The organism is Bradyrhizobium sp. 18BD (assembly GCF_054185225.1).
This window is the reverse complement of sequence record NZ_JAVAYL010000006.1, coordinates 113385-171055: the sequence shown is the minus strand read 5'-3', so window position 1 is coordinate 171055 and position 57671 is coordinate 113385. Positions and strand designations below refer to the sequence as shown.

At 62.7% G+C, this 57671-nt stretch carries 46 protein-coding genes (2 of these 46 cut by a window edge); 19 read left to right on the top strand and 27 right to left on the bottom strand.

Annotated elements, in window-relative coordinates; translation table 11 throughout:
• From RAD16_RS13330 to RAD16_RS13315, 4 genes are all read left to right on the top strand, one after another.
• Positions 1-2182, top strand: partial view of an efflux RND transporter permease subunit gene (locus RAD16_RS13330; RefSeq protein ID WP_458158336.1) — the 3' portion only. Its footprint begins 974 nt before the window's first position; the window shows 2182 of its 3156 coding nt (coding positions 975-3156); its start codon lies off the left edge, out of view; it ends in the stop codon at positions 2180-2182.
• Positions 2183-2362: 180 nt separating this feature from the next.
• Complete coding sequence (locus tag RAD16_RS13325) at positions 2363-2920, top strand: HdeD family acid-resistance protein (RefSeq protein ID WP_458158335.1); 558 nt, start codon at positions 2363-2365, stop codon at positions 2918-2920.
• Positions 2921-2938: 18 nt separating this feature from the next.
• Positions 2939-3250: a twin-arginine translocation signal domain-containing protein gene (locus tag RAD16_RS13320; protein WP_458158334.1), complete on the top strand. Its 312-nt coding sequence runs from the start codon at positions 2939-2941 to the stop codon at positions 3248-3250.
• Positions 3251-3304: 54 nt separating this feature from the next.
• Complete coding sequence (locus RAD16_RS13315; RefSeq protein ID WP_458158333.1) at positions 3305-3553, top strand: hypothetical protein; 249 nt, start codon at positions 3305-3307, stop codon at positions 3551-3553.
• 756 nt (positions 3554-4309) lie between these two features.
• On the opposite strand, the gene RAD16_RS13310 is transcribed toward RAD16_RS13315, so the two are convergent.
• From RAD16_RS13310 to RAD16_RS13265, 10 genes are all read right to left on the bottom strand, one after another.
• A complete protein-coding gene (locus tag RAD16_RS13310; protein ID WP_458158331.1) occupies positions 4310-5422 on the bottom strand; it encodes an ABC transporter permease in 1113 nt (370 codons plus the stop codon).
• A 2-nt stretch (positions 5423-5424) separates the two neighbouring features.
• Positions 5425-8235 carry a ribosome-associated ATPase/putative transporter RbbA gene (gene rbbA / locus RAD16_RS13305; RefSeq protein ID WP_458158330.1) on the bottom strand — a complete coding sequence of 937 codons (2811 nt, stop codon included), beginning with the start codon at positions 8233-8235 and terminating at the stop codon, positions 5425-5427.
• Positions 8232-9302: an HlyD family secretion protein gene (locus RAD16_RS13300; RefSeq protein ID WP_458158329.1), complete on the bottom strand. Its 1071-nt coding sequence runs from the start codon at positions 9300-9302 to the stop codon at positions 8232-8234. The genes rbbA and RAD16_RS13300 overlap by 4 nt, the downstream gene beginning before the upstream one ends.
• Positions 9303-9512: 210 nt before the next feature.
• Positions 9513-10634, bottom strand: coding sequence for a M24 family metallopeptidase (locus tag RAD16_RS13295; RefSeq protein ID WP_458158328.1), 1122 nt, complete (start codon positions 10632-10634; stop codon positions 9513-9515).
• A 43-nt stretch (positions 10635-10677) separates the two neighbouring features.
• Positions 10678-11892 (bottom strand): M20 family metallopeptidase, encoded by a 1215-nt coding sequence (locus RAD16_RS13290; protein ID WP_458158327.1) that lies wholly within the window; start codon positions 11890-11892, stop codon positions 10678-10680.
• Positions 11893-11910: 18 nt separating this feature from the next.
• Positions 11911-13485 carry a nickel ABC transporter ATP-binding protein NikE gene (gene nikE, locus RAD16_RS13285; RefSeq protein ID WP_458158326.1) on the bottom strand — a complete coding sequence of 525 codons (1575 nt, stop codon included), beginning with the start codon at positions 13483-13485 and terminating at the stop codon, positions 11911-11913.
• Complete coding sequence (locus RAD16_RS13280) at positions 13482-14312, bottom strand: ABC transporter permease (RefSeq protein ID WP_458158325.1); 831 nt, start codon at positions 14310-14312, stop codon at positions 13482-13484. The genes nikE and RAD16_RS13280 overlap by 4 nt, the downstream gene beginning before the upstream one ends.
• Positions 14305-15252: an ABC transporter permease gene (locus RAD16_RS13275; RefSeq protein ID WP_458158324.1), complete on the bottom strand. Its 948-nt coding sequence runs from the start codon at positions 15250-15252 to the stop codon at positions 14305-14307. Before RAD16_RS13275 ends, RAD16_RS13280 begins: the two co-directional genes overlap by 8 nt.
• A gap of 15 nt (positions 15253-15267) precedes the next feature.
• Positions 15268-16815 (bottom strand): ABC transporter substrate-binding protein, encoded by a 1548-nt coding sequence (locus tag RAD16_RS13270; protein ID WP_458158323.1) that lies wholly within the window; start codon positions 16813-16815, stop codon positions 15268-15270.
• 13 nt (positions 16816-16828) lie between these two features.
• Complete coding sequence (locus RAD16_RS13265) at positions 16829-18151, bottom strand: M20 family metallopeptidase (protein ID WP_458158322.1); 1323 nt, start codon at positions 18149-18151, stop codon at positions 16829-16831.
• Positions 18152-18255: 104 nt separating this feature from the next.
• Between RAD16_RS13265 and RAD16_RS13260 the strand changes: the two genes are divergently transcribed.
• The 11 genes from RAD16_RS13260 (at position 18256) to RAD16_RS13210 (ending at position 29448) form a co-directional block, all read left to right on the top strand.
• Positions 18256-18990 (top strand): GntR family transcriptional regulator, encoded by a 735-nt coding sequence (locus tag RAD16_RS13260; RefSeq protein WP_458158543.1) that lies wholly within the window; start codon positions 18256-18258, stop codon positions 18988-18990.
• A gap of 309 nt (positions 18991-19299) precedes the next feature.
• The gene (locus RAD16_RS13255; RefSeq protein ID WP_458158321.1) at positions 19300-20460 is read left to right on the top strand and encodes a transporter substrate-binding domain-containing protein; all 1161 of its coding nucleotides are present in this window, start codon (positions 19300-19302) and stop codon (positions 20458-20460) included.
• Positions 20457-21122, top strand: a complete 666-nt coding sequence (locus tag RAD16_RS13250) for an ANTAR domain-containing response regulator (RefSeq protein ID WP_458158320.1) — start codon at positions 20457-20459, stop codon at positions 21120-21122. The genes RAD16_RS13255 and RAD16_RS13250 overlap by 4 nt, the downstream gene beginning before the upstream one ends.
• Before the next feature lie 10 nt (positions 21123-21132).
• On the top strand, positions 21133-22386 hold the full coding sequence (locus RAD16_RS13245) for an urea ABC transporter substrate-binding protein (RefSeq protein WP_326904776.1): 1254 nt from the start codon (positions 21133-21135) through the stop codon (positions 22384-22386).
• 115 nt (positions 22387-22501) lie between these two features.
• Positions 22502-23374 (top strand): ABC transporter permease subunit, encoded by an 873-nt coding sequence (locus RAD16_RS13240; RefSeq protein WP_458158319.1) that lies wholly within the window; start codon positions 22502-22504, stop codon positions 23372-23374.
• 15 nt (positions 23375-23389) lie between these two features.
• Positions 23390-24454 (top strand): branched-chain amino acid ABC transporter permease, encoded by a 1065-nt coding sequence (locus tag RAD16_RS13235; protein WP_458158318.1) that lies wholly within the window; start codon positions 23390-23392, stop codon positions 24452-24454.
• On the top strand, positions 24454-25170 hold the full coding sequence (locus RAD16_RS13230) for an ATP-binding cassette domain-containing protein (RefSeq protein ID WP_458158317.1): 717 nt from the start codon (positions 24454-24456) through the stop codon (positions 25168-25170). Before RAD16_RS13235 ends, RAD16_RS13230 begins: the two co-directional genes overlap by 1 nt.
• Position 25171: 1 nt before the next feature.
• Positions 25172-25891 carry an ABC transporter ATP-binding protein gene (locus tag RAD16_RS13225; RefSeq protein WP_458158542.1) on the top strand — a complete coding sequence of 240 codons (720 nt, stop codon included), beginning with the start codon at positions 25172-25174 and terminating at the stop codon, positions 25889-25891.
• Positions 25892-25922: 31 nt separating this feature from the next.
• On the top strand, positions 25923-26912 hold the full coding sequence (locus RAD16_RS13220) for an acetamidase/formamidase family protein (protein ID WP_458158316.1): 990 nt from the start codon (positions 25923-25925) through the stop codon (positions 26910-26912).
• A gap of 13 nt (positions 26913-26925) precedes the next feature.
• Positions 26926-28665 carry a nitrilase-related carbon-nitrogen hydrolase gene (locus RAD16_RS13215; protein ID WP_458158315.1) on the top strand — a complete coding sequence of 580 codons (1740 nt, stop codon included), beginning with the start codon at positions 26926-26928 and terminating at the stop codon, positions 28663-28665.
• Between the two features lie 21 nt (positions 28666-28686).
• Entirely contained in the window at positions 28687-29448 is a 762-nt protein-coding gene (locus RAD16_RS13210; RefSeq protein ID WP_458158314.1) for an SDR family NAD(P)-dependent oxidoreductase, read from the top strand.
• A 223-nt stretch (positions 29449-29671) separates the two neighbouring features.
• On the opposite strand, the gene RAD16_RS13205 is transcribed toward RAD16_RS13210, so the two are convergent.
• Positions 29672-30217: a hypothetical protein gene (locus RAD16_RS13205; RefSeq protein ID WP_458158313.1), complete on the bottom strand. Its 546-nt coding sequence runs from the start codon at positions 30215-30217 to the stop codon at positions 29672-29674.
• 1046 nt (positions 30218-31263) lie between these two features.
• On the opposite strand from RAD16_RS13205, the gene RAD16_RS13200 reads away from it, so the two are divergent.
• The 3 genes from RAD16_RS13200 to RAD16_RS13190 all read left to right on the top strand — a co-directional run bounded on the left by RAD16_RS13200 (position 31264) and on the right by RAD16_RS13190 (position 36176).
• Positions 31264-32622 carry a calcium-binding protein gene (locus RAD16_RS13200; RefSeq protein ID WP_458158312.1) on the top strand — a complete coding sequence of 453 codons (1359 nt, stop codon included), beginning with the start codon at positions 31264-31266 and terminating at the stop codon, positions 32620-32622.
• A 204-nt stretch (positions 32623-32826) separates the two neighbouring features.
• Positions 32827-34650, top strand: coding sequence for a type I secretion system permease/ATPase (locus RAD16_RS13195; protein ID WP_458158311.1), 1824 nt, complete (start codon positions 32827-32829; stop codon positions 34648-34650).
• Positions 34651-34784: 134 nt separating this feature from the next.
• A complete protein-coding gene (locus RAD16_RS13190; protein ID WP_458158310.1) occupies positions 34785-36176 on the top strand; it encodes an HlyD family type I secretion periplasmic adaptor subunit in 1392 nt (463 codons plus the stop codon).
• Between the two features lie 118 nt (positions 36177-36294).
• Here the strand turns inward: RAD16_RS13190 and RAD16_RS13185 are convergent, their stop codons facing one another.
• From RAD16_RS13185 to RAD16_RS13170, 4 genes are read right to left on the bottom strand one after another with little or no spacing between them, the layout of a single operon-like run.
• Positions 36295-36972, bottom strand: coding sequence for a N5-glutamine methyltransferase family protein (locus RAD16_RS13185; RefSeq protein WP_458158309.1), 678 nt, complete (start codon positions 36970-36972; stop codon positions 36295-36297).
• Positions 36973-37031: 59 nt separating this feature from the next.
• Positions 37032-37652, bottom strand: a complete 621-nt coding sequence (locus tag RAD16_RS13180; protein WP_458158308.1) for a hypothetical protein — start codon at positions 37650-37652, stop codon at positions 37032-37034.
• Positions 37649-38671 carry a TAXI family TRAP transporter solute-binding subunit gene (locus tag RAD16_RS13175; protein WP_458158307.1) on the bottom strand — a complete coding sequence of 341 codons (1023 nt, stop codon included), beginning with the start codon at positions 38669-38671 and terminating at the stop codon, positions 37649-37651. The genes RAD16_RS13180 and RAD16_RS13175 overlap by 4 nt, the downstream gene beginning before the upstream one ends.
• A 44-nt stretch (positions 38672-38715) precedes the next feature.
• Positions 38716-40863, bottom strand: a complete 2148-nt coding sequence (locus tag RAD16_RS13170; RefSeq protein ID WP_458158306.1) for a hypothetical protein — start codon at positions 40861-40863, stop codon at positions 38716-38718.
• 193 nt (positions 40864-41056) lie between these two features.
• On the opposite strand from RAD16_RS13170, the gene RAD16_RS13165 reads away from it, so the two are divergent.
• On the top strand, positions 41057-41593 hold the full coding sequence (locus RAD16_RS13165; RefSeq protein WP_458158305.1) for a DsrE family protein: 537 nt from the start codon (positions 41057-41059) through the stop codon (positions 41591-41593).
• Positions 41594-41712: 119 nt separating this feature from the next.
• On the opposite strand, the gene RAD16_RS13160 is transcribed toward RAD16_RS13165, so the two are convergent.
• From RAD16_RS13160 to RAD16_RS13105, 12 genes are all read right to left on the bottom strand, one after another.
• Complete coding sequence (locus RAD16_RS13160) at positions 41713-44445, bottom strand: AMP-binding protein (RefSeq protein ID WP_458158304.1); 2733 nt, start codon at positions 44443-44445, stop codon at positions 41713-41715.
• Positions 44446-44636: 191 nt separating this feature from the next.
• Positions 44637-46505: a hypothetical protein gene (locus RAD16_RS13155; protein ID WP_458158303.1), complete on the bottom strand. Its 1869-nt coding sequence runs from the start codon at positions 46503-46505 to the stop codon at positions 44637-44639.
• A gap of 11 nt (positions 46506-46516) precedes the next feature.
• Positions 46517-48505, bottom strand: a complete 1989-nt coding sequence (asnB, locus tag RAD16_RS13150; RefSeq protein WP_458158302.1) for an asparagine synthase (glutamine-hydrolyzing) — start codon at positions 48503-48505, stop codon at positions 46517-46519.
• A gap of 3 nt (positions 48506-48508) precedes the next feature.
• Positions 48509-49765 (bottom strand): O-antigen ligase family protein, encoded by a 1257-nt coding sequence (locus RAD16_RS13145; protein ID WP_458158301.1) that lies wholly within the window; start codon positions 49763-49765, stop codon positions 48509-48511.
• Positions 49762-50955, bottom strand: a complete 1194-nt coding sequence (locus RAD16_RS13140; RefSeq protein WP_458158300.1) for a glycosyltransferase — start codon at positions 50953-50955, stop codon at positions 49762-49764. The genes RAD16_RS13145 and RAD16_RS13140 overlap by 4 nt, the downstream gene beginning before the upstream one ends.
• 269 nt (positions 50956-51224) lie before the next feature.
• The gene (locus RAD16_RS13135; protein WP_458158299.1) at positions 51225-51881 is read right to left on the bottom strand and encodes a helix-turn-helix transcriptional regulator; all 657 of its coding nucleotides are present in this window, start codon (positions 51879-51881) and stop codon (positions 51225-51227) included.
• Between the two features lie 260 nt (positions 51882-52141).
• Complete coding sequence (locus tag RAD16_RS13130; RefSeq protein ID WP_458158298.1) at positions 52142-53413, bottom strand: polysaccharide biosynthesis/export family protein; 1272 nt, start codon at positions 53411-53413, stop codon at positions 52142-52144.
• 59 nt (positions 53414-53472) lie between these two features.
• Positions 53473-54513: an NAD-dependent epimerase/dehydratase family protein gene (locus RAD16_RS13125; protein WP_458158297.1), complete on the bottom strand. Its 1041-nt coding sequence runs from the start codon at positions 54511-54513 to the stop codon at positions 53473-53475.
• Positions 54500-55258, bottom strand: coding sequence for a sugar transferase (locus RAD16_RS13120; protein WP_458158296.1), 759 nt, complete (start codon positions 55256-55258; stop codon positions 54500-54502). Before RAD16_RS13120 ends, RAD16_RS13125 begins: the two co-directional genes overlap by 14 nt.
• Positions 55255-56394 carry a DegT/DnrJ/EryC1/StrS family aminotransferase gene (locus tag RAD16_RS13115; RefSeq protein WP_458158295.1) on the bottom strand — a complete coding sequence of 380 codons (1140 nt, stop codon included), beginning with the start codon at positions 56392-56394 and terminating at the stop codon, positions 55255-55257. The genes RAD16_RS13120 and RAD16_RS13115 overlap by 4 nt, the downstream gene beginning before the upstream one ends.
• A gap of 45 nt (positions 56395-56439) precedes the next feature.
• Positions 56440-57156, bottom strand: coding sequence for a nucleotidyltransferase family protein (locus RAD16_RS13110; RefSeq protein WP_458158294.1), 717 nt, complete (start codon positions 57154-57156; stop codon positions 56440-56442).
• 332 nt (positions 57157-57488) lie between these two features.
• On the bottom strand, positions 57489-57671 hold the 3' portion of the coding sequence (locus tag RAD16_RS13105; protein WP_458158293.1) for an acyl carrier protein. 96 nt of this gene lie beyond the right edge of the window; 183 of the gene's 279 nt are visible here — the last part of the coding sequence; the start codon falls outside the window, past its right edge; its stop codon occupies positions 57489-57491.

Here is a 57671-nt window from a genome sequence, read left to right as displayed (position 1 = left end):
TCTCGTGCAATACGATTCCACGAGCTTTGTGCGCGATACGATCGCGGAGGTTCTGCGGACTCTGGGCGAGGCCTTCGTCCTCGTCGTGGTCGTGGTTTATCTGTTCCTCGGCAATCTTCGCGCCACGGTGATACCGGCGGTTGCCGTACCGGTCAGCCTGATCGGCACCTTCGCCGTACTGCTGATGCTTGGTTACTCCGCGAATACCGTGTCGCTGCTCGCCATGGTGCTCGCCATCGGCATCGTGGTCGATGATGCCATCGTCGTCGTGGAGAACGTTGAGCGCGTCATGGAAGAGGAGCCGGATCTTTCGCCGGCCGAGGCGAGCAAAAAGGCCATGACGCAGATCACGGCGCCGATCATCGCGATTACGCTCGTGCTGCTCTCCGTCTTCGTTCCTGTCGCTTTCATTCCCGGGATTTCCGGGACGCTGTTTCGACAGTTTGCGGTGACGATCAGCGCCGCCATGATGATCTCGGCGCTGAACGCGCTGACCCTGTCGCCCGCCCTGTGCGCGCTGTTCCTGCGGCATACCGGCCCCCGGCGCGGCGTGATCGGGCGCGTTCTCGGCGGCATCGACTGGCTCCGCAACCGCTATAGCGACGGCGTGCGCCGGCTGGTTCGCGTGGCCAGCTTCTCGCTCATACTGGTCGCCGTGTCCGCGGTCGGCATTTTCGGGATGTCGCACCTGACGCCGACCGGATTCCTTCCCGAGGAAGACCAGGGTGCCTTCTTCACCTCAGTGCAATTGCCGGACGGCGCGTCCGTCGCGCGCACGAGCGAAGTCACCCGACAGATCGAGAGCATGCTGAAACAGATACCCGCCGTCGATCACGTTCTGGCCATCATCGGCTTCTCCCTGCTCGATGGCGCGTCGGAGCCCAACAGCGCCCTGGTGGTCACGCGCCTCAAGCCGTTTGCCGACCGCAAGGCGGTCGCGGATTCAGCGCAGGCGCTGATCCGGCAGACTTACGCCGCCGGCGCGCAAATCCGGCAGGCCAACGTGCTGCCGTTCAACATGCCGCCGATCATCGGACTCTCGACCTCGGGCGGGTTCGAGTACCAGCTCCAGGCACTCGAAGGACAGAGTCCCAGTGCGATCTCCAGCGTTACGGCCGCGCTGATCGGGGCGGCCAATGCAGACCCGCGACTGACGCGCGTGTTCTCGACCTTCACCGCGACCAATCCTTCGATCTTTCTCGACATCGATCGGCGCAAGGCGCAGGCGCTCGGCGTGAACGTCAGCGACATATTCACCGCCCTGCAGGCGACGCTGGGCGGCATCTATGTCAACAACTTCAACCTCTATGGACGCACCTGGCAGGTCAACGTGCAGGGCGAGGCGCTCGATCGCTCGGACCTGTCCGATATCTGGAGCATCTATGTGCGCAACAGTACCGATCAGATGGTTCCAATGCGGTCGCTCGCCGGCATCAAGATCGTCACCGGCCCCCAGGTCATTACCCGCTACAACAATTATCGCTCAGTGACGGTGAACGGCAGCCCCGCGCCGGGCGTGTCGTCCGGCAACGCGATCGCGGCGATGACGGAGATCTCGAACGCCGTGCTGCCTTCGGGATACAGTTTCGAGTGGACCGGCACCGCTTATCAGGAGCAACAGGCAGCAGGACGGACCGGAGTGGTGCTCGCGCTTGCCGTGCTGTTCGCCTATCTGTTCCTGGTCGCGCTCTATGAGAGCACGGTCATCCCCATCCCGGTGCTGCTGTCCGTCGTTGTCGGCGTGCTGGGCTCCTATATCGGCATCAAGATCGCCGGTCTCGACCTCAATCTGTATGGTCAGATCGGTCTCGTGGTGCTGATCGCGCTGGCTGCCAAGAACGGCATCCTGATCGTGGAATTCGCGAAGGAACGGCGGGAAGAGGGGACAGAGCTCACGGAGGCCGCGATCCAGGGCTCGCACATGCGGTTCCGCGCGGTAATGATGACGTCGGTTGCTTTCATTCTCGGCCTGCTGCCGCTGGTGCTCGCAACTGGCGCCGCAGAACTGAGCCGCAGGGCGGTCGGGACCGCCGTCTTTGCCGGAATGCTCGGCGCAAGCTCGATTGGAATCTTCCTGGTTCCGATGCTCTATGTGACGTTTCAGCGCCTGCGCGAGCGCGCAAAGAGGCGCCTGTCACGGCGCAAAGCACCTGACCCGCTTGTCCAGGAGGAGAAAGGATAATGCCGGGAATGCTACGCGGGGTTTCGTTGGACGTCGGCGTCGCCGTGCACCGTCTCGCCATCGTCACCGCGAATATTCCGCCGAAGCATTCAGGGTTTTGTCTGATGTCGGTGTTGGGCGGCGGCGATTAGTGTTGCAGGGGCGCTGACTGAACTCGTCGCCGGAATGCGGGAGAGTAGCGTGGCCACCTACGATGGAAGCTCCCACCTAGAGACCTTGATCCCTCCGTCCCGGTGGGCATGTGCGCTCCTTGGCGTCGCGTTGATTGCGGCCGGCATCCTGGCGCTGGGTGACATCGCGTTCGCAACGATCATCAGCGTCAAGCTGATCGGGCTCACCGCGATCGCCGCAGGTGCATTCGAGATCATCCACGCGTTCTGGACCAAGGGATGGGGCGGCTTCCTGTGGCAGATTCTGCTCGGGGCCCTCTATCTCGTCTTCGGGTTGCTGCTGCTGAGTCAGCCGGAGCCCGGTGCTCTCATCCTGACCTACCTCCTCGGCGCGGTTCTGGTTGCGTCCGGCATCATCCGATGCCTGCTGAGCTTTGCGCATTGGCAGCAGGGTGGCTGGATGATGCTGATATCAGGCCTCGTTGGACTGGTCGCGGGCGCGCTGATCCTGGTCAACTTTTCGACCGTCAGCGCATGGGCGCTTGGATTCCTGCTTGGAGTCGATCTGATCTCGCACGGGATCGCCTGGCTGATCTACGCCCTCCAATCCGCGCGGAGAGTCGCATAATGAGAAGAGGAGTCAAAAATGAACGCTCCCACCCGGCGTGACTTTCTTGGGCTTGCCCAGAACGCCGTTGTCGCGACGGCGGTCGGCGCGATCGCTGTTCGCTTCCTTGACGTCGCGGAGGCGATGCCGGTCCCCCCTGCTCCCGGACCTGTCGAAAAGCGCTCCGATCTTGTGACGGAGGTGCAGTGGGGCCCGGGTTGGGGGCCAGGCCCAGGACCAGGTTGGGGGCCGGGACCGGGGTGGGGACGACCGCCGCCGCCGCGCCGGAGGCGCCGGCGGGTTTGTTGGTGGCGTCGTGGTCGCCGCGTGTGCGAGTGGCGATGGGTTTAGCCTTTCCGCGTGAGATCTGCGGATCGCCAATGAATCCCTTGCCTGGAGCAGACGGTGCGCAACAAGAATCAGTGGTTCCTGATCGCAGTCCTCGCCGTGCTGCTTATCCTCGTATTTTGGTACGGCATAGCAGTCTGGCAAGCGACACCCTCGATGCCACTCTACGGCAATATCATTGTCGGCGTGGCTACGATCATGGCAGTGATTGCAGGTTGCGGCCTAACGGCGTTGATGTACTACAGTCGGCGCAAGGGATATGACGAGCCTGCGCGGCGGAAGGCCGAAGACGACCCACCCCGATGAGCCAACGTCGACGCCGTCGAAGATGAACGTGGCGCGTGGTGCATTGCCTGGTCGAGCACGACGTCGATGTTGTTTCGCAAATCCCAGAGGGCCATCCCTTGGGCAGGGTCGGGAATAACCCTGAATGCCGAAGCGGATGATGCTCCAGTCCAGAAACCAACGGGGTCCAGGAGGGTTTTGCCGACGTGTCTTCAGCCAAGGAAGGTCGTCGTCATGTTGAGGAAAACAGTGATTGCATTGGTCGTCGCAACTCTAAGCACGGCGCTCGTTTCCACCGACGCCTCTGCGCGGGCCGGGTTCCGCGGCGGCGGTTTTCATCGCGTCGGCGTCGTTGGAGGCGGGTGGGGCGGCGCCGGCTGGCGCGGTGCTGGCTGGCACGGCGGTGGCGCGAGAGTAGCCTGGCGACGAGGTGGTTGGGGCTGGCGCGGTCCGGCTGTCGCGGCTGCGGGCGTCGGTTTGGGTCTTGCCAGCGCAGCTGCGTGGAATGCCAACGCAGCTTGGGGCTCAAATACTTGGGGCCCAAATTGGGGCTGGAACAGTGGTTGGGGCGATAGTTGGGACGATGGTTGGGGCAATAGCGGCTGGGGCGGTGGGTGCACGCGCTGGCGCCAGGTTTGGACCGGTTGGGGTTGGCGGACTGTTGCTGTCAACGTTTGCCGGTGAGGCACGTCCGACGCTCGCTTCTCTTCGGCGTTCTCGCCGATTGTGTCCATGGCGCGAGCGGATCTGCGGCTCGCACATGGCAGCCGTTGCTTGCTATCGCAAGAAGGTTCTGAAGCGCCGAAGAGACAGGAAAAACAGGATGGCGCCGATCACCAGCAGCGCGGCGAGCTGCGGCCAGACGATGGCGGGTCCGGCGCCACGGAACAGCACGGCCTGCGCAAGAATGACAAAGTGGGTGTTCGGCGCCGCGAGCATGATGTTCTGGATGATCTCCGGCATGCTTTCCCGCGGTGTCGTGGCTCCCGACAACATCTGAAGGGGCATCAGGATGAGCATCAACAGGAGGCCGAACTGCGGCATGCTCCCGCCAACCGTCGCCAGGAAGATGCCCATGCTGGTCATGGCGAAAAGATAGAGCGTCGTGCCGAACAGGAACAGCGGAACCGAGCCTCCGATCGGCACCGACAGAAGCCCCTGCACGATGAATACCAGCGATATGCTGGCGGCCAGGAGAACCACGACACCCATCGACCAGATCTTGCTGGCCATGATCTCAAACGGCGTCACCGGCATGACCAGGAGATGTTCGATGGTTCCATGCTCGCGCTCGCGAATGAGCGCCGCTCCGGTCAGAATGATCGACAGCATCGTGACCGAAGAGATGACGTTGTTGATGGCGCCAAACCAGCCCTTGTTGAGCTCGGGGTTGAAGCGTGCCCGCAGCGCCAGATCGATCGGAAGTGCTGCGGCCGAACGGTAACGGGCCAGGAACTCGCCGACCTCGTCGGTCACGATGGTCTGGATATAGCCGGCGCCGGTGAAGGCCTGCGACATGCGGGTGGCATCGACGTTGAGCTGGATGGTCGGCGATCGCTGGGCCAACATGTCGCGCTGGAAGTTCGGCGGGATGTTGATCGCGAAAGTATCGAGACCGGCGTCCATGCGGCTGTCCATTTCCGCCCGCGAGATCAGCCGCGGTATGGTGAAGTAGGGCGGATTGAACGCGGTGATGATGCGCGTCGCCACCGGCGACTTGTCCTCGTCGACGATCGCAAGCGCAGCCTGGTTCAGGGTCTCCGGCTGCGCCTTCGATGCGGTGTAGATCGAAACCGTGAAGGCATAGACGATCAGTATCAGCATCATTGGATCACGCAAAAGACCCCATAGTTCCTTGATGCCGAGTTGAATGATGTTGGCAGTCCGCATCTCTAGCCCGCCTGTTTCTTGAGGAGCGCTGTTGCAAGACCGAGCAAGATCGGAATGGTCACGAGCAGGGCGATGAACGGGCCGGGCAGATCGGCAAGATCGAGCCCTTTCGAGAAGGTGCCGCGCGTAATGGTGACAAAATGTGCCGTCGGGTAGATCCGCCCGATGATCGCACCGGCCCCCTGTAGCGACGAGACCGGATCAATGAGGCCTGAATACTGGGTGGCCGGGATCATGGTGAGCAGCGCGGTCGCGAAGATCGCGGCGATCTGGCTGTTCATGAACGCCGATATCAGAAGCCCCATCGCGGTGGTGATGATGACGTAGAGAAACGCTGCGCCGGTGAACGCGGGAAAGCTGCCAGTGAACGGGACGCGGAAGATGAATACCGCAAAGGCCGTCAACAGGAAGAAATTGAGCATGGCGAGCAGAATGTAAGGGATCTGCTTTCCGAACAGGAATTCCAGGCGCGTCACCGGCGTCACATAGAAATTGATGATCGATCCCAGCTCCTTTTCGCGCACGACACTCAGCGCCGCCAATATCGCCGGTATGATCAGGAGCAGGATCGGAATCACGGCGGGCGCCATGGCGACAATGCTCTTGATGTCCGGATTGTAGCGGTAGCGCACTGCGATCTCGAAATCGCCGATGGTCGCGGCGCTGCCGTAAAGCAGCCTTGACCGCTCGGTCAGCCACTGCGCGTGCATCGCCTGCACATAGCCTCTCACCGTCTCCGCTCGCGAGGGCATGGCCCCGTCCACCCACGCGCCAATCTGAACATTGCGGCCGTGCGCCACGTCGCGCCCGAAGCCCGGCGGAATTTCGATCGCAAGGCTCACCTCGCCGTTGCGCATGCGGCGATCAAGATCCTCGTAGTCGGTAATCGGAGGCATCTCCGTGAAGTACCGCGATCCGGAGATTTGCAGGATGTAATCGCGGCTTATTGTCGTCCCGTCGCGGTCCATGGTCGCGAAGGTCAGATTCTCGACGTCCATGTTGATGCCGTAGCCCATCACGAACATCAGGATGAGGCTGCCGAGAATGGCGAGTGTAGCCCGGATTGGATCGCGCCGCAGTTCGAGCGCTTCGCGCCGGGTATAGGCGAAGACGCGCCGCCAGTCGAAGAACCGTCCGAGTGAGCTGTGTGCAACGCCGTGCTGGCCAGCCCCTGCGGCCTCGGTCGCGGGTACGGCGTTCAGCGACTTGACGTTCGGCGACTTTACGTTGGACGACTTGGCGCCGGTCGCGTCGATGGCGTCCTGCAGATAGGCGACGAAGGCCTCTTCGAGATTGCCGCCGCCGCGTTGCCCGGCAAGTCTTTGCGGCGTATCGCTGACGAGCACTTTGCCCGCATGCATGAGCGAGATCCGGTCGCAGCGCTCCGCCTCGTTCATGAAGTGAGTCGAGACGAAGATCGTGACATTGTCCTGGCGGGAGAGGTCGGAAAGAGTCTGCCAGAAGTCGTCGCGCGCAACCGGATCGACGCCGGATGTGGGCTCGTCAAGAATCAGGATGTCCGGCGCATGGATCAAGGCGACCGCAAGCGATAGGCGCTGGCGGACGCCGAGCGGCAGCGCATCGGGCAACGCATCCATGATACCCTCGAGACCGAACCGCTGTGCCATCTGCTGGACGCGATCGGCGATCGCGTCGGAAGCCATCCGGAACAGGCGGGCGTGCAGCTCGAGATTCTGCCGGACCGTCAACTCGGAATAAAGCGAGAAGGCCTGCGACATGTAGCCGACGTGACGGCGGACTTCCATGTCGTTGGGGTCGACCTCACGACCAAATAACCTGGCTATGCCGTCGCTCGCCGGCAGCAGTCCGGTCAGCATCTTCATGGTCGTGGTCTTGCCGCAACCGTTCGACCCGAGAAAGCCGAAGATCTCGCCACGGGGAATGCGAAAGCTCACATTGTCGACCGCGGTAAAATCGCCGAACCTCATGGTGAGGTGCTCGGCCTCGATGGCGATGTCGCTGTCGTCCCGGATCGCTCGCGGCGGAATCACCACCTCCTTGTGACCCCGCCGCTGCTCTTCCGGCAGCAGCACAATGAACGCGGCATCGAGGTTGGCTGCACCGGTCTGCTGCAGCAGCTCCGTGGGCGTTCCGGTGGCGAGCACACGCCCTTCGTCCATCGCAACCAGCCAGTCAAACCGCGCAGCCTCCTCCATATAGGCGGTCGCGACGATGACACTCATGCCGGAACGGCTGCCGCGGATCTCCTCGATCAGGTCCCAGAACTGACGGCGCGACAGCGGGTCGACGCCGGTGGTGGGCTCGTCGAGGATAAGGAGATCGGGATCATGGATCAGCGCGCCGCAGAGGCTCAGCTTCTGCTTCATGCCGCCCGAGAGCTTGCCGGCCGGCCGGCCGGCGAAAGGCGCAAGTCCTGTGCTCTCGAGAAGCTGGCCGATCCTGTGTTCGCGCTCGCGCCTGTCGTGGCCGAACAGCCGGCCGAAGAAATCGACATTTTCGAAAACAGATAACGTCGGATAGAGATTCTTGCCGAGACCCTGCGGCATATAGGCGATCCGCGGACAGATAAGCCTGCGGTGGACGGCATCAGCCATATCGCCGCCGAGCACATGGACGCGCCCATCCTGAATGGCGCGGGCGCCGGCGATGAGGGACAAGAGGCTCGACTTGCCGACGCCGTCAGGTCCGATCAATCCGACCATGCGCCCGCCCGGAATGTCGAGGGTGATGGCATCGAGCGCACGTGTCTTGCCGTAAGACAAGCTAACCGCTTCCAGCCGTACCACGGGGGCTGCGCGGCCAGAATGATCCGCGATCGATGGCCCGGTCATTTGACCAGCTTCTCGGTCAGAAACGCCGGCCACTCCGTGTTCGAGTCAATCCGGACAAAGGCCACGCCGGGGAGACCGGTTTTGACTTGTTCGATATATCTTTGCAGCAAATCCGGCGAGATATGCGCCCTGATCCGGAACATCAGCTTCTGACGCTCTTCTTCCGTTTCCACTGTCTTCGGGGTGAATTGCGCAACGTTGGCAACGAAGCTTGCCTTGGCGGGAAGGACCCATTGCGGCGCGGCATCCAGGATGATGCGAACATCCGCGCCGATCGCAACGCGGCCCGCCTGCACCGTCGGCAGGAAGAAGGTCATGAAGACGTCTCCGAGATCAACCATGTTGAGCACGCGTCCGCCGGCGGCGAGCACTTCGCCGGGCTGCGCCACGCGGAACTGCACGCGCCCGTCGCGCGGTGCCCTCAATATGCTGTCGTTGATGTCGGCGTTGATGCTGTCGATGGTGGCTTTGGCCGCGTCGACTGCAGCTTCGGCGTCGACGACCTGCGCCTGGGCGGAGGCGATGGCCGCCTCCGACCCGGCCAGCTGAGCTTCTGCCGCGGCTACCGCTGCCTTCGCTCCCTCGGAGGCGGCCCGGTCGTCGTCGTATGTCTGCTGGGAAACCGCATTTGTCCTGATCAGTTGCGACGAACGCTGGAATTTCCGCTCCGCCGTATCCAACTCGGCGTTGCGCTGCGCAATCACGGCCACGGCCGTCTTCTTCTCGGCCTCGCGCTGCGTCACGACGCTCTTGGCTGTATCGATGCCGATGCTTGCGCGACGCAACTGCGCCTTGGCCTGCCGGAGCTGGGCTTCCATCTGCGTCGTATCCATGCGCGCCAGGACTTGCCCTGCCGTAACGAAGTCACCCTCTCGAACGAGGATCTCCTGGATGCGTCCCGCCGTCTTGCTCGCGATATCGATTTCAGTTGCTTCGATACGCCCGTTGCCGCTGGCAATTCCCGGCGGGAGACTACCTCGGCCGAGTTTCTGCCAGGCGAAGTAACCACCTGCCGCAAGAACCAGCACAAGGAGGGCGGTCAGCCAGCGTTTTCTGGTCGGTGTCATCGTTGGACCGGGTTGTCGACGTGCGGCTGGCTGTCCGGCCGTGTGGAGCGCGCCTTCAAGCACCTATTCAAATGCTAGCTAACGGTCCTAGCTGCGCTATCCGGCGAAACCCCGAGCAAAAGGGAGGTATGTTCCGGTGCTCGTCCGATCTGCCCGCCTTGGATCCCCAGTCGGGTTGAGTACACTCTGGCGGGCAGATCCGGCGCGGCGTCACACTTGGAAAACCTGCCGCGGAGAGCGCGTCAGGCATTCGTGCCCGGTCTCCGTGACCAGCACCGTCTCGCTGATCGCGATCCCGTCGGCGGACACATACATGTGAAACACCATGCCTTGCTCCAGTATCCATTCCGCCGTGGGCAAGAAAACGCGCGAGAAGTCGCTGGTGCGCGGGCTATGAAGCGGGTAGCAACCGAGTGAATAGCCGGTGATATTCGGATAGTCCGGCCGCAATCCGTCGGCCAGCATGGCCTTCCGCGCCAGCGCGTCGACATCGGCAGCCCTGGCGCCGGGCTTGATTGCGTCGAATTGCCGGTCCTGGATCTCTATCAGGCGTCGGGCGAGTTGCGCGCGGCGTGGCTCGATTTCGCCGATCACCGCCGAGCGCATCAATCGGGCGCTGTAGCCCTCGATATAGGGCAGCAGTTCCATATGCAGGATATCGCCCTCGGCGAACGGCTGGTTGGTCAGCCCGCCGTGCAGGAAGGCGTTGCCGACGCCAGCCGTGATGATACCCGGGCGCCCGGCGTCCGCGCCCTCCTGCATGAAAACCTGGTAGACGGCTGCCGCGGCATCCCGCGCCGACTTGCCGGCGCCGGCGGACCGGAGCGCGGCCGCGATGCCGAGATCGCCGATCTCGGCGGCACGCCTGAGCACGGCGATCTCCCTGTCGCTTTTTCGCGCGCGGAGTGTCGCCATGACACCCGAGAAGTCCACGAAACTGGTGTCCGGCAGCCTGCTCGCGAGCTGCTTGAAGCGGCGCAGCGGCATGCAATAGGAGTCTTCGTCGATGCCCACACGCGCGCTCGCGTAACCCCGGCGGGCGATCGTGTCGGCGAGGACCTCGACCGGATCCTCCCAATCAGAAAATGCGACGGTCTCCGTCACCCACGAGCTTTCGGCGAATGGCCCGAGGTCGACGGCGCGCAGGATCATGATCGGCTCGCCCTCGCGCGGCAGAACGCAGGCCCGGTACATGTTCTCCGAGATGAGAAAGCCGGTGAGATAGGCGAGCAATTCACTCTGGTCGATGATCAGGACATCGATGTCCCGCGCCGCCATGTGCTGGCGTGCGCGCGCCACTCGCGCCTGATATTCGTCGACCGGAAACAGCATCGAGAATGTCACCCTGTTGCGTGATCGATATGCGCCCGGAGCGCTAGCCGCAAACGTCCAATATGGCGAGCATGTAGATGCGGATCATGTCGACGAAATCGACGATGTCGACGCGTTCGTCGGGCATCGTGTTGTAGCGGCCGCCCGGTCCACAAACGACGCCCTCCATGCCACCGAAATAATGCAGGTGCCCGGCGTCGGTCCCATAGAAGCAGCTCGGCGCGACCGGCCCGGTCGGCTGGTCTTCGCCGCGCACCGTGCGATAGGCGCGGTTGACCGCAGCCGCGATCGGGCTCGTGCGCGCCACCTCGAACGGCGGCATGGTCGGCACGCCGGCGCGGTCCTCCGACATGATCTCGGCCTTGAGGCCGGGAAAGCGCGCCTCCAGAGCGTCGAGCTCGCGGCGCATGTCGGCGAGTGCTCCGGCTTCGGTCTGGCCCGGCGCATAGCGGCCGGAGCCCTTGATGCGCACATAGTCGGCGACCTGTGGCGCGCGCCATTCGTGCAGCTCGCGGCCGAGCGCGCCATGGACGACACCGACATGGACGCGGTTGATACCTTCATGGTCCGGCGAAAGCGCGCCGGAGAATTTCATCGCGTTGAGACGCGGAATGAGGTCGCACGCGGCAGCGATCGCGTCGACTGCCTCCTCACGCTTGGACAGGTGACGGGTGTTGCCGGTCAGCTCGATGATGAACATGAAGGCGGCCGCATGCATGGTCATCGCCTTCAGATCGGTCGGCTCCGAGTTGATGAAGTAGTCCGCGCGCAGCCCCTGTTCGACCAGCGAGTAGGTGCCGACGCCGCCCTGCAGCTCGCCGACCACATAGGTCAGGATGACGTCACCCTTGAGCTTGATGCCGGCATCGACCAGCGTCTTGACGGCACAGAAATAGGCGGCATCGCCAGCCTTCATGTTGGAGACGCCGATGCCGTAGATGAAGTCGTCGTCGACCTTGCCGGCCCAGGGATCGACGGTCCAGCCCTCGGTCACCGGGTTGGTGTCGACGTGGCCGTTGAACAGCAGGCTCTTGCCGCCGCCAGCGCCTTTCCAGCGTCCGACGGCATTGACCCGCCCTTCATTGCCGAAGGAGGTGAGCTCCGTCTCGAGGCCGATTTCGCGCATGCGGCCGGCCATGAAGGCGGCGAGCTGCTTCTCTCCATCCGACTTCGAATAGCTCTTGTGCTGGACCATGCGGGACAAGAGATCGAGGGCGGCGGGAACGTCGATCCGGGCGAGCAGTTCGTTGTGATCCATCGAAGCAAATCCTTCTCGTCAGCCGACCGGAACGGGGGAGGCGGCCATCAGTTCGCGGGTGTAGGGATGAATGTGATCCGCATCGAACTCGTCGATGGGAAGCAGGTCGACCATCTCCCCCCGGCGCATCACCGCAATGCGGTGAGCGATCTGGCGGATCAGGTTGAGATCGTGGGTGATGAAGAGGAAGGCGGTGCCAGTCTGCGCGCGCAGTGCGAGCAACAATTCGATGATCTGGGCCTGCACGGAAACGTCCAGCGGCGCGGTGATCTCGTCGCAGATCACGAGCTTTGGCCGCGCCGCGAAGGCCCGTGCGATGGCGATGCGCTGCTTCTCGCCGCCCGAAAGCTGGTGCGGCCAGCGACCGGCATAGGATGCGGGCAGGCGCACCTGGTCGAGCAGGCGCGGAATATCGGCTGGATTGCCGCCATAGAGCTTGAGGGGACGTGACAGGATCTCGTCGATCCTGTGACGCGGATTGAGCGAGGAATCCGGATGCTGGAACACGATCTGCACGTCGCGGCGATAGGCGGCGTTCATGTCACGCGCAGACTGGATCAGCTGATTGTCGAAGGAGATCCTGCCGGAGAAGCGGGCAAGCCCGGTGAGCGCGCGCGCCATCGACGATTTGCCCGAGCCGGATTCGCCGACGAGGCCGAGGATTTCGCTGGCGCGGACATCCAGCCCGATCTTCTTCGTCGCTGGCGGCGACGCTTTGCGAAACAGCCCGGCGCTGCCGTAGTAAACCTCGATGTCCGAGGCCGCGAGCAGGATATCGCCGTGCGGCCTGTCATGGACCATGCGGTGGTCGGGCCTCGGAACGGCGTTGACGAGGGCGCGCGTCTCGGCGTGACGCGGGGCGCGAAAAATCTCGCCGGCTGCCGCCTGTTCGACCAGGTGGCCGCGCTTCAGGACCGCGATCCGGTTGGCGACCCGCGTCACGAGTGCGAGGTCGTGGGAGATGTAGAGCGCGGCAACGCCGGTCTCCTGTCGCAACCTTGCAAACAATTCGAGGATGCGCGCGCCGGTGATGACGTCGAGTGCCGTGGTCGGCTCGTCGAACAGGATCACGTCGGGCCGGCAGCCAAAGGCGGTGGCAATGACGACGCGCTGCTTTTCTCCGCCGGAGATTTCGTGCGGATAGCGCCGCATCACCGCGGCCGGATTGTGGAGGTCGACACGACCGAGCAGGTCGATGGCGAGCGCGGAGGCCTCGCGCGGCTTGAGGCCGCGATGCCGGACCAGCGCTTCGGTGATCTGCGCGCCGATGGTGAGCGTCGGGTTGAGAGCGGTCGAAGGGTCCTGGAACACCATCCCGATCCGGCGTCCCCGGATTCCGGTCAGCTCGCGCGGTCCGAGACGCTGAAGATCGACATTGCCCAGCCGCAGGGAGCCTGCGACTTCCCGGGCATTGGCGGGCAAATAGCGCATCAGCGCCCAGGCAAGCGAGCTCTTGCCGGATCCGGATTCGCCGACGAGCCCGAGCACCTCCCCCGGCGCGATCTCGAGCGAGATGTCGTCCAGCACACGCACCGGCCCGGCGGACGTGATGTAATCGAGCGTGTAGTTCCGGATCGAAAGCGCCGGGGTCATCTCTCGTCCTTCGGATTGAGGGCATCGCGAAGGCCGTCGCCGACCAGGTTGAAAGCAATAGCGGTGAGCGCGATCGCGACCGATGGCGCGATCAGCCCCCACGGCGCCTGGTGCATGTATTGGCGTGCATCCGCCACCATAAGCCCCCATTCGGATGCTGGTGGCTGGGCGCCGACGCCGAGGAAGCTCAGCGTCGCGAACAGCATCACGGCGAAGGATACGCGGATGGTGGATTCAATCACGATCGGCGCCATGACGTTCGGCAGCATCTCGCGGAAGACGATCCACAGCGCGCCTTCGCCGCGCGCGATTGCGGCTTTCACGTAGTCCTGATTTCGTATGTTGAGCGCAACCGAGCGCGTCACCCGCGCCATGCCGGGCGCAAAGGCAATCGCGATGGCAATGACCGCGTTGCCTGTGCCGTTGCCGAGGGTGGAGACCAGCAGCAGGGCCATCAGGAGGCCCGGGATCGCCATCACGGCATCGTTGGTGCGCATGATCGTCTCGTCGGCGCGGCCGCCGAGATAGGCAGAGCCGACGCCAATGACCGCACCGGCCGCGCTGCCGACCAAGGTGGCGAGGAGGGCCATCGGCACGGTCGACCGTGCTCCGATCATCAACCGGCTCAGGATGTCGCGGCCGAACTGATCCGCGCCGAGCCAGTTCTGCCAGCCGGGTGCGCGGAACCTGCCGAGAAAATCGATCTTCTCCGGCGCATAGGGCGTCAATGCGGGCCCGAACAGGCAGGTGAACGCGATGAGCGCGAGCAGCGCGACGCCGACAAAACCCTGCGGCTTCCGGATCAGGCGGCGGAACAGCTCAGTCATAGCGGATCCGCCGGTCGAGAAGCGCATAGGCCATGTCGGCCAGCGTGTTGGTGAGGGCATAGGTCGTTGCCATGATCAACGCGCCGGCCTGGATCGACGGCAGGTCGCGCGTGGTTATGGCGACCATCAGCGCACGGCCGATGCCGGGAATGGCGAAGATCTCCTCGATCACGATGATGCCACCAAGCAAATAGCCGACATCGAGCGCAATGATGGTGATGACCGGTAGCAGCGCATTGCGCAAGGCGTGGCGAAACAGCACGGTTCGTTCCGGCAGCCCTTTCAATCGTGCGGCGCGGATATAGTCGGATTTCAGCACGTCGAGCGTCTCGGAGCGCATCATGCGCATGACGTGGGCGATCAGGATCGCCGAGACGGTCAGCACCGGCAGCGCCAGATGACGAATGCCGCCGCCGAAATCCTCCAGTGGCGACACATAACCGGTCGCCGGCAGCCATTGCAGCGTGTCGGCGAGCAGGAGGGCAAGGAGTGTTGCGGTGACGAACTCCGGCAGCGAGACGCCGAGATAGGCGATCAGGCTGACGCCGGTGTCGGCGATCCGGCCCTGGCGCAGCGCTGCCACGACGCCGAGCGGCACGGCGATCGCAAGCGTGACCAGGATGGCGGAGGCGGCAAGCAGCAGCGAGCGCGACAGCGCGGCGAGCATTTCCGGGCCGACCGGCTGGCTCGTGCGCATCGAGACGCCGAAATCCCCGGTGAAAACGTGGCCGGCCCAGCGCGCATATTGCTGCCAGGCGGGATCACCGAGCCCGAGCTTGGTCCGGAGTGCAGTCAACACCTCGGGCGTCGCGTTTTCCCCGAGCAGCGACTGGGCCGCATCCGCCGGCAGGACCTGCGTGATGGCGAACACCAGCATCGAGACCACGATGATGGTGTAGCCCATCAGCAGAAGGCGGCGTGCAAACCAGGCCAGCGACACCAGATAACTCCGGCCTCAGGCGCGCTTCGGCGCGCCGGCACCGAGCGAGACCAGGTCGAGGCGGAACACCGATCCGCGCGGATGGAGGACGTAGCCGTCGACGTAGGAGCGCTGCGCAGCGAGCAGGTCGAAGAACGCTGAAATCACCGTCGGGACTTCGGCGTTCATCATGTCTTGCGCCTTGGCATAGAGCGCGGTGCGCTTGGTCTCGTCGTTCTCGACGCGCGCGGCATTGATGACGGCGTCGAATTCGCTGTTGTTCCAGCGCGTCTCGTTCCAGGCCGCGTTCGACGTGTAGAGCAGGTTGAAGATGGCGTCTGCCGTCGGCTGCATGTTGTAGAAGCCGACGTAGAAATTGCCCTTCTTCCAGACCTGGTCGAGATAGGTGGCGTGCGGCATGGTCTGCACGTTGATGCGGAAGCCGGCGGCCGCCGCCATCTCGCGGACGGCAACACCGAGCTGGGTGCGGGTTGCCGGCCGGTCGGAGGCGACCAGCGTCAGGTCGATGCCGTTGGGGTAACCTGCATCGGCCAGAAGCTGCTTCGCCTTGGCGATATCGGGCTTCTTCAGCGGAATGTTCTTGTAGAAGTGATAGGCGGAGCTGAGCGGCGTGTCGTTGCCCGGCGTGCCGTAACCGCCCGCAACGAAGCCCACCGTCGCCTCGCGATCCACGGCCAGGGCCAGCGCCTGACGGACGCGCACGTCGTTGAACGGTTTCTGGTCGCAGCCGAGGTTGACGTTGAGGAACTGGCCGGAGGGCGTGCGCAGCGCCTTGACGCCATTTGCCTTGACGAGGCGCTCATACTCACCCGGCGTCGTCGTGAGCAGCAAGTCGATCTCGCCGGAGATCATCGCGGAGGCTTCGGCGGTACGATCCGGATAGACCAGCAGCTCGATGCGGTCGAGATAGGGGCGTACCGGATCGTAGTAGGCGGGGTTGCGTTCGACGATGATGCGCCGATCGGGTTCGTAGGAGGTGAGCTTGAACGGGCCGGTGCCGTTGGCGGTGGTCGAGAGACTGGCGAGGTCGCCGGTGACGACCTTGGCCGGGACGATGCGTGCGTTGAGGTAGGTGAGAGCCACAGGCAGGTCGGCATAGGCGCCGGAGAGCGTGAACTTGACCGTCAAGGGATCGACTGCTGTGACCTCCTTGATAGGGCCGACATTGGTGCGGCCGGGCGAGGCGGTCTTCGGATCGAGGATGGCGTTGATGGTGGCGACGACGTCGTCGGCGGTCAGCGGCGAGCCGTCGTGAAACGTCACGCCCGGGCGCAGCTTGAAGGTCCACTCGGTCAATGCCGCGTTCGGCTCCCATGACAGAGCGAGGTCCGGCTCGACGGTCATGTCCGGCTTCAGCCGGGTGAGGTTGGAGTAGAGCAGTTCGGTGACGAGGTATTCCGGATTGACGCGTGCCTGCATCGGATGGATGACCGATGCCGCCTGGTCGATGGACATCCGCAGAACACCGCCGCGCTTGGGGGCCTCAGCGATGGCGATCCTCGGCAGGACGGCGAGGCCGATTGCGGTTCCGGCGAGGAAGTGACGGCGTGTGACGGACAGCATGGGGGCGTGCTCCCTAAAATGAGTGGACGACGGCTGTCTCGGGAGACAGCTCGGGACGGAATTCGGCGGACAGATAGGCAAGGACCGATTTCGCCAGTGCGACGATGTCGGCGCGCGTGGTGAACTCGCCGGGGGCGTGAACCTGGTTGTCGGGCCGGCCGAGCCCGGTCAGCAGAATCTCCTGCATGCCGGTCTGCTGCACCCAGCCGAAATCGGAACAACTCGTCGCGCCCCATTTTGCGAACTCGTCCGGCGCGTAGCCGAACCCGGCTGACATCGCCTGCTGCCAGCGCGGCCAGTGCGGGCCCGTTGGGTCGGAGGTCGGCATCAGGTGACCGGTGAGGAGTACCTCGACGTCGGCTCCAGGCGCAGCCGCGGCGATGGCGTTCTCGATCTCGACGCACGCTGCTTGAAAATCTTCCTCCGGCGCATAGCGCCGGCAGACGAGGATTTCGAACAGCGACGGAATCTGGCCGCCGCATTGGCCGCCATGGGCGGCGGAAATATCGAGCTGGGCCGCGAGCGGATGCGTCGCTTGCGGTGGTGCGGGCAGAGTGGACGTTCGCGCTGCGATTTTGGGCTTCAGTGCCGCAAGCGCATTGAGAATTGGCAGCGCGGCCTCGATGGCGTTGGCGCTCGCGCCTGCGGTCCCCGCTGTGCTAGCGTGAACGGTCTTGCCGGGGACGCGCAGCAGAAGGGTGAAGAGGCCAAAGCATCCGGCCCAGATGCGCGGTGCCGCTGCGCCATTGAAATTGAGAATGTGTCCTTCGAGCAAGCCCTGCTCGGCGAGATAGCGCACGCCCGGGTAAAGTCCGCCTTCCTCGTCGGTGCAGAGCAGCAGCATCGGGTCGTAACCGAGCGGAAGGCCGATCGTGTCGGCCGTGCGCAGCGCCAGCAGCACGGCTGCGATGGTGCCCTTCATGTCGGCGGCGCCAAGGCCGATCAGGCGATCGCCGTCGCGGATCAACTGGAACGGGTTGGTGGTCCAGCCGGGTGCTGCCGGCACGGTGTCGACATGGAAATAGAGCCCGAGCACCGGCTTGCCGGAGCGGCGGCGCGCGATGAGATTGGTTCTGCGTCCATGCGCCGGGCCACCGGCCACGCGCCACAAATGCTCGGGCACATCGACGCGCTGCCAGTCGAGACCGAGCGCCGCAACGGTGCTCTGCATCAGTCCCGCGAAGGCCTCATATCCCACACCCGGCGGGAAGGTGGTGTCGACCGCCACCATCCGTGCGAGATCGTCGACCGCATGTTCGGCGGTGCGCTCGATTTCGGCGAAACCATCGGCGAGTGTCGGGTTCGCTTGCCCTGGACTTGGCGGCGGAGAAACCATTTGCGCTGGCTCATTTCTATATTCTATATAGAAATAGGCGAAGCCGATGGCTGTCAATTCCAAAGAATGAGGCAGGCGTGACCGGTAAACAGGCAAAAGCGGCGATGAGCGAGCCATCGAGCCTGCCAGTTCCGTTGTACGAGCACGTCAAGCGGCAGATCGCCGAGGCAATCCTGGTCGGTGAAATGTCTCCCGGCACGGTGCTGCCCGGTGAAGTCGCGCTCGCCGCGCGATATGGCGTTGCGGTCGGGACCATCCGCCGCGCATTGGCGGACTTGACGGCCGACGGCATGCTGGTGCGCCGGCGCAAGACCGGGACGGTGGTGACGGGCCGCGCGCCGCAACACAGTCTGCGCTTTTTCTTCCAGTATTTCCGGTTGCATGGCGAGAACGGAAGCCTCCAGCGTTCCGTTCCTGAAGTCCTGTCCGTGCTGCTACGGCCTGCCAGCGCGGAGGAGGCGGTGCTGTTCACCGAAGCCGTCGGCGAGCCGCTGCTCTGTCTTCATCGCGTGCGACGCGTCGGCCGCGTGCCGGTGATGCATTCGCGGATACAGCTTGTTGCGCGCCGCGTGCCCGAGTTTCCACGCAAGGCGGCGAGCGTGCCCGCGCTGCTCTATCTCCATTTGCTCGATGCCTACGGCATTCGCATTGCTGCGGTGCGAGAGAAGCTCTCGGCGGAGCTCGCTGACAAAGAGGATCGGCGTCTGCTTGGTCTGCCTTCTCCGAGCGCCGTTCTGGTGATCCGCGAGGAGGCGTACGATCAGGCTGGTGCGCTCGCGCTTCTGAGCGAGCATCGGGCCACGACTGAGCACCATCATTACGTGAACGAGATCCGCTGAGGCGCTTGCCTCGCGGTCCCGATCCTTGCTGCTGACCGACGATCGCGTTGATCGAGCCGGGCCGCGTATGCCGCTCGCTTGCACAGATTTGCTACAGGGCGATAAGAATTGCGGCAATCTCCGCTGCAACAACGCGCTTGACATCGCAATCGATCTCAACGACCGTAATGCACGAGCGTCGGGCAAGCCAGCCCGTCAACGCGACGAGTTCAAACCATTTCCAACGCCACGCGTAAGCGTGTCTGGTTGGCGGCGAGGGCGCCCTCGGCTTTACAGCCGGCGGGCGCTTTTTTGTTTTTGGATCGAGTGATGACGCGGAAGCATTATCGGATCGGCGTGATGTTCTCGACGACGGGCTCTTACAGCGTCGTCGCGCGGTCGATCCTCAATGGCGCATTGCTCGCGTTTCAGGAGGTCAATGCAAACAGTCACGATGTCGAGCTGGAGCCGGTCGTGGTCAATCCCTCCGGCGACCTCGCGCGCTATCGTTCACTGAGCCTCGAGCTGCTTGGCTCCGGCATCCGACAGGTGGTCGGCTGTTACACCTCGTCGAGCCGCAAGGAGGTGATTCCTTGCTTCGAGAAATTCGACGGGCTGTTGTGGTATCCCTCGCACTACGAGGGTTTCGAGAGCTCCGATAACGTCATCTACACCGGCGCTGCACCCAACCAGCACGTGCTGCCGCTCGTCGATTATCTGGCGTCCCGGGTCGGCACGCGCGCCTTCTGCATCGGATCCAACTACATCTGGGCCTGGGAGAACAACCGCATCTTTCGCGAGGCGCTGATTGCGCGCGGCGGCAGCGTGCTCGCGGAGCGTTATCTCTCGGTCGGCGATACCGAGGTCGACCAGGTCATTGCCGCGATCATCGACCAGCGCCCGGACTTCGTCTTCAACAATCTGATCGGCACCAGCGCCTATGCCTTCTTCCGCGCGTTCCGGGCCGCCTGCCGGGCGCGCGGCATCGATCAGGCCGCGCAAATTCCGGTTGCGAGCTGCACGCTGTCCGAGCCCGAATTGCCGGAGATCGGGCCCGATGCGGTCGACGGGCATCTGTCGTCGAGCGTCTATTTCTCGTCGCTGAATTCGCCGGAGAATGCCGCCTTCATCGATGCCTATACACGATCCTTTCCGGACGGGCCGGTCTCGTCGGCCGACGCCGAGTCGTCCTACATCGCGGTCAAGCTGCTCGCAGCCGCGTTGTCGCAGGCCGAGACCGATGATGCACGCAAGGTACGCGCCGCCGTCGCCGACCAGCGGCTGCGTGCTCCGCAAGGCGAGGTTCTGATCGACCGGCAGACCTTTCACGCCTGGCTCACGCCGCGGATCGGCCGCTCGGCCGCGAACGGGCAGTTCGAAGTGCTGCTGGAGTCCCGCGAGCCGATCGCACCCGATCCCTATCTCGTCCAGTCGTCGCCGCGCTTTGCCAGCGCAATGCGCTCCCCGCTGTTGAAAGTGGTGCAATCATGAGCTCTCGACTGCTGCAGAACTTCAAGGGCGGCCGCGCGATCGTCGTCACCCGCCGTGGTGGATGGGAGAGCACGCTCGAAACGACGCTCGCCAAGCTCGGCGTCTCCACCGAATATCCCGAGATCATCGACGGTCGCGCGCAGATCGAGATTGCAGGCCTTCAGGCCGACCGCGATATCCTGTTCGTCGACGGTGATCTCGAAGGTGCCGTCGCGATCGAGGTCAATCCGGCCTCGCGGCTGCCGCCGGTGCCGGTGATCGGCCTCGTTGGCGTCGAGGCCCCAAGCCGGCTGAAGGCGCTCGTCAATCTCGGCGCCACCTCGTTTCTGCGCAAGCCGGTGCATGGCGGCGCGGTCTACACGTCCCTGTTCATGGGCATCAACCAGTTCCTGCTGCGGGCCGAAATGAGCGAGCGGCTGCAGGACCTCGAGGAACGCCGTCGCGGTCGCCGCGCGGTGATCCGGGCCGTGATCCTGCTGATGCAGCAGGGCGCCCTCGACGAGGAGGGTGCCTATTCCCAGCTCCGTCGCGAAAGCATGCGCGCGCGGCAGAACATGGAACTCTACTGCGAGGAGTTTCTGAGCAAGCGGGCGAAGCCGCCCGACACGACCGGCCGCACGACCGGCACCATGCTGCAAGGCGGCAACAAGCAAGCCATCTAGGAGAAGCAAAATGAGCAAGTCTGTATTGCGGGGGCTGCGTGCCGCAGCCCTCACGGGGACGCTTGTCCTCGGATCACCCATTGGATCGCACTCGGCACTCGCGGCGGAAAACCCCATCAAGCTCGGCGTGCTGGAGGATCAATCCGGCGACTTCGCCGCGGCGACGATCGGCAAGGTCCACGCCATCCAGCTCGCCGCCGACGAGATCAACAAGGCGGGCGGCATCATGGGCCGGCCGCTCGAGCTCGTTCCCTACGACACGCAGTCCGACAACACCCGCTACCAGGAGTTCATGCGACGCGTGCTCCAGCGCGACAAGGTCGACGTGGTGTTCGCGGGTTTCTCCTCGGCCTCGCGCGAGGCCTATCGGCCGATCGTCGACCAGTTCAACGGCTTTGCCTTCTACAACAACCAGTATGAAGGCGGTGTCTGCGACGGCCACATGATCGTCACCGGCGCGGTGCCGGAGCAGCAGTTCTCGACGCTCATTCCCTACATGATGGAGAAGTACGGCAAGAACGTCTACACGCTCGCCGCTGACTACAATTTCGGCCAGATCTCGGCGGAATGGGTCCGCAAGATCGTCAAGGAGAACGGCGGCAAGATGGCGGGCGAGGAGTTCATCCCGCTCGGCGTGTCGCAGTTCTCCCAGAGCATCCAGAACATCCAGAAGGCCAAGCCCGACTTCGTGGTCACGCTGCTGGTCGGCACAGCGCAGGCCTCCTACTACGAGCAGGCGGCTTCCGCCAACGTCAACCTGCCGATGGCCTCCTCGGTCAATGTCGGCCAAGGCTACGAGCACAAGCGCTTCAAGCCGCCGAGCCTGAAGGACATGTACGTCACCACCAACTACATCGAGGAGATCGACTCGCCGAAGAGCAAGGAATTCTACGCCAAGTTCAAGGCGAAATTCCCGAGCGAGCCCTATGTGAACCAGGAGGCGGAAAACTCCTATCTCGCCGTCTATCTGTACAAGCAGATGGTGGAGCGGGCGAAGTCGACCAAGCGCGAGGACATCCGCAAGGTGATCGCGATGGGCGACGTCTGCATGGATGCGCCGGAAGGCAAGGTCTGCATCGACCCGAAGAGCCAGCACATGTCGCACACGATCTACCTCGCCAAGGTCGGTGCCGATCACTCGATCTCCTTCCCGAAGGTCTGGGAGGACATCAAGCCGTACTGGCTCGGCGAAGCCGGCTGCGATCTCACCAAGAAAGATCCGATGGCGCAGTACACGCCGTCGAATCCCCCGCCGAAACCCTGACCCGGCGGCTGATCGCTCCGGCCCTCCGGGCACGTCCCTGGCGTTGCCGGCGGGCTGGGGCGATCACGGATACCTGCGACGGCGACGTCGCGTCTTCCCAGATATCGGTTGGTTCATGGACATCGCGACCCACGTCTTTTCGGCACTCTATCAATTTGGTGACGCCTTTGCGTTCCTGGTGCTCTCTGCCTGCGGACTGGCGGTAATCTTCGGCATGATGGGCGTGATCAATCTCGCCCACGGCGAGTTCATCATGTGCGGCGCCTATGTGACGGCGGCAACGGTGCATGCTGGCCTGCCGCTGCCGTTGGGCATTCTGGCGGGCACCGTCGTGTCGGCGCTGGTCGGCGTGCTGGTGGAGCTCGCGGTCATCCGCCATCTCTATGACCGGCCGCTCGACACCATCGTCGCCACCTGGGGGCTCAGCCTGATCGCCACGCAGGGCACGCTGATCATGGTCGGCTCGACCATGGCGGGTGTCGGCACGCCATTCGGCAGTTTCCAGGTCGGTGAGTACTCCTACTCGATCTACCGCATCGTGCTGTTTTGCGCTGCGCTTGGCGTGCTCGCGGCGCTCTATGCACTGTTCAACTGGACGCGCTTCGGTGTGCTGGCCCGCGCCACCATCCAGGTGCCGCACATGGCGGCGGCGCTCGGTGTCGACACCCGCCTGATCTACAGCCTCACCTTCGCCTGTGGCGCGGGACTCGCCGGCCTTGCCGGCGGGCTCTATGCGCCGACCATGACGCTGGTGCCGACCATGGGCGCGACCTTCATCATGGAGGCCTTCGTCACCGTGGTGATCGGTGGGGCGGATGTGTTCCTCGGCACGGCGCCGGCAGGCACCGTGCTTGCGGTGGTGAAATCGGTGATGACGTCCTGGCAGGGGCAGTTGTTCGGCCAGATCGGCCTCCTGGTTGCCGTCATTATCGTGGTCCGGGTTCTGCCGAAAGGCATCTCCGGCTTCGTGCTGCGCGAGCGCACCTGACGGAGTGATGGCGTCGTGACCGGTTTACTCTCGCTGTTTCGCCGTCTCGAAGGCCCGCAGACCGTCGGTCGCGGTCCGGCCTTCTGGGGCCTGTTTGCACTCGTGCTCGTTGTTGCACTGGCCTATCCGCTGTTCAGCGACGGTTACACGGTCGGCAACACCGTCTATTTCTTCGTCTGGGTGTTCATCGCCCTCAGCCTCTGCGTGATCTGGGGCTATGGCGGTTCGCTGTCCTTCGGCCAGACGGCGTTCTTCGGCATCGCGGGGTATGGCTACGGCATCCTCACCATCAATTTCGGCTCGGCCTACGGCTTCACGCTGGTGGCGTTGGTGATTGCGGTGGCGATCGCGGCGCTGTTCGCGATTCTGCTCGGCTATTTCATGTTCTTCGGCCGCATCGCCGGCGTGTTCCTCGGCATCGTCACGCTCGCCGTGACCCTGATGCTGGAGCGTTTTATGGCGCAGACCGCGGGGCCGGAATGGCACATCGGCAGCGCGCGGCTCAACGGCTTCAACGGCATGAGCGCGATGCCGCCCTTGACCATCCCGTGGCCGGGCGAGCCGATCGTGCTGTTCGCCGATGTCGGGCTGTACTACCTCGTGCTTGGCCTGCTGGTCTTGGTCTATCTGGCCTTGCGCATCCTGATGAACTCGTCGTTCGGCAACATCATCGTCGCGATCCGCGAGAATCCCGAGCGCGCCGAGATGCTGGGCTACGACATCCGAAAATACCAGCTCATCACCTTCGTCATCGGCGCCGCGCTCGCAGGTCTGTCCGGCGTGCTCTACACGGTGTGGGGGCAGTACATCACGCCGTCGAGCATGGGCATGACGGCGGCGGCGCTGCCGCTGATCTGGGTGGCCGTCGGTGGCCGCAGTGATCTGACCTCGACCGTGATCGGCACGCTGGTGGTGCTCGCCGCGTTCCAGGCGCTGACGATCTATGGCAGCCAGTACGCGCTGATCTTCATGGGCGTGCTGCTCGTGCTCACGGTCCTGATCGCGCCCAACGGCCTCGTGCTCGGGTTCATGAACTGGCTTGGCCGCCTCGCGGCCCGCTTTACGCAGAGGGCCGGCTGATGTCGCTGCTCGAATTGCGCGAACTGAACAAGCATTTTGGCGGGCTGCACGTCACGAACGCCGTGAACCTCACGCTCGAGCCCGGCGAGATCCACTGCCTGATCGGCCCGAACGGCGCCGGCAAGAGCACGCTGTTCCGTCTGATCTTGGGCGAGCATCACCCCGGTAGCGGCGAGATTCTCTTCGCCGGCGAGAACATCACGTCACTCAAATCCTTTGCCCGGATTCACCGCGGCCTGTCGGTCAAGTTCCAGGTGCCGGGGGTCTTCAAGGGCCTGTCGGTCCGCCAGAACCTCGAGATCGCCTTGCAAAGCCGGCATCGCGGCGCCGAGCTCGAAGCCGAGATCGATCGGCTGCTCGGCTTCCTTGGCCTCGAAGCCGAGCAGGCGCAGACGGCGGGCAATCTCAGCCACGGCCAGAAGCAATGGCTGGAGATCGGTATGGCGATCAGCCTGAAGCCGCGCCTGTTGCTGCTCGACGAGCCGACCGCCGGCATGTCACCGGAGGAAACCCACATGACCGGCGAGATGGTGCAGCGGCTCAATGCCGACGGCATGACGGTGCTGGCGATCGAGCACGACATGGCGTTCGTGCGCCAGGTCGCCCGGCGCGTCACGGTGCTGCATCTCGGCCAGGTGTTTGCGCAGGGCTCGATCGACGAGATCGTGGCCAACGAGCGCGTGGCGGCGATCTATCTGGGGCAGGCCCATGCTTGATATGCCGCGCAGGGAAGTGATCCTCTCGACACTGGGTCTGCGCGCCGGCTATGGCGGCAAGCCGGTGCTCCAGGGCCTCGAGATCGAGGTACGGGAAGGCGAGATCGTTGCGGTGATCGGACGCAACGGCGTCGGCAAGTCGACCTTGATGAAAAGCCTGATCGGGCTGGTGCCGGCGATGAGCGGCTCGATCGTCTATCGCGGTGAGGCCGTGGAATCGCTGCCGGCGCACAAGCGGGCACGGCTCGGCATGGGCTATGTGCCGCAGGGGCGCGACGTGTTTCCGCGCCTGACCGTCGGCGAGAACGTCGCGGTCGGCGCTGCGATCAAGAGCGGCGGCATTCCCGAGGCTGGCCGGCGCAAGATCGTCGAAGCGTTTCCGATCCTCGAAGAGCGCTGGCATCAGCGCGCCGGCACCTTGTCCGGAGGCCAGCAACAGCAGCTCGCGATCGGACGGGTGCTGATCGCGGATCCCAATCTCATCCTGCTCGACGAGCCCTCGGAGGGCATCCAGCCCAATATCGTCCAGGACATCGCGCACAACATGGTCGAGCTCAATCGCAGGACGGGCGTGACCGTGATCCTGGTCGAGCAAAATCTCGACATGATCCGCGCCATGGCGCAGCGCTGCTACGTCATGGACAAGGGCCGCATCGTCGCAAGTCTCGATCACTCCGCGCTCGACGACGAAGCGGAAATGCGCCGCCATCTGGCGGTTTGAAAGAAACGACGCCCAACCAAGGAGAACGGCAATGGCCTGGCAAAACAATTCCATCATGGCACGCAAAGGCGTCGCGAAGGGCGAGCGCGGCAAGGCGTACACGATCACCGAGATCGAGCAGGGCAAATACCACTATGTCTATGGCCCCTATGTAAGCCCGGTGCTGACGGTCGATCCCGGCGCGGTCGTCTCGGCCGAGACGCACGACGCGTTCGAAGGCGCGATCAAGAAGGAGACCGATAGCCCGTCAAAAATCCTCAACTTTCCGTTCCTCAATCCGCAGAATGGGCCGATCCACGTCAACGGCGCGGAGAAGGGCGATGCACTCGCCGTCTACATCGAGAGCATCGTGCCACGCGGACCGCAGCCACGCGGTACGACGGTGATCATGCCGGAGTTTGGCGGTCTGGTCAGCACGGGTAACACTGCGCTGCTCAATCCGGCGCTCCCGGAGCGCGTCAAGAAGCTCGAGATCGACGCCAAGACGGGCACGAAATGGAACGACAAGATCACGCTGCCCTATGAGCCCTTCATCGGCACGATCGGCACCTCGCCGGAGATCGAGGCAATCTCATCGCTGGTTCCGGACTATTATGGCGGCAACATGGACCTGCCGGATGTCGGCGTCGGCGCCGTCATCTATCTGCCGGTCAACACCAAGGGCGGGCTGCTCTACCTCGGCGATTGCCACGCCGCGCAAGGCGATGGCGAGCTCTGCGGCGTCGCCATCGAACATCCGACCGTGACCACGGTTCAGATCGACCTGATCAAGAACTGGACCATCGCCTGGCCGCGGCTAGAGACCAAGGACTTCATCATGACGATCGGTTCGGCGCGGCCGATGGAAGATGCGGCCCGTATCGCCTATCGCGAGCTCTGCCGCTGGATGGCCGCAGATTACGGCTTCGAAGAGATCGACGCCTACATGCTGCTGACCCAGGCGGGCCGCATCCGTCTCGGCAACATGGTCGATCCCAAATACACGCTCGGCGCTTCCATCAAGAAGTCCTATCTCGTTTGAGGCCGGCTGGATCATGTCAATCAGGCACAAGGTCGCCGCCGTCCAGTTCGATCCGACCATGTTCGAGAAGGAGCGTAACATCGCGCGCCTGCTCGAATTCTGCGAGCAGGCGGCGGAGGCCGGTGCAAAACTCATCGTCACTCCGGAGATGGGGACGACCGGCTATTGCTGGTTCGACCGCGCCGAGGTCGCGCCCTTCGTCGAGGCTGTCCCGGGCCCGACCACGAACCGCTTTGCGAAGCTGGCGGCCAGGCATGGCTGCTACATCGTGGTCGGCATGCCGGAGGTCGACGGGGACGGCATTTACTTCAACACGGCCGTCCTGATCGGGCCCGACGGCATCGTCGGCCGCCACCGCAAGACGCATCCCTATATTTCCGAGCCGAAATGGGCGGCGGCCGGCGATTTGCACAATCAGGTGTTTGAGACGCCGATCGGGCGGATCGCGCTTTTGATCTGCATGGACATCCATTTCGTCGAAACAGCACGGCTGATGGCCTTGGGCGGCGCGGATGTCATCTGCCACATCTCGAACTGGCTGGCGGAGCGCACGCCGGCGCCATACTGGATCAGCCGCGCATTCGAGAACGGCTGCTATGTGATTGAGAGCAATCGATGGGGGCTCGAGCGCACAGTGCAATTCAGCGGCGGAAGCTGCGTGATTGCGCCGGACGGGCAGGTGACGGCCGTGCTCGACAAGGGCGATGGAGTCCTGATGTCAGAGATCGACCTCGATGCCGCGCGCGCGCGCCGCGTGCTCGGCGAAACAGTATTCGCGCAGCGGCGGCCGGAGCTCTATCCGGAGCTGCTGACCGATACCTTCAGCTGGAACCCGCGCGACTTCTTCGGCCTCTACGGCCATGAGCCTTGGCCGGCCGGCAAGACGTCGCGGGTCAGCGTCGCGCAGTTTTCACCTGGCGACGACAGCAGCCAGAATCTCGGAGAGATCACGGCACTCGCGCGCGAGGCGAAGGCCGAGGGCGCGGAGCTTGTCGTCTTTCCGGAGCTTGCCCTGACGGGACTTGCAGATCCCACGACATTCGCGCAACCTGTTCCGGGGCCAGCGACCGACAGCCTCGCCAAGCTCGCGGAGGAGCTCGACCTGTATCTGGTCTGCGGCCTCGCCGAGCGCGACGGCGATGTGGTCTACAATAGCGCCTGCCTCGTCGCGCCCGATGGGGAGATCTCGGTCTACCGCAAGACACATCTCGCTGCCGACGAGCGAAGCTGGGCGACGTCCGGCGACGGCTGGACCGTCGTCGACACGCCGATCGGCCGCATCGGGTTGCTGATCGGCCACGACGCATCGTTCCCGGAAACGGGCCGGATTCTCGCACTGCGCGGCTGCGATCTCATTGCGTGTCCTGCCGCGATCAAGGGTGGCTTCAGTTCTTCGCATGCCGGCACACAAGTCGAGCAGCCAAAGCCGATTCCGACCGGTCCGGATCCGTATCACTGGCATCATTTCCGCGTTCGCGCCGGCGAAAACAACCTGTTTTTCGCCTTCGCCAATGTCGTTGATCCCAAGCGCGGCTATCCCGGGCTGAGCGGTGTATTTGGCCCTGATACATTCGCGTTTCCGCGGCGGGAGGCGATCGCGGTCGGCGGCAAGGGCCTTGCAACCGCGCTGATTGACACCACGAATCTCGACAGCGTCTATCCGACCAATGTCGTGCGTCGAAAGGATCTGGTTTCGATGCGAATGCCGCACAGCTATCGTGGATTGGTCAAGGCTGCCGCAAACAATCATTAAGCCAAGGAGAGGAAACCGACCATGGATCTGGGACTCAAGGGCGCCAAGGTTCTCGTCACAGGAAGCACCAGGGGGATTGGTCGCGCGATCGCCGAGACATTCGCCGCCGAAGGTGCCGATGTCGGCGTGTGCTCGCGCAATCCGGCTGAAGTCGAGAGCACGGTCGCCGCGCTCAAGGCGAGGGGCGTCGCGGCCCATGGCGGCGCGGTCGACGTCGCCGATGCGTCCGTGCTGAAGGCCTGGGTCGCCGATATGGCGGCAAAGCTCGGCGGTATCGATGTCGTCGTCGCCAACGTGAGTGCGCTTGCGATCGGACAGGATGACGCAAGCTGGGAGAAGGAGTTTTCGACCGACATGATGGGCACGGTACGGCTGGTGAACGCGGCCATGCCCTATCTGGAGAAGAGCGCTGCCGGCGCGATCGTCACCATATCGAGCGTCTCGGGACGGGAGGTCGATTTCGCGGCCGGTCCTTATGGAACTTTCAAGGCGGCGATCATCCACTACACGCAGGGGCTCGCCAACCAGCTGGCGGGGAAAGGCATTCGCGCCAACTCGGTCTCGCCGGGCAATACGTACTTCGATGGTGGCGTCTGGAACATGATCAAGGACAACAATCCCGAACTCTACAAGACCGCGCTGGCTCTCAATCCGACGGGCCGGATGGGTACGCCGCAAGAAATGGCCAACGCAGTCGTCTTCCTTGCCAGCCGCGCTGCAAGCTTCATCACGGGAACGAACCTCGTCGTCGACGGCGCGCTGACGCGCGGGGTTCAGTTCTAGGGCATTGAAAGATGGTGCGGAGCGCGTATCCGCAGACGGTGCTGGCGCTCCTCCGAAACGCCAGCATTTAGCGCAGCATGCGCCAGCGCAACGAGCGCTGGCGCATGATTGTGCCGTCATCCGGAGATTGATGAATGATCCCCGCTCAGCACGTCATCGCTTGGAAGCCCCGCGAAAGCATGCCGGTGCCCGCCAATTGTGTTGCCGATCGATGAGGGGCACGTCACGCGCCGCGCGGGTTCACGACGGTGTACCCTCTCAATGAACGCGCGTGTATTCTCGTTGCGTGTCCACCCGAGTTGGCGTCGTATGCCATCCAAACGTCGCCCGCGATATGATGCTCCAGGACGAAAACGTGCCCGCGCCTTGCCGCGACCATCCCTGGTGCCGGCGACGTGCGCGGAAACCGCAGCCAGTTTGCCGCGAGGTTCAACTCCGGAACGATGCGGCCAAACAGCCGCAGGGCGGCGCCGCAACCGCAGAATGACGAGGGGCAACCCGCGGGGCGGCCACCAACGATCCGAGCGCTGACGGAATTACCAGGCGACGCCGTATCTGTAACGGCCACGACGGCGAGCTGTGTTGAACGGTATGTCCGCAATGAGCGCGTCAACGCCTTTCGCTGGTTCAAGACTTGCGAAGAATACGAGAAGTCACACGGCATGGTGACATTGCATTCGGAGGCGCGCTCCAGTCGATAAGGTCGTGCTTCCGAATTGAGGGAGGCGAATACAACAAAACAAGACGCAAAAATAACTTGCTTGAACATCGCAGGCTCCGGTTTGAAGGATCCTGCCCCCGAGCAATGAGCAACCAACACAGATTGGCTGAAATCGGCCCAAAATGCGGCCTAACGCCGGACGAGAGGCCGACTATACCTCTGGGGTAACTCCCAACGCATTGTTCGGTGAAGAAGGCCTCATGCTCGCAAGTGGGTCGCGGATGCGGTCCACTTCACGTGTTGATTATGGCCACGTAGTCCATGTGAAGCGTGATTGGACCCTTCGAGCCGTCCAAGATCACACGGAGGCTCTTGGGGTAATATCCGGCCCCAATCACGGTCCCGGTCCTTCCAGCCAAGCGAGGACCGGCTGCTGGTTTGACCTGAATTCGTGAGCTCGGCGGAAACTTGAGCTCGGCTTGGGCCGATCCTGACATCGTGTCCTCGGCAGCGAATAACCTCTGCTCGAACAATCACAACGACGCGGCAAGGCAAAACGAACGGGCGCATTGGACAGGGCCTGTTCGATTGAGTGCCACGCAAAAAGATCTCATCAGCAATGGGACTGAAGCAGCAACGCAACCCGGCGCCTAAGACTGAATTCCTTGCTTCCTCAAGTTCACGACCGTTGGCTCGAAATCAACTGCGGTGCCCCAGTACCGATTCATAGCGAAGTGGGTCCGCAATGAGTTCAATCCGTCGAGCATCGTTTGATACTGAACAACGGAAACGTGCCGATGAGAACATCCGTCATCGGGAGTACTCCGCGGACAGCTCCGGTTCGCTGCCAGCCCCCCGGCCTTGAAGCAATTTGGGCAGCGCTGTGCCCGGGTCTTGTGTGATCTCCTCGGCTCAACCGGCCACATATCATTGAAGCGTCTTTTGAAACGGCTCGCCCCCGTAAATCACGCAGCTGGTGCCAACGAGTGGTTGTGCAGATTTCGGGCACAACAATCCCTTGGTTCCGCCCAATGATACAGAAATTCCTGCCTCAAACGTAAACATACGTTCACCTTCGTGGGACGCCCGATCGGTTGTCGGCGCTCAGACCCAAAAGGGTCACTGGGGGTTTTAACACAGAGAGGGGAATATCATTGGCTACCTTACACTACGCCGCGGGCGGGGGCCTGGACGATCAAGGTAACTTCACACCAGCACAAGCTGGTTTCAACCTTGCAGACATCTCGTATGTCGATCAGGCCAATGCACTGCCCGATGGCGTGCAGGGTCTGGTCTGGCTCGATCAGTACCAAGGCGTGACTCAGGACTTCATCGACCAGGTGACGCCTTTCCTCAATAATCCGAAAGTGTTCGGCTTCTACCTCGTGGACGAGCCGGATCCCACCGGACAATGGGGGCCGCAGGCCAGCGCGGCGGACTTGCAGGCGGAATCGGATTGGATCCACCAGCACGATCCCGGCGCCAAGACCTTTACCGTCCTGAATAACATGGGGTCATCGGACGATCCGAGCTACATGAACAGCTACAACCAGGCGAATACCCACATCGATTACTTCGGTCTCGATTGGTATCCGGTTTGGTCGGATCGGCCCAACGTCGACCTCAGCACCATCGACAAGTACGTCGCGGCTGCAGAGCAGGCGGGCATTCCGCTCGACTCGATCGTTCCTGTGTACCAGGCGTTCGGCGGCGGCGGCTGGCAAACCGAAACCGGTAGCTCGGTCGTGATGCCCACTGCCGAGCAAGAGCAGGCGATGATCAATCACTGGGCGGACCTCGTTCCCAACCCGGCGTTCGATTATGCCTACGCCTGGGGTTCGCAGAATGGCGATACGGCGCTCGAGAACTCGCCGGAATTGCAGCAGGTGTTCCTCGCTCACAATACGAGCGCAGCGACACCCGTCGTGAGTGCTCCTCCGGCGACGGATCCGACCACGCCGGTTTCGGACACCGGCGGAAATTCGGCCACCGACGGCAGCACCCCTCCGGTTTCCGATGCGAGCGGAAGCACGGGGACGGACGGCACCACGACGCCCGGCTCCACTGGAAGCACCGGTGATTCGACGGGCACCACCCCGCCGACGACCGGCTCGACCGGAGGCACGACAACGGCTTCCGGTTCGGACGGAACGACGGACCCCTCGACCGGTGGTACGACGGACCCGACGACCGGCAGCACGACGGATCCGTCGACTGGCGGTACCACGGGCTCCGGTCACTGGGGTGGCCATGGTGGCTGGTCGTCTGCTTCGACGAGCGGTGATACCGGCGGACACCACGGCGGTAGCTTCGACTTCTCGCAGTGGATCAATGACGCCACGTCGTCCGGGTCCGGAGGTCATGGGTTGTTGTGGCGAGGTGCGAGCACGGTGGCTTCCGCGACATCGGATGCAACCACCGACCAGACGGCGACGTCGGACACGGGATCCCTCGTCGGGCATCTGGCCGACCTCGTGTCTCACCATTACGACCATCACGCCTGGCATTCGTGAGTTCGTAGCGTAGTTTGCAACAGGAGCATACGCGCGGTTTGCCGCGCGTATGCTCAATGTGGGGGAGTTCCTCGCGACCACAGTGGTCGAGAGGTGGGGTGCCATTCCGCGCACGGCGGAATGTTGAAATGCGGGCGTCCCTGACGCTCGATTGCAAGCAATTTTCAACCCGCTTACCGCCGCCCGACAAAGGGCGGCCCGGATATGCACATGCACGCTTCGGCAAAACCATCTCCGCTCGCGGACGCTTTCCGTCGGATACGTCCCGGCCTGATCGCGGCCGGTGGACTGTCCATCTTCATCAATCTGCTGGTGTTCGTCTCACCGCTCTACAGCATGCAGATCTACGATCGGGTGCTGACGAGCCGCAACGGGATGACGCTGTTGCTGCTCTCGGTGATCGCGCTCGTGCTTTTCGTCAGCTACGCGGCGCTCGAGCATTTTCGCAGCCGGGTTCTGGTGCAAACCGGCCTTCAATTCGATCGGCTCATCTCGGGGGACACGTTCGAGACTGCACTCGGACAGGCGCTGAGCACGAGCAGCTCGCATCATGTCCAGCTGCTGCGCGACGTCGACACCTTGCGAGAGGTGCTGTCGGGCGGCGTCATCACATCGCTGATGGATGTGCCGTGGACGCCGATTTTCCTCGCGATATGCTTTCTGCTCCATCCGCTCATCGGCTTGGTCGCCCTGATCGGAGCAGCCATCATCCTGACGCTGGCCTTCCTCAACGAGCGCCTGACGAAGACGCCGCTGAATGCGGCTGCGTCGAAGAATCTCCATGCCCTCGACCGCCTGACCTCGTCGCTGCGCAACGCGGAAGCGATCCGGGCGCTTGGAATGGCACCCGCGGTCCGCGCGGCCTGGGCGCAAACTCACGGGCAGGGCCTGCTGGAAAGCGCGACGGCCGGTGAGCGCGGCGGGACCTTGCTCGCCATCTCCAAATTCCTGCGCATGGCGATCCAGGTGAGCATCATGGGCGTGGGCGCATACCTCGCGATCCAGCAGGAGATCTCGGGCGGTGTGCTGTTCGCCGCTTCGCTGATCATGGGGCGCGCTCTCGCACCCGTGGAGGCCGCGGTCTCGCAATGGAAGGCGCTGGTTGCAGCGCGGACCTCCTATGCCCGGCTCAATCGCGCGCTCGAGTCGCGCGCGGCGGAGGGGCGGCCGACGAGGCTGCCGGATTTGGTGGGCGAGGTCTCACTCGAAGCCGCGACCGTTCTCGTTCCCGGATCGCAGTTGCCGGCCATCGCCGACGTCTCGTTCCGTCTGGCGCCCGGCGAGGTCGTCGCCGTCGTCGGCCAGTCCGGCTCCGGAAAGTCGTCGCTGGCGCGGGCTCTGGTCGGTGCCTGGCCGCTGGTGCACGGCTGCGTGCGTATCGACGGCAACGATATCAGGCATTTCGATCCCAATTTCCTCGGCCGGAATCTCGGCTACCTGCCGCAGGACGTCGAGCTGTTCGCCGGTACGGTGCGTGACAACATTGCGCGTTTCCGCGACGACGCTTCCGACGAGGCTGTCATCGAAGCGGCGCAATTGGCCTCGGCGCACGCGATGATCCAGCGTCTTCCGAAGGGCTATGACACGGTGATCGGGGATAACGGCGCAGGTCTTTCCGGCGGTCAGCGGCAGCGCATCGGGCTCGCGCGCGCATTGTTCGGCAAGCCGGTGCTGATCGTGCTCGACGAGCCGAACGCGAATCTCGACGGCGACGGCGATCGCGCGCTGGCCGATGCGATCCAGCGACTGAGGCAGTACAAGGTGACGATCGTGATCATCAATCACCGCCCGAACCTGCTCGCCGCGGTCGACAAGATCGTGTTCATGCACGAGGGGCGGATCGGGCAAATCGGCACGCGCGAGGAAATGCTGCCTGCGCTGCTTGGCAAAACGGTTGCGCCGATGCGGCGCGACGTGCGCGGGCCCGCCGAACATCATCGGGCCGACCGCAATCATCATGCTGACGGTGCTCACGGCCCCGTTCAGCTTTCGAATCAGGTGCGTCCGGCGCACGCGACGAGGCAATAATGGACAATATGTTGCGACGGGGGGCGGAAGCCGTTCACGATGAGCTGGCGGAGCTTCTGAGACAGTTCAACAGAACCGGTGAGGCGGCGCGAGCACCGCACGCTCCGGCTAAACTCTTTGGGAGGGCGGAGACGATGACAAAGTCGCTGATCCATCTTGCAAAGACGCAATTGCCGGCCCTAAAGGCACGACTGCCAGCCCTGCGGTCCGGAGGGTCCTCAACAGGCGACAATGAGGGCCCGTCCGGCGATTGGAAGACACCCGCGCGCCGGGGCTTCCTGATCGTCTTCCTCACCTTCGGCGTATTCGGCGGCTGGACCGCCCTTGCGTCGATCGATGGCGCCGTGGTGGCGACCGGCTCCGTCGTCGTCGAGAGCGATCGCAAGGTGGTGCAGCACCTCGAGGGCGGAATCGTTCAGAACCTGCTGGTGACGGGTGATGCGCATGTTGCGGAAGGTCAGGTCCTGTTGCGGCTCGACCCGACCCAGGAGCGGGCCAAGGAAGAGATCGCCCGCTCGGCGGTGTACTCGGCGATTGCCGAGGAGGCACGCCTGCAGGCGGAGGCCGAAGGAAAGGACAGCATCGCGTTTCCGGCCGAGCTGCTGCAGAAGACGTCCGATCCGAGCGCGATGCGCGCCATGGGTGACCAGAAGCGACGCTTCGATGAACGCCGTGCTGCGCGAAAGATCGAGGTCTCCATCCTGGAGGAGCGAATCGCGCAGGCACAGCGTCAGATCCAGGGGAATACTGCACAGAACAAGGGCGCGCGCGCACAGTTCGACAGTGTGACCCAGGAGTACACCAAGCTCAAGCCGCTCGCTGACCAGGGCATCGTGCCGTTCGCGCGCGTCGCCACGCTGGAGCGCTCCAAAGCCGATCTCGAGGGCAAGATCGGCGCATATGAAGCGGATATTGCTCGCTACGGCCGCATCATCGACGAGTCGCGGCTCCAGATCGACCAGGTCGGGCAGAAGGTGCTCGAGGAGGCAACCGGAAAGCTCGCCGACACGCGCGCCCAGCTTGCCGACGCGCGCGAGAAGCTGCGCGTCGCCGTCGATGTGCTGGCCCGGATGGAAGTCCGCGCCCCGCGATCAGGGCGGATCGTGAACCTCAAGGTTCACACGATCGGTGCCGTGATCAAGGCGGGCGACGTGTTGATGGAGATCGTGCCGGACAACGACGTTCTCGTTGTGGCTGCAAGGGTGTCGGCGCTCGATATCAACCACGTCCAGCTCGGCCTGCCGACCGAGGTGCGGCTTCCCTCGTTCAAGGCGCGCTCCACGCCGATCGCTGTCGGGGAGGTGCTTTCGATCGCGGCAGACGCCACGCGCGACGATGCCACGCATCAACCCTATTACGAAGTGAAGGTCTCGGTCCAGGTGATGCAATTCCCCGAGATGGTCCGCGAAAAGCTCAAGCCGGGCATGATGGCCGACGTTCTGATCGCAACGGGTGAACGCACGATCCTGGCTTATCTGACCCAGCCGATCACGGATGCGATCCGGCGCGGCATGCGGGAGAGCTGACTAAAGCACGATCCGGAAAAGTGTGCAGCGGTTTTCCGAAAAGATCATGCTCAAACAACAACCTAAAGCGCGATGACGATTCATCCTAATCTCATCGCGCTTTAGTGCGCAAATCTCGCTATCCCTTTGCGTACGCCATGACGACGCGACCGGTGGCGGTCTCGTCCATGACGACGCGGACGTTCTCGTAGGCGTCGTTGCGTTCGAGCAGGGTTGCCACTTGTCGATCCTGACCATGGCCCACCTCGAACAGCAGCGATCCTCCCGGCCGCAGGTAGCGAGGTGCGTCCTTCGTGACGCGCATGTGGATGCTCAGCCCGTAGGGCCCGGCGGCAAAGGCCTCGCGCGGCTCGTCTGCGAGCAGAGAAGCGCGATCACCTCTGAGCCGGGACTCCGAGATATAGGGGGGATTGCAGACGATCATGTCGATCGTTCGTTCGAGCTGCAGACCCGCCAGAGGCGCGAACAGATCGCCCTGGAGCACGGTGATGCGGGAAGCGACGCCTTGATGCGTGGCATTGCGTCGGGTGAGTTCGACACACCCGTCTGTCAAATCGCTGGCCCAGATGCGAGCGCCGGGGATATTGAGGGCGATCGCGCATGCCAAATTGCCGGCGCCGCAGCACATGTCGACGACCCGCGGCGCGGGGATGCGCGTGGCTTCAATCGCGGTCCTGCCGAGCAGCTCCGTCTCCGGTCGCGGCACCAGTGCGCCAGGACCAACCAGCAGTTCGATTCCCATGAACCGGCTACGCCCTCGCTCATACGCCTCAGCGACATTGATCGTCTCGCTCATCACAGTCAGATCTCCCACGTGACGCATAAGCAACCAGCGTTCAGTCCGAACTAAGTTATTCAGCCTGGCGGCCAGCTGCAGACCTCGACAAGTCGCCGGCGTACTGCGTCGATACCGGTCAGTTCAAACATGTTCTCATAAGCGGGAGCCGTTTCGGCAAACACCTTGATCAGAAACAGGCCGGCTTTCGGCATGGTGCGTACGAGACGGACGACGTCCCCCGGGAAAGCAAGACTTCGTCCGCCGTCGGCAACCCTCCAGCGCCCGTCGACCGGCGGCTGGCCATTGATCTGGAATGTGACTCTGATGTCGGTGGCCGGGGTCTTGGTCCAGGAATTCGCCGCGAAGAGCAACAGCTCGGTCCGATTGGCGTGACAACGGATAGCGAGCGAGGACGACGGATTATTCGAGCCGGCCCGTGAAGTCGTCTGCGCGGCGATTTGTGGCTTGTAGTCCACCGGCGACGTGGTTTCGCTCACGATCCAGTTCGGACTTGCAGGCGGCGCCTGAACGAATTGCCCAAGCGCGTTCCCGATCTGATCGTCGACGCATATCATGTGCTCCAGACCCTCAAACTGCGCACAAGCTTTCAAGGGATCTTGCGTGTCTCCCGCCTGTGCGTAGCTCAGATACCCGATACCCGCGAGCACGAACGCTGCGAGGGTACCCACTCGCTTCATCGCGATAATCCGACTGTCGCACCAGGCGAGCGATCGAGCCATTCCTGCGCCGGAGCAAACCGGGCCAGGGCGGGCACACTGGCGCGGAGATTCACATCCTTCCATTTCGTATCGAAGCCGGCAGATTGCAGCCGGTCGAACCGTCCGAACAGGTGCTCCACGAAGCGCGCCATGCGCCGATAGCGATCGGTCTGCGGCTGCCAATTGTAGGCGGCAAGAACTGTGGGAACGGCGATGGTTGCAATCCGCTTGCCCTCCGGAACCAGGTTTGGATAATCTTTTGAATCGAGGGATGACGGAAGATAATAGTCTTCAAACCTGGGATCATATTCGATCGGCAGGAACTTGAAGCCCTCTTCCCAGCGTCCCTTCAAGAAGGCGTCGACCGGCTTTGATGTGATGAAGACGACCGCAGCGATGTCGCCGCTTTTCATCTGCTGCAATGCCACTTGATGCGGTATGAACATCTTTTCGACATTCAATCCCAGCCGGCTGAAGATCAACGGTCCGGAATAGGCAGCCGCCGTACCCTGGGTGTTGAAGTTGACCTTCTTTCCCCGGAGGTCGTCGAGGGACTTGATTTCCGGGCGCACGAAGACATGCAGTTCGGCCGGGAAGAGGTTGAGGACATAGACGATGCGCTGCTGGATCGTCGGGACCTGTGCCTTGTACTCTTCGAGGGCATCCGTGTTGATGATCGCCGCGTCGACGCCCCTGAGATAGAGCAGTGAATTGACGTTCTCGGTTGCGCCGGTCGTCACGATCGGAATGACGTGCAGCTTGTCGTCATCATTGACGACGCGGGCGATTTCCGCGGCGAGGCGAAGCGGGGCGCCTTCGATCAATCCTCCGGCGAGCCCGACCGTCCATGCATTGATACGTTCTTTTGCGGTTGCCTCGGCCGATCGTTGCGGGGCAGGTGCCGGTGACTCGCGCGCCTGACGGGTTTGGGCGCCGGCGGTCGGCTGCAAGCCGAGGACTGCCAGGGCGACCAGGAATGCCAGCTTACTCAGTGACATGAGTCTCTCCACTCTTGCTGATTTTCGAGGGCTCGCTCCAGCAGCTATCTGAGCCCCACGATCCGTCCGTCCGCATCGCGAATGCCGCCGGCTCGAGCTCGTTCGTACAGCTCGCGCGCCTTCGCCGGATCGGCGGCGACGCCGCGGACGTCCCAGGATTGCAGCACGTGAGGGTCGTAGGTTTCGGCCAACATGAAGGCAGCCTTTGCACTGCCATGTTCAAGAATGTATTCGAGCAACCCGCGAGCAGCGTTGATGTCCGCTTGTCGCAGCAACGTGCTGGCGCGAGCGAGCAGCCGCTCCTCATTGGCAAGCGGACGCGGTGCTGCATTCGCACCGCTCGATCGCTCCACCGCCGCGACGTTTGTCGCAGCGGGGGCGGACGAGGCACCTGTTGTCAGCCTGGCCTCCGGCGGCGCTGCGGCGGAAGCGGGAGGCTTGGGCGAAGGTGAGGCGGGAGGTTGGGCGATGCTTTGGCTCGGCGCGCGCGCCGAACCGCTAGGTGGGGGAGCCACCACGGCGGCGGACGCATTCCATGCGGCTAGACGATCCCGGACGGAAGCGAGGGGCGGGGCCGACGCCTTGTCGCTGCTTGCTGGCTCTTTTTCGCGCGCGGCTTCCGCCCTGTCGGCACGTGCGGCGGCCTCGAACGCTTCAATCCGCGCCGCGTCGCGTTCATTTTGTCGCGATGCCGCTTCACGTGCGAGAGCGTCCGCCCGGCTGCGCTGCTGTTCGACCTCGCGCTCGAGCGCCCGACTGTGCTCGATGTCCGCGGAGCGGTGAGCAGCCAATTCTGAGCTCGCTGCCTGCGCGGTACTGAGCTCGGCGCGAAGAGAGGTCAACTGGCGGACGGCGCTTTCCGCTCTGTCCCGCTGCTTCTCGAGTTCGCGTGTCAGTGCCTGCTTCTGACCGGCCTCTGCGGCGTTCGCCTTGGCGGTCTCCGTGGTTGCGGTCCGGAGGGTGCCGAGTTCCTTGATCAGGGCCCCCGTCTTGTCCTGCTCCTGCTTCAGTTCGCGCTCGAGAGCTTGTTTCTGAGCGGCCTCGGCCGCAGTCGATTTCGCGGATTCTGATGCTGTGCTCCGTGCGGCGTCCAGTTCAGAGCGAAGAGAGGTCAGCTGACGGACAGCGCTGTCTGCTCTGTCCCGTTGTTTCTCGAGTTCGCGTGTCAGGATCTGCTTCTGACCGGCATCCGCGGCGTTCACCTTGGCGGTTTCCGAGGCTGCGGTCCGGAGGGTGCCGAGTTCGTTGATCAGGGCCTCCGTCTTGTCCTGCTCCTGCTTCAGTTCGCGCTCGAGAGTTTGCTTTTGTGCGGCCTCGGTCGCAGTCGATTTCGCGGATTCTGATGCTGCGGCCCGTGCCGCGTCCAGTTCAGAGCGAAGGAAGGCAAGCTGGAGCGCAAAGCGCTTAGCTCCATTCCGCCGGTCGTGGGGAGGCTCCTGCTTGAGCTCGAGCTCGGTCGCCTGCATGGCCTTTGAAGCCGCGACCCGTGCGACCTCGAGCTCCGCTCTCAAGAATGAGAGCTCACGCGATAGATTGTTCGTCTTTTCTCGTTCCTGCTCGAGCGCCTGCGTCTGCTGGATGCCAATCTCAATGGCGCGGGCGTTGTGCGCCTGGATCTGCCGCGCCGAGTCGAGTTCCGCTCGGACCGCAGCCAATTCGCGCGCAAGCTTTTCCCTTCGATCTCGCTCCTGATCCAGCAATAGTCTCTGGTTGATCCGCTCCGTTTCGAAAGCCGATTGAACAGCACCTGGGTCCGCGGGCACTGAAGATGCCGCTTCGCGCGCAGGGCTGTCGGCCGGAGCGGGTTGCCGCCCCTTCGCAGTCAGCGCCCCATCGGGGCCGGCTGCCGCAGGCCGGCGAGCTGGCTGTGCTTCGGCCGGCTGCGCCTTGTCCACGCGTTGAGCAAGGATCAAATTCCGTACGATCCCGTCGAGCTGGCTTTGTTGGGGGGTGGGGCTCGTTCGATCCAGCTCGGCCATTGCGATCAACTGCGCGCCACGGTCTCCTTCGTAGCGGGATTTTGCGTCGGCGGCTCCAATCGGCAGAAGACAGGTTGCCAGAAGCACCGTGAACGTGCCAGTCAGGGCGCAAGCGTGCGGCCGGCGCGCAGTGGTCAGCGCGACAGCTGCTTGTTTCGGCAAATCGAATCCGTGCACCCCCATTACTGCGGCCCAATGCTCGATGGAGATCATGACATTGCGTTCATGACACCGCTTTCATTGGCGTGCTGTCGATATCGCAGTCGCGGTAGCCACAACGGAGTAGAGGGAGCGGCAGCAGGGTATTAAGTAGATGAACCGGATCCGTGTCCAAAGCGTATTGACCCCGGCGATCCAGCTTAACTAGCCTGCGAGGACAATTCATCACACGCGCAGGAAGCTCGACATGAGCAGATCATTTGCCATTGTTGCCGGCATGACGGCAGTCGGACTGATCCTCATCAGCGGAATCGGAGCCTACGGTTCTGCGCAAACCTCCTTATCGGCCAGGCATCCCGGCGCTTCAGCCAGAAACGCAAATGCCGCAATGACCAGGGCGACGCCGCGGACGCAGCTTCCGCACCGACTTGTCATCCATGTCGATGTCAACGATCCGGCGGTGATGAATCTCGCTCTGAACAACGCCAGTAACGTGGCTCAGTACTACAGCGACCTCAACCAAAAGGTGGACATAGAAGTCGTGGCCTACGGGCCGGGACTGCACATGCTGCGAGATGACACATCCCCCGTGAAGGGGCGGATCAAGGCGATGATCGAAACCACGCCCGGACTTACGTTTGAGGCATGTGGGAATACGCGCGAAAACATGACGAAGAACGAGGGCAAGGACGTTCCGATCATTTCGCAAGCGAAGATCACCAAATCCGGAGTCGTCCGCCTGATGGAGCTTCAGGAGCAAGGCTGGAGCTATCTGCGGCCCTGACGGTCGCACGCCGCACGCGGAGCAGAAGACGGTTCGCAGCCGGCTTAAGGCAGCCGGCGCAACTGTTCTGTATCTTGCTGTCGCGCTACGAGCGCAACCTCAAATGCACTTGTCGTGGATCAAGGGCAGGACGCTGTGATCGCGCGCTCGATCACGGGGCGGTTGACCGAGAGGTGCGGCTCGACCACCAGATCAAGATGCCCGCCGGCGATCGGAATCACCTCGAGTTCTTCAAAGAGAGAGTCCCATCCGAGGCGCGGCGTTACGCCCGGCCGATGGCATGCGAAGACCGTTCCCTTGATGGGCAGGCGCGTTTTTCTGTCCGAAAGCCATCGCCCGAAAGCGCGCATCCGGAGGAGCTCCTCCAGTTCCAGCTTGAGCATGAAACGCGTGTTCGCCAAGCGCGACCAATGAATGGCGTCGATGAGCCTGCAGAATCGAACCTCCTGGCCGGTACGCGCGGCAAGCTTCGCAACGGAGCGACAAAGCATGCGATAGATGGTCACGCGATGAGATCGAATCCGCTGCAGGGTGCGTGAGAAAGCTTCGCGGTGATTTGCCTTGCGAGGGCCCACATTGGTGTCGAGGATGCCCAGGAATTTGACCGCGCGCCCCTGTGCAATCAATCGGCTCGCAACCTCGAAGGCGACGCCGCCGCCAAGGGAATAGCCGATCATGCGAACGTCGCCGAGTGATTGGGCCGCATTGATCTGTTCAACGGCCAGGGCGGCCATTTCCTGGACTGAATCGTACCCAGCGAGATTCCAGGTCAGGTCCGGATAGCGAATAGGTATGACCCGCGCCACCTTGCCCAGCTGAGCGCCGAACGCTGCCATACTCGGGCCGTACCCCATCGAGCCGGGCAGTATGACCAGACTTGGGAGGATCTGGTGGTCGGGACGCTGTGGCGCCGGCCTATCTACCGAGGCGACGGCCAGGATCATGTCTTCGGCGCTCATATCGACCGTGAACGCTGCCATGTTGAGTTCGTGGCCAATCAGCTCTTCGAGATCCATGACGCAGCGCAGAAGCTTCAGGGAGTCGCCGCCGGCCTCGTCCCAGCGTCCGGCGGCTTCCGGAACGCCGAGGATGCTGCTCCACACCTGTTGCACGGCTTTGTTGGCGTCGGCCATTCTCGGCACGGTCGGCACAGGCGTGGGCGAGGTCGTCTTGCTTTCCAGATCGAGCAGTTTCAGCCCGCCGTGATCGATCTTTCCTCCCGGAAGGCGGGGAATCTCCATGACTTCGTGCAACCGGGTCGGGTGTAATGCTGCAGGAACGGCCTGTCGGATCGAGTCGCGAATTTCGGTCTTGAAGTGAGGCCTCAATGGATTGGCAGGCGATGCAAAAAGGACCAGTTCGTTCGCATCCGTCACGACGGCCACGGCGTCCTTCACATAGGCGAGCTTGCGCAGCGCACTCTCGAGCTCGGCCGGTTCGACACGCTGACCATTGATCTTGAGCTGGCGTCCTTTGCGTCCAACGATCCGCATCAGTCCATGGGTATCCACGACGACGAGGTCGCCGGTGTGGTAGATGCGGGACTTTGGGGCGTCCGGGGCAGGCAGCGCCGGAGAAAGCCGTCCGCCTTCCCAGTATCCGAGCATGACGTACCTGCTCTTGATAACCAGTTCGCCGACTTCACCGCACGGGACGTTCTTTCCGTTTTCGTCGACCACGGCATAGGAGATGCCCGGAAGAAGATAGCCAACTGGAACGCTGACACCATCCTCCGGCCAGTCCTTGGGTAGAAACCACTGGGTGCCGGTGGTTTCCGTCGACAAATAGCTGACCTGAATGAAGCAACTTGGCTTCACCGCTTTTCGGACCAGCGCGATATCGGTCCACAGCACCTTCTCGCCGCCGATGCGGATCAAGCGAAGCGAGTCGAAGTCGGCTTGCCGGCTTGCGCTGATCAGTGCGCGTACCAAGGCTGGTACAACGTAGGTAATCGTCACCTGTTGCGTAACGATCTGGCGAAGAACGCCGCGCAACCCGAGGAGCTCGACGTCGACGATGTGCAGTTTCGCCCCCGTCAACACGGCTGACAGCATCTCGCGGCAACCAGCGATCGTCGTGGGGCCGCTGAGAGGCATGAAAACGTCGGCGGCGCCGATGTGACATGCATCCACATATTGCTGGACGCGCTGGAGCAAGTTGCGTTGACTGTTCACGACGCCCTTTGGCGCTCCGGTGCTGCCGGAGGTGTAGAGCACGACGGCAGGCGCATCGACCGGAACCTTCGCGATCGCGGAGTTTTCTGCGGAACGTTCGCTGGCGCTCGCAGCGTCAAGCCAGAGCAGGCCCGTTTGCTCGACCCACTCGGCGGAATCGCCAATATCCCGTCCGATCAGTACGGAAATTCGTGCGGCAGTGGCGATGCCGACGAGCCGCTGAACCGGATCGCGTGGATTGAGCGGGACCAGGATTCGTCCGGCCGCCATGCAGGCGAGCATGACGATTGGCTGCCAGGCCGATGCGCGCAACAACCATCCGACGGCCTCGCCCTCCGGGACGAGAGCCTCGATCGCCTGAGCCAACGTCAAGACTCGGGACAGCAGTTGTGTGTACGTAAAGGAATAAGTGCCGTCGTCGATTGCGATCTTGTTGCCAAACCTCGCATTGACCGAGATCAGGTGGTCGAGCGCACATGTGTCGGCGAAGCCGGCGCCAAGGGGATCGAAAGCTTGATCGACCGGGCCGTGCAGATCGAGAGGCACTTCCACAGGAGTCAGCCAGCGCCCAGGAAGTTGCTGAACGGTGGAGGACAGGTGCGTGTCGAGAGCGTCGCTTGAACCACCAGACGGATGTGTACCGCTAAGGGTCTGAAGCTGCATCACCATCCCCGTCATGTTCCTGCCCTAACGTATGCCACCCCGGGTTGGGGACGCATACTTCAAACGAAGGATGCGATTGTCGGCTGATTGAGGACTACCCGGCATTGGGCGGCGCCGGATCCAGGAGACGGCTTGCCGTCGCCGCCTGGTTATCGGCTTCTTTGCCGCATCAATGGGGCCGGGTGATTAACGTTCACCCAGCTTGATCATTTCCGTGTCCTCAAACCAGGTTCAGCTCGTTCGGAAACATTGATGACCGGCTCGATGCTCATCCAGCGTGCCGCCGCCGTTCTGAAACGGTGGAAGTAGAGCATGAGAGTCGACGTCGACGACCGCGCGGTATCGGTTGGAGCAACTTCGGTCGGCACGCCGTGCGCCAGGACACACCAGAACTTGATATGGGTATCCAGGTCCGACGACCGGGCGAAGCGGTTCAGAGCGCTCCGCACGACGTCTCGGCTCGTGCTTCCGGCGCGGACGCAAAGCAGAACGTGATCGGTCCAGGATGCGAGAAGTCGCACTTCCGGCGCATCATCCAGCGAAGGCGCATTGATGACGACGAGATCGTAGGCGTTTCTAAAATGCTCGAATAGCGAAGCGACCTTCGGGCCCGCCAACGGCCCCAGGCGGCTTCCCTGGGACAGACTTGACGAGATGTAGTCGATACCGAGCTCCGGGATGTGCTGGACGGCCTTGGCCGCCGCTCCGTCGTGCGCCAGCAGCTTGAACAGATCGGCAGATTCGCCGCCGGCGCGTCGGGGTATCTGGGCGAAATCCATGAACAGAACGCGCTGTCCGAGCTGTGCCGCGCAAGAGCCGAAACTCCAGGCGATCGCGCTCTTGCCTTCACCTTGCAAGCTGGACGTCACCAGGACAACCTGCTGCGCCCGTGGCGAGACCCGATCAGCGGCCATGAGGGATACGACGGTAGAGCGGACGGCCCTGTCGTACGAGATGGCCGAGTCCTCTATGTACCGCCGCGGCGAGCTGCTCAGTTCCAAAGGGATCGAAGGTATCAACCCGACGCACGGGATATCCAGGGCTTCAGCAGCTTCGGCCTCCGTGTGCAGACTTCGATCGAAGTGACGCAGGATGATGGCGATGAAACAAGCCAGGAGAGCGAAGACAATCGTAATCGGGGGAACGAGGAGGAGCGGATTCAACGAACTGGGGGAGTCCGATGCCGTAGCATCCGCGATGACAGTGACGTCCGATTCGGCGACGACGCCCTTCGTGGTCAGTTCCTGCCGTTTGCGCAGCAGGTTTTCATACTGCTGCGACAGGTTGGTGATCTTCCACTCCAACGCAGCCGCGCTCTGTGATGACGAGCTCTGACCTGATTGGATGGCGTCCCATTCCTCCTTTGCCTTGGACAGGTCACGCTGCACGACGGCCGATTGTGCTGCGATGGCATCCAGGGATTGAAGTTCCACAGCCTGCTTTTGCCGGATCAGCTCATCGGCGTAGGATCGTGCGACCAGGTTCGCGAGGTCGGCGGCCCGTTGCGGATTGGGGTCGCTGACAATGACGCTGATGACTCGCGACCTGCGTTCCTGACTGATCTTCAGGCGACCCTTCAAGGCCGACACAGCCGCGCCATCGCTCGGTTGATTTTTCCGGAATGGGAGCAGCTGCTTTACTGTCGACCATGCTATGCCGAGGAGCGAATCGGTCGCTTTGCCTCCGGTGGGGTTGTCGAGCAGCCTCACTGCCGGGACAAGCCGCCGCAGATAGGCGTCGGACGACATGACGGTCACGTGCGTGTCGATGGTCGGATCGTCCGAGCCGCCGGTCGCAGAGGCATTCCCCGGCGCTCCTGGAATGTTTGCGCCTGGGGCGTTCACGACAAGCTGGGCCGTCGCGAGATAGGATGGGGACATGAAAAGGCTCCCCAGCACCGCGAGCAGCGCGCCTGCGCCGATCATCTTGAGGATGAAGCGCCGGTATCGCCTGATGCTCTCCAGGACGTGCTTGAACGCTGCGATGGCGTCATCGGGAGGAGGCTCATCGCCGCGCGGCCGCCCCTGGGGCAGAACAGTCACCGGCAGAATCCGTTTACCTGTGAACGCTTCCATCGCGTGCTCCTCTACTGCGCCGGTTCCATCGCGTCCGCCGTTCGGGACGTTTCGGAAGCAACTGATGAATCGAGCCAGGACTGCAGCATCAGGATGGCCCATAGCGGTCGTGAGAAATCGCGGCGCCCGCTAAGATGTTGCCGCCAGCAGTCCTGCACGAGGGTGGTGTCCAGAAGCTGCTGGTTGCGAAGACGCGACTCGGAAATGAGGTCCGACGCCCATGAACGAAGAGGTCCCTTCAGCCAGGCGCCGACCGGTACGTCGAAGCCCTGCTTTGGTCGCTCGAACAGGTGAGGGGGCAGGTACCGGCCGAGAACCTGGCGGAGGAGCCATTTGCCCTGACCATGACGCACCTTCGCGGAGTTCGGCAACGTCCAGCTGAACTCGACAACGCGATGGTCGAGAATCGGGCAGCGAGCCTCCAGGCTGGTCGCCATGCTGGCCCGATCGAGTTTCACGAGAATATCGCTCGGGAGGTATCCAAGCATATCCCGGACGATAAAATCGGACAGAAGATCGTTGAGCGGAGGGATCGCATCGGAATCGGCCTCTGCCTGCTCGCGGGTCAACTGTAGTTCGGAAAGTCGTGTAGATCGGCGGTACATCTCGTCGACGTCATTGCTGCCGATAAGGTCTGCCAGGCGGTTGATCCGGTCGCCGTGGGTCATCCGCTGCAACCAATCCGGGAGACGAAGCGCTTCGACGACGCCTTCGCGCATGCCGCGTCCGAGCAGCGCTACACCGCTTGCGGCCATCGTCCGCAATGGCCGGTTGGACTTCAGGAGAGGCGCCAAGCGGGCCGACAGAACGTGTCTGGAATATCCGGCGAAGCACTCGTCACCTCCGTCGCCGGACAGGGCAACGGTGACTTCCCGCCTTGCGAGCCGAGAGAGAAGCAGCGTCGGGATCTGCGATTCATCGGCAAACGGCTCGTCCCAGATGGTCGGAAGTTCGGGAATGACCGCTCTGGCTTCTGCGGGGGTGAGACGCAGCTCGGTATGGCTCGTGCCGAGATGCCGCGCCACGGCCGCGGCGTTGGCCGTCTCATCAAAGGCGCGCTCACCGAAACCGATCGTGTATGTCTGCACCGGCCGGTCCGACTGGGCTTGCATCAGGGCCACGACGGTCGAGCTGTCTATTCCGCCCGACAGGAACAGCCCGACCGGCACGTCGGCAACCATTCGGTCGGCGACTGCGGCTTCAAGCAGGCCGTGAAGCTGGGACACGAGCTGGTGATCATCCGCGGTGGCCAGTGCTGCGCGACCCGCGCGCGCGACATCGGCCAACGACCACCACGAGCGTGCGTCTTCCCGTAGCGCTGTGCTGTCCCGCAAGGCCGAGAGGTCCTCGGTACGGATGGAGAGGACGCTGCCGGGGGGAAGCTTGAAGACGCCTCGCCATATGCACTGATCCTCCGGCAACCATCCGCGAGCCAGAAATTCCGTGACGGCGCAGGAGTCGATCTCCCGGTGGAAGTCAGGGAATGCAGCGATGGCCTTCAGCTCGGATGCGAACACGACTGCACCTGGAGTCCGCGCGACATAGAGCGGCTTTTTTCCCATTCGATCGCGGGCCAGATGCAGCATGCGGTTCCGGCGGTCCCACAAGCCGATCGCGAACATGCCGTTGGCGCGCTGGAGCGCCTTCTCGAGCCCCCACCTTTCGATCAAGCCCAGCAACACTTCCGTATCGCTATTGCCGGTGAAGTGCTTGCCTTCGCGTTCGAGTTCCCGGCGCAAGGGCTTGTGGTTATAGATCTCGCCGTTGAATGTAATGACGAAGCGGCCGTCGCTCGAAAGCATTGGCTGTCGCCCGGCATCGGACAGATCGACGATGGCGAGCCTGCGGTGTCCGAGCGCAATTCCGGCGTCCCGATCGCTCCAGAAACCGTCCGCATCGGGACCTCGGTGGCGCAGGCGAGCCGTCATCGGCCCGATCGCCGCCAGGTCGGCGGATCGAGAAGCGTGCTGCGTCTGAAATATTCCGGTAATCCCACACATGGCCTAATTTCCAATGCGCGCATGCGCCGGTGATCGCCGAGCCGAGCCCAGGATGAGGCCCAGTGCGACTGCGAACCACACGGTCGGATGCCGAAGGACGAAATGGCTGATGCTGAAGATGGCGAGCGCAAAGATCAGAACGGCCAAGGCGTCAAGCCGTGCGCGCAGCAGGAGCACAAGCGTTCCTGCCAGCAGGCCGAAAATGATGATCACCCCGGGCAGACCACCCTGGGTGAACACGTCCAGAATAGTGCTGTGAGCTTCCACCGGAAGCGGTACGCCCTTGTCCGTGATGCCGGTTGGTTTCTCCAAATGCGGACCGGGGCCAAGCCCAAGCGATCCGGACTCCAGTCCGGCTTGCAAGGCGTCCTGCCAAAGGCTCAGCCGCAGGTTGGCAGTTGCTTTCGTTGCTTCACCGCCACGATCCTTCATCATGCCGGCGGCCATTCCCTCGACGCTATTCGCCTTTGCCACCACGTAGGGGAGCAGCGAGAGCGAAAGGGGCACAAAGGCCACAACGAAGAGCATTGCGGCCGCAAAACGCAGGCTCAGTCGATGCTCGGGTGACATTAGCCAGCTTCGCAGGCGCAGCGCAACGAACAGGGGTATCGAGAGCGACATCGAGATGAGGAAGGTATCGCTCTTCGTCAGCCTGCCGACGACGAACGTGGCGACACAGCTAAACGCCGCAGCGAGACGACCAAATCCCTTGGATGTCAGAGCCATGTGAAGCGATAATGGTGTCAGGACCGCACAGTAGATCGCAAGCTGGTTTGGATTCTCCGTCCATCCGCGAAACCGATCCCAGTACCACGGATCCACCGACGCTATGCGGACGTAACTCCAGCCCAATGCCAGCTGTGCGACCATGGCAATGATCCAGAATCCGATCAGGAACCATAGCGATTGGCGCAGTGTGCCTTCGGGTCTCAACGTGGCAGCGACCAGGCAAGTGATGGCAGCCACGAGGAGGTATGCGAAGATATCGTGCACAACGAGCTCGGGGTCGATGATCTCCGGGCGCAGCAACGCCAGGAATGCCCCGAAACTCTGGATGAAGATGAAGCAGACCCAGAATGCGAGGAGCCAGAGCAGCGCGTTTGGGTTTGCTATCCTTGAATCGGCCAGGAGACGCAGGGATGCGAGACCGATCCATAGGACGAGGCAGGCCTCACCGAGCCCCAAGGGAACGCCGGGAAGGCGCAGCTGCGAAGCCGTCCCAAGTATGAGGCCAAGAGCAAGAAGAGCACTACTGATCATTGTTCTTCACTGCTGCTGTAGGCTGTCTGACGCCCGTCATGCGAGGAGCTGCGGGAATGCAGCTCCCTGTAAAGCTCGGCATAACGATCGGCCACGAAGTTCAGATCAAACTCGCGGCGCACCACGCCGATCGAGCGCTGCCCCATTGTCTTTGCCCGGGTGGAATCCTGGAGAAGATCGAGAATAGCAGCCGCGAGCGCGCGTGGGTCGCGCGGCGGTACAAGGTGGCCGTTCCAGTCATCGACGACCACGTCATCGCATCCCGGCATGCGGGAGGCGACGATCGGCACGCCGGCCAATCCGGCTTCCAGCAGAACGCGGGGAATGCCTTCCCGATATTCGGTTGGAAAGGCGAAGAGGTCGGCGAGTCCCAGAAGAGCGGGAATATCTGTTCTGGCACCGGTCGCAACCACATAGGGTGCGTGCCTCTCGATCAGTGCCTGATCTATGGCGAACGGACCCTCGCTTTCGCGCGGACCGACGAGCAGAAAGCGAGCCTTGGGGCGTGCCTGATGAACGATTTTCGCCGCTTCGAGCAGCGTCGCAATGCCCTTTTGGACGGTTAGCCGGCTTACCGTCAGGACGATTTCGGCATCGCCCAGCCCGAGTTCGGCGCGCAGCTCGGCAGGCGAGGCCATTTGCGCCTGTGTTGCCTCGAAGGCGCCGACATCGATCCCCGAGCCTCCGATGACGACAGACGAGCTCTTTCCAAGCAGACGGTGCCGGTGGAAGAAGTTCTTGTCCGTCTTGTTCTGAAATACGGTCGCTGCGGTCCAGCGCGCAGCCAGTCGTTGCATCGCCAGATAGACGGGGCGAAGGGCGAGGGCTTTCAGCTCCGTCGAGGAGAATACCCATCCCATTCCGTTGATCGTGCGCACAATGGGAACGGAGCCGCGAAGGGCCAACGGTGCAAACAGATTTGGCTTGGTGTCAAACGTCTGGATCACGTCGGGACGAGCATGCTTCACAACCTGGGCCAGTTGACCCATGGCAGCGCGATCGGAAAGGCTGACGCCAAATCTGTCGAATTGATATCGATGATACGGGATGCCGTTCTTCGCGAATGCGGATACGGCACCAGTGCCGGCCGCACTCACGCGCAGGCCACGGTTCTGCAGCGCCGCCAGGAACGGGATACGTAGCGCGTGATCCTCGCCTCCTACGCAAAGCAAGTGCAGCGCCATGTTCATTCCTCTCTCGAACCTCTGAGCAATCTCGCCGAGGCGCCGGGTCTTTTCGAAAGCGCCAATCTTCTCGGAAAAGCTTGCACGGGAGCAGGTTAGGGCGTGCCCGCGGCCTGTCTTCATGCGTTCGAATGACAGCAGCGACGCGCGCTTCACGAACATGCTCGGAAGGGGTTTTTCGCGCGGACAACGCACCGCGAGCGCGTGCTTTCCGAACGCGCCGCGAGTAACTTCGATGTCCCTTTTCGCGACAGGGACATCGCATGCCGCGCCGGTTAAGGCAGGACGGCGAGGCGCCCGAGCAACGCGATCAGGTCGGCCTGCCGGCGTGTCTGCGTTTTGACGAACAGAGAAGCCAGCTGGGAACGTACCGTCGTTCGACTTAGTTTTCGTGCACGCGCAATGTCGATGACGTTGTTGCCTCGCGCCAACTCGATGGCGAGCTGAGTTTCTGCGGCGGTGAAGCCGAACAGGCGCTGCAGGGTTCGCGGCGAAGGCTCCGGATGCGCGTCAAGATCCAACAAGATCAACGCGATGGTCTCGTCCGACCATGCATTCGCGACCTGGTTGATCAGGGAGGTGAACCCTTCCTTGGTGGAGGTCGCCAGCCAGGATGTCGAGCCTGCCGGAAACTGAGCGCCTGCGCGGCTGACCAGTTGTTTCACGGCGCCATAGAGGGTTTCGTTGCTCGCATTGGCACGCGATTCACGTTCCAGAATTGCGCGGCCGGCTGGACTGAGTTCGACGACCTTACCGCGCCTGAGCATGACCTGTCCGCATCCGATCCGCGCGAGCACTCCGCGCAGACCGTCGAATTTGTTGCTAGCTTCAGAATGAACGGATGGTAGAGCAGATGAAATATTGAATATCGATTCAGTCGAATGATTTTGCAATGCAATTGTCCTTGGCGCCGATTGGCTCAAGCTCAACATTGTTATTCCCCAGCCGATGGAGTGAATGTGCCACAAAGATTCCAAAATTCCCCCGCGCGTGTAAACGTTGAATGGGGGGTACCCCGCTGCGGCCGGAGAGGGCAACGGCCGGCCCGTTGTTCGGGCTTCGACCTGTTCTGATCAAGGAAGGGGTAACAAGGCGGGTCTACGCCTCGCAGGGGACTGGGCAGGGTACTCGCAAGCTACTCCGGAAGGAGCGCGTGGAGCTTACCCTTGAGGGGGTACCTATTTTCGCAGGGTCAGTTCGAGAGCCTGGCGGCCGGGCGCAATGTGACTTCAATCACGTCTCCGGGCTCGACATCGAAGTCGACTGACGCCGGAATCCGGTCCCACTGCTGACCGAGCCGCCGCATGACGATCACGTCGGGATTGAGCTCACCTGCATTGACGGGGATGGCGCCAGAGCCACCGATCGGCTGCAGTTTTTGACTGAGTGCCTGCATTCTGACGCGGAGATCTGCCAACCGAACGTTCGAGTCCTTCTGCTCTCGGAGCAGATTGATGGTCCGCTGGCTCGTCACGCGCTCGGTTTGCCGCAGGAAGTCCTCGCGTTGGCGCTGGAGCCGCATGAGTTCGACGCTCGTCTGCAGGCGCCGGGTCGAGGACAGCAGAAGGGCGCGCCGGCTTTCGCTCACGCGAGGGCTTGCCAGCAACCCGGAGCCGAAGGCCTTCATGACCCGTTCGAGTTCCTCCTCGTCGGCCTGGACGCCCTTCTCTTCACCTTCCTGTTGCTTCTTCAGGGTCGCGAATTGCGCATCCGTCTGCTTTACGGCGTCCTCGAGAAAGCGCTGTTCCGTGCGATAGTCGTTTTGCGACGTTTTCAGAGAGTCCTTCTCGGCCTGCACGACCGAAGCGATCACGCTCGCAGGCAGCGAAATGTCGTTCGGGGGCGTGGCATCGAATGTGTCGCGGCCGTCGAGCTCCGCGACGGTTCGAACGATATGGAAGTATTCCTTGGTGTATTCCGTCGCGAGCGACTGGTAGTCTCGCACGAGATCCGCCGGGTCGATGGCGCCCGGTTGCACGCCGCGCGATCGCAGCAGGCTGAAACCGCCGGCAACCGCCACGGCCTGACGCACCGTCATCGACGCCCGATACGCCTGCTGCCCGGGCGTGAGCACATCGCCGGAAACATAGACCGGCCGATATTCCACGACACTTGCCATGACGTCGCCGGGCTTGACCACGAACGGCTGATCGCGCCCATCGGTCAGTCGCTGACGCAGTATCCTGGCTTGCAGCAGCGTTTCGATGCGGTTCTGCATCTGCGCTGGGGTCAAGCCCGCAACTTCTACGGTTCCCCCTCCGGGAAGCGGGATGGTGCCGTCGGTCTGGATCTGCGTACGGTTACGTTGGTCGGGGAGGCCGCCGATCGAAATCTCGATCGTATCGCCCGGTCCGAGCTTGTACGGACCGGCAAGCGATGGTCCATTCGTGGCGACAAACAGCAGCGCCGCTAACGACGTGAGCAGGAACGTTCCTGAGGGCTTGCCTCGCTTCTTGGGTTTCACGAACAAACTCCCACTGCAACGATCCTGGACGCTCTGCGCGACGCTGACTGCGGCCCTTCCTAGACGGCCTTCTTCAAGTCCGGGATGTGGGCGGTCGGAAGAAAGATCTGGTAGTTTCCGAAGAAGTGTTTCCGCTCTTCGACGTGGTCGAACAGACCCTGGCCCAAGGCGGCGAGTATTTCGCCGATGCCTTGCTGAACGCCGATTTCAGGCGTGAAATTCAGCACTCGACGGATCTTGTCGAAATTCACGCGGTAGTTCCGGGGATCGGCGCCGCGCTCCTGATAGGTCACCTTCGATCGTGGAAGGTGCTTCAAGATCTCCTCGACAACCATCAGCTTGGTGAAGTTGTTCTCCTCGCAGCCGACGTTGAAGACCTCGAAAGCGACCTTGTCGGTGGGCGCTTGGAGCACTTCCTCGATTGCGCGAGCAAAATCACGAACATGGCAGTAAGGACGCCAGGTGTTGGGATCGAACACCAGCAGTTCCCTTCCCAAATGGAGCTCGCGCGCAAACTCGTTCACCGTGAGATCGAAGCGCATTCGCGAGGAAAGACCGAAAGCGGTCGCAAAGCGGAGGATCGTTGGATGAAAACCCACCTTTCCTTTGAGACCCAGGACTTTCTGTTCGATCTCCACCTTGTGCTTGGCGTAAAGAGAAAGTGGCGCGAGAGGGTAGTTCTCATCGACGGCTTTGTCTTCCTCCACCAGCCCGTAGTTCGAGCAGGTGGAGACAAAGATGAGCCGGTCGACCGGGTGATGCTGGATGGAGTCGATGAAGGATCCGACCCCGTTTCGATTGATGGCATGACTTTCGTCGGGATACTTGCTTGTGATCGGGTCGCCGACGAGGCCGGCCAGGACGACGACGGCGTCCACGTTTTTCAACGCTTGGTTGGTGAGACGCGGATCGCGGATGTCACCGTGCATGAATTCGTAGTGCGGATAGCTCAGATAAGGCCAGACACAACTCTCGTTCCGATAGATGAGCTGATCGAGGCACCGAACGTGCCAACCGTTCCGAAGGAGATGGTCGGTGATCACCGAGCCCACGTAACCCGCGCCACCAACGAGCAGCACAGTTGGTTTATTGATCGCCATTTGAGCACCCGTCTGCTTTTGAAACAAAGTTCGTACTGAAAGATACTGGCGCCATGCCACTCTGGTCGTTGTGCCGGGGTCTTCGCACGAGGCGGAGAAGCGGCTCCCCTACGATGATCCAGGCGGTATGAAGAACCCACCCGAGATCCGACCCGACGGTCCGATTGGGGTAGTATGCAAGGTCGATCTTCGCCTTGGCGGGAAACAGAACCTCGCGATAGAAGGCCGCTGTATCGCCATCCTGCGGGAACAGCGTATTTTCGTGCCGGAATAGAATCTGGCACGGCCCGATGAGGCCTGGCCTGTGTTCGAGAATCTTTTCAAATCCGTTTCTGAAGCAATCAGAAAATACGAGCGTCTCGGGCCTCGGACCGACGAATGACATGTCACCGCGCAGCACGTTCCAAAGCTGCGGCAGCTCATCCAGCTTGAATGCAGCCAGCACTTCGCCGATCGTTGTCATGCGGTCGTCGTTCACCATCGTGAGCGGACTTCCGCGATCATCGCAATCGGCTCTGAACTTCCGGAACTTGTACATCCGGAACGGCACCCCGTTCAGTCCGAGGCGCAATTGCGAGTACAGGATGGGGCGCCCGCCTTCGATCCAGATTGCGAGCGCAATGAGCAGAAGGACCGGCAGCATGACAGTGATCGCGGCTGCGGCACCGAACACATCGACGAGGCGCCGCAAGCGCACGGCTGGAGCTGCCGCCTGTGCGCATCCCGCATTTACCGTTTCGCTCATGCCTGGACGACCTCCGCGGGATAGCTTGCCTGAAGTCCCTCTGCGAGGCAGTCCGCCACGTGATCGACATCGGCGGGAGTCATGGCGGGATGGAGCGGCAAGGTGAGCTCGCGTCCGCAAAAATCCTCGGTGTTGGGCAGGCTGATGCCTGGATAAAGATCCTGGTAAAACGTCAATCGATGCACGGGAGGATAGTGGATCGTCGTCTGAACGCCGCATCTTTTGAGATGCTCGATCAGCGGCTGCCGCGCGCTTGCCGCAGGGAGCACGACCGGGAGTAGATGGTGAGCAGATACCCACGACGCCTTGAACGGCACCAGGACCGAGGGACAACGCTCAGCAAGGCGCCGCCGATAATGAAGCGACAGGCGGCGCCTCGTGTCGTTCCAACCCGGCAGTTTCTTGAGCTGAACGAGGCCGACCGCGGCGCGCAATTCGTCCATTCGATAGTTGAAGCCCAGGAGCGTCACGTCGTATTCGGGGCTGCGGCTGACGAGACGCTGGCGCGTGTTGCTGCTCATGCCATGCGACCTGCCACGCTTGATCATATCGTTCAGGATCCGGTGACGCGTTATGATTGCGCCGCCTTCGGCAGTCGTCATGTTCTTGTTGCCGTAAAAGGAAAATGCGGCTGCGTCGCCGTACGTGCCGACGCCCTTGACGCCGGGCGCATGTGCGGCGTCCTCGATCAAGAGCAGGCCCTTTTCGCGAGCGAAGGTTTGCCACTCCTCTCGATCGGCGAGGTAGCCGGCAAAGTGCATGAGGATCACGGCCTTCGTTCGCGAAGTGCATTTGCGCCGTGCGTCCGCCACGGACATCAGGGGAACCGCCCCGGACTCGACGTCGACAAAGACCGGCCGTGCTCCGACGTAGAGCGCGGCATTGGCAGTAGCGACGAATGTGAGAGAGGGAACGAGCACTTCATCCCCGGGTCCGATCCCGAGCCCATGCAGGATCAGGTGAAGTGCCGCCGTGCACGAGCCGACGGCAATCGCTTCATCGGCGCCATGCATGTCGGCGAACGTTTGCTCGAACTCCCGCACCCGATCGCCCATGGTGATCCATCCGCTATCGATCACGGCGGCAAGGGCGTCCTTCTCGTCGTTTCCTAATGTCGGCTCTGATACCAACAGCATGGCTTCCTCTTCCCGTTCATTCCTTGTGCAGAAGGCGGCGCTGCGTCACGCAGCCGCAGTTGCGAATGCAGGTGACTGCTCGTCCCAGGCAATGTCCTGGGCCTTCAGGAAGTCGTCGACCCGGCCGATGTCGAGCCACAGGCCGGTGTGCTTGAAGACGTTGACGCGGACGTCGTCCTCGAGCATCTGGAACATCAGGTCGTCGAAGCCGAACGGAACGCCCGACGGAATGCGTTCGAGGACAACGGGGTTGATGCAGTAGATTCCCATGCTGACGAGGTTCGTCAGCTCCGGCTTTTCGCGAAATCCGGTCACGTGGCCGTCCGTTTCGTCGATCACGCCGAAGTCCATCTTCGTGCTGCGAACGGAAGTGCCGATGGTGATGCTGGCGTCGGATTTTCGGTGATTGTGGATGAGCTGGTTCAGGTTCAGGTCAGTCAACACGTCGCCGTTGAGGACCAGGAACGGCTCATTGAGCTGCTCGCGCAGCAAGGACAACGGACCGATCGTGCCGAGGGGTTCGACTTCCTGCGTGTAGGTGATCTGCATATTCCACTGGCTACCGTCACCGCAGACGCTGCGGATCAGGTGGCCGAGATAGCCGGTCGTGACGAAGACTTCGCGGATCCCGTTTCGTCTCAGCCACTTGAGAACGAGCTCGAGCACAGGACGCGCGCCGATCGGCATGAGAGGTTTCGGCAAAATTGACGTATGGGGACGAAGCCGAGTTCCTTTGCCGCCGCACTGTACTACTGCCTTCATCTTTACCTCCTTGTACTCAAAAATACTTTTTGAAATCGGGGTATCGCCGGTGAAGTAAAATTAGGAGCAAAACCGAACCTGCGTCTTCGTGCGTTTGCATGAGAGCATCGCGATTGACGGGAAACGCATTCCGGCAGTTGGTTCATGCCGCCGCGGCAGCGGAGACGTTTCGGAAGACGCAGCCCGTGATCCTGGTGATGAGACCAGCGCGGGAAGGACCGTGCTTGAAAGGCCAATAACGCTGCCCTGCGCGGCCGAGATAGCTCCGGGCGGCGGCCAATAACGGAGCTCCCGAGAGCTCGCTTGCTGTGCCTGCCAAGGTCGCTGGCCGGTCAGGTCTCGGCGGCCGAGTGAACCTTGCTGGCGATGTAATGCGCCATGCCCCGAATGGAATCGAGATTCTCAGGCAAGATCTCGCTGTCGTCGACGACGATGCCGAAGGTCGTCTCGATGAACCCGACTACCTCGAGCACGCCGGTAGAATCGATGATGCCCTGGTCGAGAAGGGAGGTGTC

Excerpts from the sequence above, each read along its gene's own strand:
- RAD16_RS13210 (WP_458158314.1), top strand. The coding sequence starts at position 28,687 with ATGGATCTGGGACTCAAGGGCGCCAAGGTTCTCGTCACAGGAAGCACC.
- RAD16_RS13270 (WP_458158323.1), bottom strand. The coding sequence starts at position 16,815 with ATGCTGTCCGTCACACGCCGTCACTTCCTCGCCGGAACCGCAATCGGC.
- RAD16_RS13215 (WP_458158315.1), top strand. The coding sequence starts at position 26,926 with ATGTCAATCAGGCACAAGGTCGCCGCCGTCCAGTTCGATCCGACCATG.
- RAD16_RS13300 (WP_458158329.1), bottom strand. The coding sequence starts at position 9,302 with ATGACACCGACCAGAAAACGCTGGCTGACCGCCCTCCTTGTGCTGGTT.
- RAD16_RS13110 (WP_458158294.1), bottom strand. The coding sequence starts at position 57,156 with ATGAAGGCAGTAGTACAGTGCGGCGGCAAAGGAACTCGGCTTCGTCCC.
- RAD16_RS13155 (WP_458158303.1), bottom strand. The coding sequence starts at position 46,505 with ATGGAAGCGTTCACAGGTAAACGGATTCTGCCGGTGACTGTTCTGCCC.
- RAD16_RS13175 (WP_458158307.1), bottom strand. The coding sequence starts at position 38,671 with ATGTCACTGAGTAAGCTGGCATTCCTGGTCGCCCTGGCAGTCCTCGGC.
- RAD16_RS13190 (WP_458158310.1), top strand. The coding sequence starts at position 34,785 with ATGACAAAGTCGCTGATCCATCTTGCAAAGACGCAATTGCCGGCCCTA.
- RAD16_RS13265 (WP_458158322.1), bottom strand. The coding sequence starts at position 18,151 with ATGGTTTCTCCGCCGCCAAGTCCAGGGCAAGCGAACCCGACACTCGCC.
- RAD16_RS13120 (WP_458158296.1), bottom strand. The coding sequence starts at position 55,258 with ATGAGCGAAACGGTAAATGCGGGATGCGCACAGGCGGCAGCTCCAGCC.
- RAD16_RS13145 (WP_458158301.1), bottom strand. The coding sequence starts at position 49,765 with ATGATCAGTAGTGCTCTTCTTGCTCTTGGCCTCATACTTGGGACGGCT.
- RAD16_RS13185 (WP_458158309.1), bottom strand. The coding sequence starts at position 36,972 with ATGAGCGAGACGATCAATGTCGCTGAGGCGTATGAGCGAGGGCGTAGC.
- RAD16_RS13160 (WP_458158304.1), bottom strand. The coding sequence starts at position 44,445 with ATGACGGGGATGGTGATGCAGCTTCAGACCCTTAGCGGTACACATCCG.
- RAD16_RS13115 (WP_458158295.1), bottom strand. The coding sequence starts at position 56,394 with ATGCTGTTGGTATCAGAGCCGACATTAGGAAACGACGAGAAGGACGCC.
- RAD16_RS13250 (WP_458158320.1), top strand. The coding sequence starts at position 20,457 with ATGAGCTCTCGACTGCTGCAGAACTTCAAGGGCGGCCGCGCGATCGTC.
- RAD16_RS13140 (WP_458158300.1), bottom strand. The coding sequence starts at position 50,955 with ATGAACATGGCGCTGCACTTGCTTTGCGTAGGAGGCGAGGATCACGCG.
- RAD16_RS13125 (WP_458158297.1), bottom strand. The coding sequence starts at position 54,513 with ATGGCGATCAATAAACCAACTGTGCTGCTCGTTGGTGGCGCGGGTTAC.
- RAD16_RS13310 (WP_458158331.1), bottom strand. The coding sequence starts at position 5,422 with ATGCGGACTGCCAACATCATTCAACTCGGCATCAAGGAACTATGGGGT.
- RAD16_RS13170 (WP_458158306.1), bottom strand. The coding sequence starts at position 40,863 with ATGATCTCCATCGAGCATTGGGCCGCAGTAATGGGGGTGCACGGATTC.
- RAD16_RS13230 (WP_458158317.1), top strand. The coding sequence starts at position 24,454 with ATGTCGCTGCTCGAATTGCGCGAACTGAACAAGCATTTTGGCGGGCTG.
- RAD16_RS13260 (WP_458158543.1), top strand. The coding sequence starts at position 18,256 with ATGAGCGAGCCATCGAGCCTGCCAGTTCCGTTGTACGAGCACGTCAAG.
- RAD16_RS13295 (WP_458158328.1), bottom strand. The coding sequence starts at position 10,634 with ATGCTGTTTCCGGTCGACGAATATCAGGCGCGAGTGGCGCGCGCACGC.
- RAD16_RS13195 (WP_458158311.1), top strand. The coding sequence starts at position 32,827 with ATGCACATGCACGCTTCGGCAAAACCATCTCCGCTCGCGGACGCTTTC.
- rbbA (WP_458158330.1), bottom strand. The coding sequence starts at position 8,235 with ATGACCGGGCCATCGATCGCGGATCATTCTGGCCGCGCAGCCCCCGTG.
- RAD16_RS13165 (WP_458158305.1), top strand. The coding sequence starts at position 41,057 with ATGAGCAGATCATTTGCCATTGTTGCCGGCATGACGGCAGTCGGACTG.
- nikE (WP_458158326.1), bottom strand. The coding sequence starts at position 13,485 with ATGACCCCGGCGCTTTCGATCCGGAACTACACGCTCGATTACATCACG.
- RAD16_RS13245 (WP_326904776.1), top strand. The coding sequence starts at position 21,133 with ATGAGCAAGTCTGTATTGCGGGGGCTGCGTGCCGCAGCCCTCACGGGG.
- RAD16_RS13225 (WP_458158542.1), top strand. The coding sequence starts at position 25,172 with ATGCCGCGCAGGGAAGTGATCCTCTCGACACTGGGTCTGCGCGCCGGC.
- asnB (WP_458158302.1), bottom strand. The coding sequence starts at position 48,505 with ATGTGTGGGATTACCGGAATATTTCAGACGCAGCACGCTTCTCGATCC.
- RAD16_RS13290 (WP_458158327.1), bottom strand. The coding sequence starts at position 11,892 with ATGGATCACAACGAACTGCTCGCCCGGATCGACGTTCCCGCCGCCCTC.
- RAD16_RS13135 (WP_458158299.1), bottom strand. The coding sequence starts at position 51,881 with ATGTTGAGCTTGAGCCAATCGGCGCCAAGGACAATTGCATTGCAAAAT.
- RAD16_RS13180 (WP_458158308.1), bottom strand. The coding sequence starts at position 37,652 with ATGAAGCGAGTGGGTACCCTCGCAGCGTTCGTGCTCGCGGGTATCGGG.
- RAD16_RS13320 (WP_458158334.1), top strand. The coding sequence starts at position 2,939 with ATGAACGCTCCCACCCGGCGTGACTTTCTTGGGCTTGCCCAGAACGCC.
- RAD16_RS13280 (WP_458158325.1), bottom strand. The coding sequence starts at position 14,312 with ATGACTGAGCTGTTCCGCCGCCTGATCCGGAAGCCGCAGGGTTTTGTC.
- RAD16_RS13240 (WP_458158319.1), top strand. The coding sequence starts at position 22,502 with ATGGACATCGCGACCCACGTCTTTTCGGCACTCTATCAATTTGGTGAC.
- RAD16_RS13220 (WP_458158316.1), top strand. The coding sequence starts at position 25,923 with ATGGCCTGGCAAAACAATTCCATCATGGCACGCAAAGGCGTCGCGAAG.
- RAD16_RS13205 (WP_458158313.1), bottom strand. The coding sequence starts at position 30,217 with ATGTTCAAGCAAGTTATTTTTGCGTCTTGTTTTGTTGTATTCGCCTCC.
- RAD16_RS13255 (WP_458158321.1), top strand. The coding sequence starts at position 19,300 with ATGACGCGGAAGCATTATCGGATCGGCGTGATGTTCTCGACGACGGGC.